The sequence below is a fragment of the Pseudomonas sp. MYb2 genome, from assembly GCF_002979955.1.
Taxonomy (GTDB): Bacteria; Pseudomonadota; Gammaproteobacteria; order Pseudomonadales; family Pseudomonadaceae; genus Aquipseudomonas.
Genome location: NZ_PCQC01000014.1, coordinates 1 through 57,671, shown reverse-complemented (window position 1 = coordinate 57,671; position 57,671 = coordinate 1). Strand labels below are relative to the sequence as shown.

General features: G+C 59.5%; 49 protein-coding genes (1 of these 49 running past the window's edge). 24 read left to right on the top strand and 25 right to left on the bottom strand.

Annotated features, from left to right (window positions below):
- Positions 1-261, top strand: the 3' end of a protein-coding gene (locus CQ009_RS21235) for a fatty acid desaturase (RefSeq protein WP_105708591.1). Its footprint begins 810 nt before the window's first position; 261 of the gene's 1,071 nt are visible here — the last part of the coding sequence; the start codon falls outside the window, past its left edge; the stop codon is at positions 259-261.
- Between the two features lie 200 nt (positions 262-461).
- Here CQ009_RS21235 and CQ009_RS21230 read toward each other — a convergent pair whose 3' ends face one another.
- The 3 genes from CQ009_RS21230 to CQ009_RS21220 are packed head-to-tail and all read right to left on the bottom strand — an operon-like array spanning position 462 to position 4,497.
- Positions 462-2,072 (bottom strand): arylsulfatase, encoded by a 1,611-nt coding sequence (locus tag CQ009_RS21230; protein WP_105708589.1) that lies wholly within the window; start codon positions 2,070-2,072, stop codon positions 462-464.
- Between the two features lie 14 nt (positions 2,073-2,086).
- A complete protein-coding gene (locus CQ009_RS21225; protein WP_105708587.1) occupies positions 2,087-2,902 on the bottom strand; it encodes an ABC transporter ATP-binding protein in 816 nt (271 codons plus the stop codon).
- Positions 2,899-4,497, bottom strand: a complete 1,599-nt coding sequence (locus CQ009_RS21220; protein WP_105708585.1) for an ABC transporter permease — start codon at positions 4,495-4,497, stop codon at positions 2,899-2,901. Before CQ009_RS21220 ends, CQ009_RS21225 begins: the two co-directional genes overlap by 4 nt.
- A gap of 392 nt (positions 4,498-4,889) precedes the next feature.
- On the opposite strand from CQ009_RS21220, the gene CQ009_RS21215 reads away from it, so the two are divergent.
- Positions 4,890-5,903, top strand: coding sequence for an ABC transporter substrate-binding protein (locus tag CQ009_RS21215; protein ID WP_064389026.1), 1,014 nt, complete (start codon positions 4,890-4,892; stop codon positions 5,901-5,903).
- Positions 5,904-6,020: 117 nt separating this feature from the next.
- On the opposite strand, the gene CQ009_RS21210 is transcribed toward CQ009_RS21215, so the two are convergent.
- On the bottom strand, positions 6,021-6,941 hold the full coding sequence (locus CQ009_RS21210; RefSeq protein WP_064389025.1) for a LysR family transcriptional regulator: 921 nt from the start codon (positions 6,939-6,941) through the stop codon (positions 6,021-6,023).
- Between the two features lie 181 nt (positions 6,942-7,122).
- On the opposite strand from CQ009_RS21210, the gene CQ009_RS21205 reads away from it, so the two are divergent.
- A complete protein-coding gene (locus tag CQ009_RS21205; protein ID WP_064389024.1) occupies positions 7,123-8,043 on the top strand; it encodes a TauD/TfdA family dioxygenase in 921 nt (306 codons plus the stop codon).
- 98 nt (positions 8,044-8,141) lie between these two features.
- On the opposite strand, the gene CQ009_RS21200 is transcribed toward CQ009_RS21205, so the two are convergent.
- Together CQ009_RS21200 and CQ009_RS21195 are read right to left on the bottom strand one after the other, a co-directional pair.
- Complete coding sequence (locus tag CQ009_RS21200) at positions 8,142-9,758, bottom strand: alkaline phosphatase family protein (protein ID WP_105708583.1); 1,617 nt, start codon at positions 9,756-9,758, stop codon at positions 8,142-8,144.
- A 190-nt stretch (positions 9,759-9,948) separates the two neighbouring features.
- Positions 9,949-10,893, bottom strand: coding sequence for a LysR family transcriptional regulator (locus CQ009_RS21195; RefSeq protein ID WP_105708581.1), 945 nt, complete (start codon positions 10,891-10,893; stop codon positions 9,949-9,951).
- Between the two features lie 165 nt (positions 10,894-11,058).
- Here CQ009_RS21195 and CQ009_RS21190 point away from each other — a divergent pair, with 165 nt between their 5' ends.
- The 13 genes from CQ009_RS21190 to CQ009_RS21130 all read left to right on the top strand — a co-directional run bounded on the left by CQ009_RS21190 (position 11,059) and on the right by CQ009_RS21130 (position 24,284).
- The gene (locus tag CQ009_RS21190; protein WP_064389021.1) at positions 11,059-13,419 is read left to right on the top strand and encodes a TonB-dependent receptor; all 2,361 of its coding nucleotides are present in this window, start codon (positions 11,059-11,061) and stop codon (positions 13,417-13,419) included.
- Between the two features lie 23 nt (positions 13,420-13,442).
- Positions 13,443-14,786, top strand: a complete 1,344-nt coding sequence (locus CQ009_RS21185) for an aryl-sulfate sulfotransferase (protein ID WP_105708579.1) — start codon at positions 13,443-13,445, stop codon at positions 14,784-14,786.
- 190 nt (positions 14,787-14,976) lie between these two features.
- Complete coding sequence (locus CQ009_RS21180) at positions 14,977-15,303, top strand: hypothetical protein (RefSeq protein WP_064389019.1); 327 nt, start codon at positions 14,977-14,979, stop codon at positions 15,301-15,303.
- A gap of 382 nt (positions 15,304-15,685) precedes the next feature.
- The gene (locus tag CQ009_RS21175; protein ID WP_105708577.1) at positions 15,686-16,495 is read left to right on the top strand and encodes an energy transducer TonB; all 810 of its coding nucleotides are present in this window, start codon (positions 15,686-15,688) and stop codon (positions 16,493-16,495) included.
- Positions 16,496-16,539: 44 nt separating this feature from the next.
- Positions 16,540-17,265, top strand: coding sequence for a MotA/TolQ/ExbB proton channel family protein (locus tag CQ009_RS21170; RefSeq protein ID WP_064389017.1), 726 nt, complete (start codon positions 16,540-16,542; stop codon positions 17,263-17,265).
- Between the two features lies 1 nt (position 17,266).
- The gene (locus tag CQ009_RS21165; protein ID WP_105708576.1) at positions 17,267-17,668 is read left to right on the top strand and encodes a biopolymer transporter ExbD; all 402 of its coding nucleotides are present in this window, start codon (positions 17,267-17,269) and stop codon (positions 17,666-17,668) included.
- A gap of 272 nt (positions 17,669-17,940) precedes the next feature.
- Positions 17,941-18,522 carry an alpha/beta hydrolase gene (locus CQ009_RS21160; RefSeq protein ID WP_064389015.1) on the top strand — a complete coding sequence of 194 codons (582 nt, stop codon included), beginning with the start codon at positions 17,941-17,943 and terminating at the stop codon, positions 18,520-18,522.
- A gap of 55 nt (positions 18,523-18,577) precedes the next feature.
- Positions 18,578-19,498: a sigma 54-interacting transcriptional regulator gene (locus tag CQ009_RS21155; protein WP_105708574.1), complete on the top strand. Its 921-nt coding sequence runs from the start codon at positions 18,578-18,580 to the stop codon at positions 19,496-19,498.
- A 259-nt stretch (positions 19,499-19,757) separates the two neighbouring features.
- Positions 19,758-20,555, top strand: a complete 798-nt coding sequence (locus CQ009_RS21150; RefSeq protein WP_007918708.1) for a MetQ/NlpA family ABC transporter substrate-binding protein — start codon at positions 19,758-19,760, stop codon at positions 20,553-20,555.
- A 775-nt stretch (positions 20,556-21,330) separates the two neighbouring features.
- A complete protein-coding gene (locus CQ009_RS21145; protein ID WP_064389013.1) occupies positions 21,331-21,996 on the top strand; it encodes an amino acid ABC transporter permease in 666 nt (221 codons plus the stop codon).
- Positions 21,977-22,636, top strand: a complete 660-nt coding sequence (locus CQ009_RS21140) for an amino acid ABC transporter permease (RefSeq protein WP_064389012.1) — start codon at positions 21,977-21,979, stop codon at positions 22,634-22,636. Before CQ009_RS21145 ends, CQ009_RS21140 begins: the two co-directional genes overlap by 20 nt.
- Complete coding sequence (locus CQ009_RS21135) at positions 22,633-23,415, top strand: amino acid ABC transporter ATP-binding protein (RefSeq protein ID WP_064389011.1); 783 nt, start codon at positions 22,633-22,635, stop codon at positions 23,413-23,415. The genes CQ009_RS21140 and CQ009_RS21135 overlap by 4 nt, the downstream gene beginning before the upstream one ends.
- Entirely contained in the window at positions 23,412-24,284 is an 873-nt protein-coding gene (locus CQ009_RS21130) for a transporter substrate-binding domain-containing protein (protein WP_105708572.1), read from the top strand. Before CQ009_RS21135 ends, CQ009_RS21130 begins: the two co-directional genes overlap by 4 nt.
- A gap of 360 nt (positions 24,285-24,644) precedes the next feature.
- On the opposite strand, the gene CQ009_RS21125 is transcribed toward CQ009_RS21130, so the two are convergent.
- On the bottom strand, positions 24,645-25,841 hold the full coding sequence (locus tag CQ009_RS21125; protein ID WP_105708570.1) for an AAA family ATPase: 1,197 nt from the start codon (positions 25,839-25,841) through the stop codon (positions 24,645-24,647).
- Between the two features lie 200 nt (positions 25,842-26,041).
- On the opposite strand from CQ009_RS21125, the gene CQ009_RS21120 reads away from it, so the two are divergent.
- From CQ009_RS21120 to CQ009_RS21110, 3 genes are read left to right on the top strand one after another with little or no spacing between them, the layout of a single operon-like run.
- Complete coding sequence (locus CQ009_RS21120; RefSeq protein WP_064389009.1) at positions 26,042-27,145, top strand: efflux RND transporter periplasmic adaptor subunit; 1,104 nt, start codon at positions 26,042-26,044, stop codon at positions 27,143-27,145.
- Positions 27,142-28,206, top strand: coding sequence for an efflux RND transporter periplasmic adaptor subunit (locus CQ009_RS21115; protein WP_064389008.1), 1,065 nt, complete (start codon positions 27,142-27,144; stop codon positions 28,204-28,206). The genes CQ009_RS21120 and CQ009_RS21115 overlap by 4 nt, the downstream gene beginning before the upstream one ends.
- Positions 28,203-31,256, top strand: coding sequence for an efflux RND transporter permease subunit (locus CQ009_RS21110; RefSeq protein ID WP_105708568.1), 3,054 nt, complete (start codon positions 28,203-28,205; stop codon positions 31,254-31,256). Before CQ009_RS21115 ends, CQ009_RS21110 begins: the two co-directional genes overlap by 4 nt.
- A 98-nt stretch (positions 31,257-31,354) precedes the next feature.
- Here the strand turns inward: CQ009_RS21110 and CQ009_RS21105 are convergent, their stop codons facing one another.
- From CQ009_RS21105 to CQ009_RS21050, 12 genes are all read right to left on the bottom strand, one after another.
- Positions 31,355-31,984 carry a bifunctional 2-polyprenyl-6-hydroxyphenol methylase/3-demethylubiquinol 3-O-methyltransferase UbiG gene (locus CQ009_RS21105; RefSeq protein ID WP_064389006.1) on the bottom strand — a complete coding sequence of 210 codons (630 nt, stop codon included), beginning with the start codon at positions 31,982-31,984 and terminating at the stop codon, positions 31,355-31,357.
- 170 nt (positions 31,985-32,154) lie between these two features.
- Positions 32,155-32,799 carry a methionine ABC transporter permease gene (locus CQ009_RS21100; protein WP_034151854.1) on the bottom strand — a complete coding sequence of 215 codons (645 nt, stop codon included), beginning with the start codon at positions 32,797-32,799 and terminating at the stop codon, positions 32,155-32,157.
- Positions 32,789-33,910 (bottom strand): methionine ABC transporter ATP-binding protein, encoded by a 1,122-nt coding sequence (locus CQ009_RS21095; RefSeq protein WP_105708566.1) that lies wholly within the window; start codon positions 33,908-33,910, stop codon positions 32,789-32,791. The genes CQ009_RS21100 and CQ009_RS21095 overlap by 11 nt, the downstream gene beginning before the upstream one ends.
- 2 nt (positions 33,911-33,912) lie before the next feature.
- Positions 33,913-34,722: a MetQ/NlpA family ABC transporter substrate-binding protein gene (locus CQ009_RS21090; RefSeq protein ID WP_105708564.1), complete on the bottom strand. Its 810-nt coding sequence runs from the start codon at positions 34,720-34,722 to the stop codon at positions 33,913-33,915.
- Positions 34,723-34,840: 118 nt separating this feature from the next.
- Positions 34,841-36,199: an LLM class flavin-dependent oxidoreductase gene (locus CQ009_RS21085; protein ID WP_105708562.1), complete on the bottom strand. Its 1,359-nt coding sequence runs from the start codon at positions 36,197-36,199 to the stop codon at positions 34,841-34,843.
- Entirely contained in the window at positions 36,199-37,392 is a 1,194-nt protein-coding gene (locus tag CQ009_RS21080; protein ID WP_105708560.1) for an SfnB family sulfur acquisition oxidoreductase, read from the bottom strand. The genes CQ009_RS21085 and CQ009_RS21080 overlap by 1 nt, the downstream gene beginning before the upstream one ends.
- A gap of 38 nt (positions 37,393-37,430) precedes the next feature.
- Complete coding sequence (locus tag CQ009_RS21075; protein WP_064389002.1) at positions 37,431-38,672, bottom strand: SfnB family sulfur acquisition oxidoreductase; 1,242 nt, start codon at positions 38,670-38,672, stop codon at positions 37,431-37,433.
- A 383-nt stretch (positions 38,673-39,055) separates the two neighbouring features.
- Complete coding sequence (locus tag CQ009_RS21070) at positions 39,056-39,817, bottom strand: hypothetical protein (protein ID WP_105708558.1); 762 nt, start codon at positions 39,815-39,817, stop codon at positions 39,056-39,058.
- Positions 39,818-40,283: 466 nt separating this feature from the next.
- On the bottom strand, positions 40,284-41,033 hold the full coding sequence (gene tcyN / locus CQ009_RS21065) for an L-cystine ABC transporter ATP-binding protein TcyN (RefSeq protein ID WP_064389000.1): 750 nt from the start codon (positions 41,031-41,033) through the stop codon (positions 40,284-40,286).
- A gap of 2 nt (positions 41,034-41,035) precedes the next feature.
- Positions 41,036-41,701, bottom strand: a complete 666-nt coding sequence (gene tcyL / locus CQ009_RS21060) for a cystine ABC transporter permease (RefSeq protein WP_064388999.1) — start codon at positions 41,699-41,701, stop codon at positions 41,036-41,038.
- Positions 41,701-42,501 carry a cystine ABC transporter substrate-binding protein gene (gene tcyJ, locus CQ009_RS21055; protein WP_064388998.1) on the bottom strand — a complete coding sequence of 267 codons (801 nt, stop codon included), beginning with the start codon at positions 42,499-42,501 and terminating at the stop codon, positions 41,701-41,703. Before tcyJ ends, tcyL begins: the two co-directional genes overlap by 1 nt.
- 310 nt (positions 42,502-42,811) lie before the next feature.
- On the bottom strand, positions 42,812-43,804 hold the full coding sequence (locus CQ009_RS21050; protein ID WP_105708556.1) for a D-cysteine desulfhydrase: 993 nt from the start codon (positions 43,802-43,804) through the stop codon (positions 42,812-42,814).
- A 190-nt stretch (positions 43,805-43,994) separates the two neighbouring features.
- On the opposite strand from CQ009_RS21050, the gene epsC reads away from it, so the two are divergent.
- Positions 43,995-44,921, top strand: a complete 927-nt coding sequence (epsC, locus tag CQ009_RS21045) for a serine O-acetyltransferase EpsC (protein ID WP_064388996.1) — start codon at positions 43,995-43,997, stop codon at positions 44,919-44,921.
- Positions 44,922-45,291: 370 nt separating this feature from the next.
- Positions 45,292-47,253 carry a choline transporter BetT gene (gene betT / locus CQ009_RS21035; RefSeq protein WP_163030199.1) on the top strand — a complete coding sequence of 654 codons (1,962 nt, stop codon included), beginning with the start codon at positions 45,292-45,294 and terminating at the stop codon, positions 47,251-47,253.
- 24 nt (positions 47,254-47,277) lie between these two features.
- On the opposite strand, the gene CQ009_RS21030 is transcribed toward betT, so the two are convergent.
- Both CQ009_RS21030 and CQ009_RS21025 read right to left on the bottom strand, forming a co-directional pair.
- Positions 47,278-47,538 (bottom strand): hypothetical protein, encoded by a 261-nt coding sequence (locus CQ009_RS21030; RefSeq protein ID WP_064388994.1) that lies wholly within the window; start codon positions 47,536-47,538, stop codon positions 47,278-47,280.
- Positions 47,539-47,713: 175 nt separating this feature from the next.
- The gene (locus CQ009_RS21025) at positions 47,714-48,751 is read right to left on the bottom strand and encodes a LacI family DNA-binding transcriptional regulator (protein WP_105708553.1); all 1,038 of its coding nucleotides are present in this window, start codon (positions 48,749-48,751) and stop codon (positions 47,714-47,716) included.
- 206 nt (positions 48,752-48,957) lie between these two features.
- Between CQ009_RS21025 and CQ009_RS21020 the strand changes: the two genes are divergently transcribed.
- From CQ009_RS21020 to mgrA, 3 genes are all read left to right on the top strand, one after another.
- Positions 48,958-51,183: a TonB-dependent receptor gene (locus CQ009_RS21020; protein ID WP_105708661.1), complete on the top strand. Its 2,226-nt coding sequence runs from the start codon at positions 48,958-48,960 to the stop codon at positions 51,181-51,183.
- Between the two features lie 2 nt (positions 51,184-51,185).
- Complete coding sequence (locus CQ009_RS21015) at positions 51,186-52,505, top strand: LLM class flavin-dependent oxidoreductase (RefSeq protein ID WP_105708551.1); 1,320 nt, start codon at positions 51,186-51,188, stop codon at positions 52,503-52,505.
- A gap of 109 nt (positions 52,506-52,614) precedes the next feature.
- Positions 52,615-53,652, top strand: coding sequence for an L-glyceraldehyde 3-phosphate reductase (gene mgrA / locus CQ009_RS21010; protein ID WP_064388991.1), 1,038 nt, complete (start codon positions 52,615-52,617; stop codon positions 53,650-53,652).
- Between the two features lie 214 nt (positions 53,653-53,866).
- Here mgrA and tauD read toward each other — a convergent pair whose 3' ends face one another.
- From tauD to tauA, 4 genes are all read right to left on the bottom strand, one after another.
- Positions 53,867-54,709, bottom strand: coding sequence for a taurine dioxygenase (gene tauD, locus CQ009_RS21005; protein ID WP_105708548.1), 843 nt, complete (start codon positions 54,707-54,709; stop codon positions 53,867-53,869).
- Between the two features lie 143 nt (positions 54,710-54,852).
- Positions 54,853-55,692 (bottom strand): taurine ABC transporter permease TauC, encoded by an 840-nt coding sequence (gene tauC / locus CQ009_RS21000; RefSeq protein ID WP_064388990.1) that lies wholly within the window; start codon positions 55,690-55,692, stop codon positions 54,853-54,855.
- A complete protein-coding gene (gene tauB / locus CQ009_RS20995) occupies positions 55,689-56,468 on the bottom strand; it encodes a taurine ABC transporter ATP-binding subunit (protein WP_064388989.1) in 780 nt (259 codons plus the stop codon). The genes tauC and tauB overlap by 4 nt, the downstream gene beginning before the upstream one ends.
- Before the next feature lie 16 nt (positions 56,469-56,484).
- Complete coding sequence (gene tauA, locus CQ009_RS20990) at positions 56,485-57,462, bottom strand: taurine ABC transporter substrate-binding protein (RefSeq protein WP_105708546.1); 978 nt, start codon at positions 57,460-57,462, stop codon at positions 56,485-56,487.
- Between the last annotated feature and the right edge of the window lie 209 nt (positions 57,463-57,671).

The window sequence follows — 57,671 nt, the reverse complement described above, 5'->3', positions numbered from 1 at the left end:
GTGCTGCAGCAGTGTCAGGTGCTCAACCCTTGGTGGCTGTGGCCGTTGCAGGCGTTCTGCTTCAACTTTGGCAGCAGCCACGGGATTCACCATTTTGTGGTGAAAGAGCCGTTTTATATCCGCCAGATGACCGTGCCGGTGGCGCATAAAGTGATGCGGGAAATGGGGGTGCGGTTTAATGATTTCGGCACGTTTGGGCGGGCGAACCGGTTTGTTCGTCGGGAGGAAATCGCGGTGTCTGGGGAGGCGGTGGAGGCCTGACAAGCTGCCCTCACCCTAACCCTCTCCCAGAGGGAGAGGGGACTGATCGGGGGATATTGAAGAGTTACAGCGACGTGAAATAGCTTTGTCGAATCCATAATCGACCCGATTTTTCAGGTCGATGTTTGACGAAAGACACCTCGGTCAGCTCCCTCTCCCTCCGGGAGAGGGCTGGGGTGAGGGTGTTCTTGATCTTCCCCTCAATCCGGCTGAAACGGCGACTCACTCAAAATCACCCCGGTCTCCTCGACATACTGCTGCCAATGCCCGATCAACGCGCTGAGCTTCTCCGGCTGACTCTCCGCCAGATCATGAATCTCCCCCGGATCATTGCTCAAATCATAAAGCTGCCAGGTCGCCGGCCCTACCGGCCCGGGGATCCACACGGCTTTCCACGATCCCTGCCGAATCGCCCTTCGCCCAAACAATTCCCAACCCGTCACCGTGTGCTCGTCATGCACCTGCGCAGTCTCGCCAGACAAGAATCCCAGCCATGATTTGCCACGCAACGGCGCCACCGGTTTGCCGTGCCACAGCTTGCCCGGATGACGCACGCCAGCCAGATCGAGAATGGTCGGCGTGATGTCCATCACCGTGCCGAAACCATGACTGATCTGCCCTTTGATCGCCAATTGCGGGTAGTGCAGCAGCGCCGGCACGCGAATCCCGCCCTCAGTGGTAAACGCTTTGAACAGTCGCGACGGCGCGGTCGCTACCTGTGCCCAGTTCGGCCCGTACCAGACGTAAGAGTTGGCCCGACCAATGTTGTCGAGGCTGTTGTCGTAGTGCTGGCTGAGATACGTCACCAGTTCCGGGCCGAACTTGGGGAACGCTTCAAGCAGCGCGCCTTCGGCACCGTTGTCGGACATGAACAGGATGAACGTGTTGTCGAGTTGCCCTTGCTGGCGCAGGTAATCGACTACCCGGCCGATGTTCCAGTCCATGCGCTCGACCATCGCGGCGTAGACCTCCATCGCCCGCGCGGAAATCTGTTTTTGTTCGTCGCTCAACGCGTCCCATTGCTGGGTCAACTGAATCAGCGGATGTGGCTCAACGTCCGGCTCGATCAGGCCGAGGGCTTTGAGTTTTTCCAGGCGTTCCAGGCGCAGCACTTCAGGGCCGGCGTCATAGCGGCCACGGTATTTCTCGACGATGTCGGCAGGTGCCTGCAGCGGCCAGTGCGGCGCGGAGAACGGCAGGTAGGCGAAGAACGGCCGGGTCTGGTCACGCTCCTTGAGGTACTGCAGCAACTTGTCGCCAAAGGCATCGGAGGAATAGAAATCCTTCGGCAATTCGTCGAGAAACCGGTCATCTTCGATGTACAGCGCCGGGGTCGATTTCAGCAGGCCCGGTGTTTGTTTATCGTAGGTCGGCTCGAAACCATAGTGGTTGGCCGCGCCCGGCAGCAGCGAAAACGAACGCTCGAAACCCCGCGCATGCGGCGCCAGTTCAGCTTTCAAACCGAGGTGCCATTTGCCGCTCATCAACGTTTGATAACCGGCCTCGCGCAGCAGCTCGGGCAGCGCGACGACGCGGTCGTTGAGGTAACCCTCGTAACCCGGTTTGCCGATCAGATCCGGGGTCAGCGTCTCGGCCATGGTGCCAATGCCGGCGATGTGGTGGTCGGTGCCGGTCAGCAGCATCGAGCGGGTCGGCGAGCAGGTCGGTGCGGTATGAAAATCGGTCAGGCGCAGGCCATTGTTGGCCAATGCATCGAGGTGCGGCGTGGCGATTTCGCCGCCGAACGCACCGATGTCGGAGAAGCCTAAATCATCAGCCAGAATCACCAGAAAGTTGGGACGTTGCGGCATTGCGAAACTCCTGTTCAGCAGGCAATGAACGTCAGCGGCAGATCGCGGATCTGCGCAGGCTGGCTCGGTTGGTAGTGGTCATCACTGGTCAGTTCGTGGAGCAGTTCTTCGCGCAACTGATGGAAATCGAAACTGCTGCGCTGGCGCGGATGCGGCAGGGCGATGTCGACCACTTGCTTGATGCGCCCCGGGCGCGGCTCCATCACCACCACGCGGTCGGCGAGGAAGATTGCTTCTTCGACGTCATGGGTGACTAGGATCGTGGTGATCTTTGCGCGGTCACGGATCGCCAGCAGCTCGTCCTGCATCTGCTGGCGGGTCAGCGCATCGAGCGCGCCAAAGGGTTCGTCGAGCAGCAGAATGCGCGGGCTGGCGACGAGGCCGCGCGCAATCGCCACGCGCTGCGCCATGCCGCCGGAGAGTTGGTGCGGATAGGCGCGGGTGAAGTCGCGCAGGCCGACCAGGTCGATGAAATCGTCGATGCGTTTTTGCTTTTGCGCCGCGCTCAACGGCTCGTTGACCAGGCCCAGGCCGATGTTGTCGGCGACAGTCAGCCACGGAAACAAGCGGTGCTCCTGAAAGACAATGCCGCGTTCGCCGCCGATGCCGCTGACGGCTTTGCCATCGACGGTGATCTGCCCGCGAAATTGCGTATCAAGACCCACCAGCAAACGCAGCAAGGTGGATTTGCCGCAGCCGCTGGAACCGACGATGGCGACGAATTCGCCCTCGGCGATGTCCAGGTTGAATTCGCGAATCGCCTCCAGTTCGAAACCGTCGACGTCGAAGGATTTGCCTACGTGGGTGAAGCTGACAATGGGTGCGTTCATGCGTGTCTCCAGCGGGTCGCGCGAATTTCCAGGCGTTGGCCAATAAGGTTGAGCAGGGCGCCGGTGAGGCCGACGAAGAGCATGCAAGCCATGATCAGATCCATGCGCAGCAGTTGTTGCGCGCCGATCATCTGGCTGCCGATGCCGCCGTTGGACGGCATGAAATATTCGGCGCCGATGGTGCCGAGCCAGGCGTAGATCAGGCTCAGGCGCAGACCGGCGAAAATCCCCGGCGCGGCACCGGGCAGCACCAGTGTGCGCAGGCGTTGGCCGAGGCTCAGGCGCAGCACTTGTGCGGCTTCGTTGAGTTGCGGCGAAAGGTTGGCGACGCTGCGTTGCGTGGCGATAAACAGCGGAAAGAATGCGGCGAGGGCGACGAACACCCACTTCGCCAATTCACCCAAACCGAACCATGCGGTGAGCAGTGGAACCCAGGCGAAAATCGCGATCTGACGCAGCGCGGCGAGGGTCGGGCCGAGCACACGTTCGCTGGTGCGGGACAGCCCCAGGAGCAAGCCGAGGGCCAAACCGAGTCCGCCGCCCAGCAATAAACCGCCGAGGGTGCGACCCAGACTTAGGGCCATACCGTTGATCAACGTGCCGTCGAGCAGTCCGTCCCACGCCGTAATCAGCACGGCCAGCGGGCTCACCAGAATATTCGGATCGACCCACTGTTGATCGTTCGCCAACTGCCACAACGCGAGCAACCCCAGCGGCAGCAGCCACGGTTGCAGACGCTGCCAGCCTTCATAACGCGGGCCGCGACGAATTTCCGCAGTGGCCGGGTGCGGCCAGTGCACCAGTTTTTTATCCAGCAGACCGATGCCGCGATCCATCGCCACGCCGATCAAACCGATCACTACGATGCAGACGAAAACGATGTCGAGCATGAACAGCTGGCGCGCCCAGACCATCAGGTAACCGATGCCTTCGCTGGAGGCGAGCAACTCGACTGCGAGCAACGATGTCCAGCCCGCAGCCAGCGCCAGACGCACGCCGGCCATGAACGCGGGCAGGGCGGCGGGCAGCACCAATCGACGGATCAGCAGGCGCGGTGGCAGGCGCAACACGGCAGCGGCTTCGCGCAGTTTCGGCTGAGCGTCACGCACGCCGACCAGCGTGTGCAAGGTCACCGGGACGACGATGGCTTTGATCAGCACCACCAGTTTCAACACTTCACCGATGCCGAAAAACACCATGAACAGCGGAATCCAGGCCAGCGTTGGCACCTGCGCCAGACCGGCGAAGGTCGGGAAAATCAGACGCTCCAGACGGCGGCTGAAACCCAGCGCGGCACCGAGCACTGCACCGGCGGAAATCCCTGCGAGCAAGCCCCAGAACAAGCGTTGAAGGCTGATCCACAAATGGCTCCACAGCTCGCCTTGCGCCAGCTCGACGGCGCTGTTCCACACCAGCGACGGCGCCGGCAGGATCTGTTCGCTCATCCATTCGTTGCGCGCTGCCAGCCACCACAAAACGAACAGGCCGACGGGCAACAGCCATGGCAACAAACGTTGGTTGATGGTCGGTGAAATGCTTCGGCTTTTCAGTGGCGGCGCTGGCAGCGGCAAACTGAGCAGGGATTGACGGGCCATGGGTGACCTCCGTTGTCGGGTTGGATCGAGATCGAGTCAAGATCAAAAGATCGCAGCCTTCGGCAGCTCCTGCATGGGACTGCGTTGCCCCTGTAGGAGCTGCCGAAGGCTGCGATCTTTAGCGGCATTAGCTACAAACTAAAAGTTATAAGCAATAAATAAAAATGTATTTAAAGAGATAAGCAGCGCCATTTAAGGCTTCCAGCCCACACGCATCCAATGCATTCGAAGAATATTTTCGATGCTGTTAATGCATACGCCGCTGCAAGCCCCGGCGTTGTTCGCTTAGCGTTAACAGCTATAAAAATGTTCTTTTATAGTATTTAAGCGAAGGTGCTGCTTCGGCCTACTTTCGGCTCCTTAATGCCTGTATTGATCAAGGAGCCGCACCCATGAACCTTCCTTTCAAACGTGTCATCAGTCTGTTTGCCGCCCCGGCGCTGGCGGGTTTTCTCACGCTGACGGCGCATGCCGATGAGTTGAAGGAAATCCGCATCGCCGTGCCTGACCTGAGCGCCGGAACCCAGCACAGCGGCGGCGGTGTGGTCGACGTGCTGCGTGATCAGCAGATCTTCGAAAAGGCCTTTGCCGATCAGGGCATCAAGATTCAGTGGAATTTCTTTAAGGGGGCGGGGCCGGTGATCAATGAGGCGTTTGCCAATGATCAGGTTGATCTGGCGTATCTCGGGGATCTGGCGGCGATCATTGGCAAGTCCAACGGCCTCGATACGCGGCTGCTCAGTGCCGGTGCGCGTGGGGTGAAGCAGTATCTGGGCGTGGTGCCGGGTTCCGGGATCAAGACCTTGCAGGATCTGAAGGGCAAGCGTGTGGCGATCTTCAAGGGTACCGCGACGCAGTTGTCGTTTGATGCGGCACTGGCCAGCCAGGGCTTGAGCGAGAAGGATCTGAAGGTCATCAACCTCGACTTCACCGGCGCGACCGCTGCGCTGGCGGCGAAGCAGATCGATGCATCGTGGGGCAGTTCCGGGTTGGCTGCATTGCAAGTCAAGGGCTTGGCCGAGTTGCCGCTGAACACCAAGGATTTGGGCGGGGCCGGCAGTGTGCAGTCGGTGTTGGTGGGCAGCGGCAAGTTTGTTGATGGGCATCCGGAGGCGGTGGCGAAGTTGTTGAAAGCGCAGCAGCAGGCAGTAGAGTGGCTGACGCAGGACAGCAACAAGGATGCGTACGTGCAGTTGGTGTCGGGGCTGGCGAGTTATCCGCCGGTGATCCTCACTGAAGATTTGAAAGATCAGAAACTGAGCGAAGTATTCCCGTCGACGCTGGATCCGGCGTTCCTGGGTAGCTTGCAGGACAAGGTCGATCTGGCGGCGCAGCAGAGACTGATTCGCAAGCCGTTCAAGGTCAACGATTGGGTAGCGCCTGAGTTGGCAGCGGCCAAGCTCTAACGTACGCAGATCGTTCCCACGCTCTGCGTGGGAATGCATCAATGGACGCTCTGCGTCCGCTTTGGGACGCGGAGCGTCCCAGGCTACATTCCCACGCAGAGCGTGGGAACGATCTCTTCAAACAGCGACGCTGACTTCCTGCCGATCCACCGCCACCAATGTCTCGATCAGCGCCCGCGCCGCCGGCGACAACCTGAACCCGGTACGGCTGACAATCCCGCAACGCGCATTCATGCTCTCCAGGTTCTGCGGCAAATTACGCCAGTGCAGCAGCACCAGCGAACCCTTGGCGATGTCCTCGACAAACGCCTCCTCCGTGCCCACGCCAATCGCATTCGATTGCAGCACCACTTTCACCAGCGCTGGAAAATGCTCGGTCTCGATGGTCGGCGAAAAATCGATGCGTCCACTGAGGTTCGCCAGCAGTTTACGAATGCCCGGCGGGATCCGTGTGGTCGCCAGCGGGTAGTCGAACATGTCGTTGGTCGACAGGCTTTCCTTGGCCAGTAACGGATGCCCCGGACGGCAGAAAAACACCCCGCGCTTGGGCGTCAGCGCCTGGGTCTGAAAGTTCGGATCCGCCTCGAAATGACGGATATCGGCGATAAAGAATTCGATCTCTTCACGGCTCAGCGCGCGACTGAGTTTTTCCCAGTTATCCACCTGAAAACAGGTGCGCACTTTCGGGTGCGCATTGATGAATTGCGCCACCGCATCCGGCACCAGTTTTACTGCCGGCGCCGGGCCGCAACCGAAGTGCACCTCGCCGGCATCGAGCTTGGTCATCTGCGTCACTTCAGCGCTGAGCATCGCCGCGCCCTGCACCAGGCTCAGGGCGTGCTGAAGCACCACCTGACCCTCGGGCGTGGGGCGCAAATCCTTGTTGCCGCGATCCACCAGCACGCAGCCGAACTCCTGCTCCAGCCCTTGAATGCTGCGACTGAACGCCGGTTGAGTGATGCCCATCGCGTCCGCCGCACGGACAAAACTGCGGTGTTCGTTGAGGGCGATGAAGTAACGCAACTGGCGAAGATCCATATGCTTTTCCGGCATCCTAAAAATAGCTCGAAGGCATTTGCGACGAGGGTTGCTAGAGGTTTTAAATGCAAGCTCTTATTCCGTCAACGAAGCATGTGAATATCTATTAGATGTAAATGGAATATAGATAGAGCGTTGTTTCGCTGCCGTCCAACCGTAAGCAGTCGATGAGGGTCTACCCATGAGCAATGCCGCACTCGCAGTAAAACCCGCTGTCCATGCGCTGGAAATTCATCCGGTGGCCGGTCGTATCGGTGCCGAGATCCGTGGTGTGCATTTGTCCGGTGAGCTGGACGCCGACACAATCGAAGCCATTCAACAGGCACTGGTTCAGTACAAAGTCGTGTTCTTCCGCGAACAGACTCAGCTCGACGATCAGCGCCAGGAAGCCTTCGCCCATTTGCTCGGTGAACCTGTGGCGCACCCGACCGTGCCGTCGCGGGAAGGCACGCGTTATCTGCTTGAGCTGGACGGTGCCGAAGGTCAGCGCGCCAACTCGTGGCACACCGACGTGACCTTCGTCGACGCTTACCCGAAAGCCTCGATCCTGCGATCGGTGGTGGCCCCGGCATTCGGCGGCGACACCCTGTGGGCCAACACCGCGACGGCGTACAACGGCTTGCCAACCGAGTTGCGTGAACTGGCCGACAAACTGGTCGCCGTGCACAGCAACGAATACGACTACGCCAGCGCCAAGCCGGACGTCTCGGCGGAGAAGCTTGAGCGCTATCGCAAGGTCTTCACCTCCACCGTTTACGAGACAGAGCACCCGGTGGTGCGCGTGCACCCGATCAGCGGCGAGAAGAGCTTGTTGTTGGGGCATTTCGTTAAACGCATCAAAGGTTACTCGCAGGCAGACTCGGCGCATTTGTTTGGGCTTTTGCAGAGCCATGTGATCCGCCAGGAAAACACCGTGCGCTGGCGCTGGAAGGCCGGTGACGTGGCGATCTGGGATAACCGCTCGACGCAGCACTATGCGATTGATGATTACGGTACTCAGGACCGGGTGGTGCGTCGGGTGACGTTGAAGGGTGAGGTGCCGGTGGGTGCGAACGGGCAGCGCAGTCAAACCATCAAAGGCGCAGATATCGTCGGCGTCTGATCGGCTCCTGTAGGAGCTGTCGAGTGAAACGAGGCTGCGATCTTTTGATTTGAAGGTCAGGATCAAAAGATCGCAGCGTGCCGCAGCTCCTACCGGAATCACCACACGCCGATCTGCACGACCTTCTCGGTTTCAGGCTCACCATAGCGAAACCGCTGCCCACGCAAATCGATTTCCTGATGACTGATGGTCGTGCGTCGCTTCAACCCGCGCACCCACTCAAACAAATACCCCGCATGCTCCTCGCGCACCGCCGCGAATTCCGGGTCATCACCCAAATCGCACAACTCCTGCGGATCATTCAGCAGATCAAACAACTGTGGCCGAAAACCGTCGTACGCCAGGTATTTCCAGCGCTCGCTGCGCACCATTGTCATCCGGCAACGATCGATCGGCTGGCCCAAGCGCTCACGTGCCGGGGCCTGAAAGGCGTAGTCGTATTCGCTGATCGCGTAGCGGCGCCAGTCCGGGTTTTCTCCGTGAAGAAGTGGAATCAAGGAACGCCCCTCGAGCCGATGCGCCGCGTCCGGCAGCCCCAATGCTTCAAGGAATGTCGGTAACGCATCAATGGTTTCCGCCAGTCGATCATTCACCGTTCCCCGGGTGACATCTGCCGCCGCCCGAGGATCACGCACGATCAGTGGCACGCCCACCGCTTGCTCCAGCAAAAATTCTTTCTCGCCCAGCCAGTGATCGCCCAGAAAGTCGCCGTGATCGCTGGTGAACACGATCAACGTGTCATCCCAGCGTCCATTGCTCTGCAAAAAGTCGAACAGTCGCCCGAGTTGATCATCCACTTGCTTGATCAAGCCCATGTAGGTGGGGATTACAGTCAATCGTACTGCGTCACGGGAAAAGTTAAGGCTTTCCTCATGCTGGCGAAAGGCAGTGTATACGGGGTGTTTGCTGGCTTCGGAGGGCGTCGCGCGGACCGCTTCGAGAATCGATTTCGTACTGTACAGAGCGTGGTACGGCGCTGGTACGATGTAGGGCCAGTGCGGTTTGATGTAGGAGAGGTGTAAACACCAGGATTTCTCGCCTTGCTCGGTGATGAAGTCGATGGCTCGATTTGTAGTGTAGACAGTCTCTGAGTGTTGCTCGGGAATTCGTGCTGGCAAATTCGCATGACGCATTTGCCAGCCGCTGAGGATTTCACCGTTTGCGCCTTCAGCAGCATTGGCCCAGTCGTGCCAGGGGTTTTTGCCTTCGAAGCCGTGTTCACGCAGGTAATGGGTATAGGGCGCGGATTCGCGTTTGTCATCGAACAGCGGATCGTCGGGATAGATACCGTCGTGGCGCATGTAGGGTTCGAAACCGACTTCGTTGAGGATCTCGGCTTGCTCGCTTTGCGGATTGATCGCCAGCCGTTGCAAGGCATCAACATTCGCGGTGGCGTGGGTCTTGCCGACCAGCGCGGTACGAATGCCGTGGGGGCGCAGATAGTCGCCGATGGTCAATTCTTCCAGCGGCAACGGCACCGCGTTCCACGCCACTTGATGGCTACTCACATAACGCCCGGTATAGGCCGACATCCGCGACGGCCCGCAAATCGTGCCTTGGGTGTAGGCGCGGCTGAAACGCACGCCGGCCGTTGCGAGTCGATCGATGTTGGGTGTGTGCAGGTGTGGATGGCCGTAGCAGGACAGGTAATCGCGCCGCAGTTGATCGCACATGATGTACAGCACGTTGCGCACGGGGTTTGGGTGGGTGGGCATGGGGTTCACCGGTCAGTGGGACAGGCGAGGGTTTTCGCTTTCGGTGGGGGTGTTCGGCAAGTGCATTTGGGGAATGGGGTTTATGCAGGGAGTGCATCGGTGCCTGTACTGGCGCTATCGCGAGCAGGCTCACTCCTACAGGGGAATGCATTTCAAATGTAGGAGTGAGCCTGCTCGCGATAGCGGTCGATCAGACGGCAAGTCTATCCAGCGAACACACCTCCTCATCCGCCGCATCAATCGCCTTGATCTGCTCAATCATCGCCTCGGCCAACGGCGACAACCGATACCCCGCCCGGCTGACAATCCCATAACGCGTATACAGCTCCTCAAGATCATCGGCTAACCCTTCAATTCGCAAACACACCAATTCACCCTTGGCCTGGTGCAGCGCATCCGAATACGCCCCGACAATCCCGATCGCATCCGAGCGCAGCACCACACTGAGCAGACTCGAGCTGTTTTCACATTCGACATTCGGGGTGAAATCCGGCCGCCCACTGAGATCGACGATGACCTTGCGCAAGTTCGGCGGCCGAATACTCACCGCCAGCGGATAGCTCATCAACTGCTCGGCGCTGACCTTATCGAAACCCGCCAGCGGATGCCCGGCACGGCAACAGAAATGCCATTTGCGCGGTCGCAGCCGGTGAGTCAGATAATCCGGATCCGCCTCGAAGTAGCGTGTGTCCGCGACAAAGAATTCGAATTCCTCGCTCATCAGTCGCTTGCTCAGACTCTGCCAATCATCAACCTGAAACTGCACCCGCGCTTTCGGGTAGCGACCGATGAAGCTGCCAATCGCGCGCGGGATCAAACCGGCCGCCGGCGCCGGTCCACAACCGAAGCGCAATTCCCCGGCCTCCAGGCCATTGAACTGGCTGATCTCGTTCGCCATCTGCTGCGCGCCACTGACCAGTCGCCGTGCATGTTCGAGCAGCACCTGGCCCTGTTTGGTCGGCGGTAATTCCTTGCGCCCGCGATCAACCAACTGGCAGCCGACGCTGTGCTCTAGCGCCTGAATGCTGCGGCTGAAGGCGGACTGCGACAGGTTCACCGCCTGCGCGCCGGCGACGAAGCTGCGTTGTTCAGCCAAGGCGATGAAGTGACGAAGTTGGCGCAAGTCGATATGCATTTTTCACATAAAAAATATCCGGGAAATGCATTGGATATGCATTAGGTCGACTCCTTATAAAGGCAATCTCTTATGCAGTAAATATTTGTAAATCCATAAATAAATAACTTAAAAGAATATGCAGCGCTGAAGATGTCTGTGTGTTTTTTGACCAGGAGCCGCGCCATGAGTCCGTTGAACCTTGCGTCACCCCTAACGCCACGACGGCTCAAACGCCTGCCTCTGGCCCTGTTGCTGGCAGGGAGCGCCAGCTGGACTCATAGCTACGCGGCGGAAACGCAAGTGCCAACGCCGGTACCCGCAGGCAAACCGGCGGCCAACAGTTCGCAGTTGGAAACGGTCACCGTGACCACTCGCCGTCGGGAAGAAAGTTCGCAAGATGTGCCAACGCCGATGAGCGTGGTCAGCGGCCAGAATCTGGAGACGCAGCGGGTTTACCGGATTCAGGATTTGCAGCAATTGGTGCCGAGCGTCAACGTCGCTTACATGCACGCGCGGCAGTCCAGCGTGTCGATCCGCGGTCTGGGCAATAACCCGGCGAGCGATGGTCTCGAAGGTAGCGTCGGGCTGTACATCGACAACGTCTATCTGGGTCGCCCGGGCATGGCGGTGTTCGACTTGATGGACATCGAACAGCTCGAAGTCTTGCGTGGGCCGCAGGGCACGCTGTTCGGCAAAAACACCACCGCCGGGGTGATCAACATCAGCACCCGCGCGCCGACCTTCACGCCTGAGCGCAGCATCGAAACCTCGGTTGGCGAAGACGGTTATTTCCAAACCAAAGGCACGATTTCCGGACCGCTCAACGATGAATTGGCCGGGCGTTTTTCCGCTTATCGCACCCGTAGCGACGGCGATATCAAGAACGAATACAACGGCCATGATCTGAACGGCGGCTCGCGCGAAGGCTTTCGTGCACAGCTGTTATTCAAGCCTAACGAAGACTTTAATCTGCGCTGGATTGGCGACTACAACGAAGAGGATTCCAGCGCCGGTACCCGCGTGCTGTACAACACCGGGCCGACCATCAACGGCGTCAATCTTTACTCGGCGCGTGCGGCTGCCGCTGGCGCAACGCTGGTCAACGGCTCGCACCGCAAGGTCAACCTGGACAACGACCAGCACGTCACCGTGCATCAGGGAGGTACCTCAGTCGAGGCCAACTGGACGCTGCCAAGCGACTTCACCCTGACCTCGATCAGCTCGTATCGCTTCTGGAATTTCACCCCGAAAAATGACGACGGTCTCAATGTTCCGGCGACCTACAACGCCGGTGTGTCGGTGGAGGACAAACAGTATTCGCAGGAATTTCGCCTGGCTTCGCCCAAGGGCGAGTTCTTCGATTACGTGGTTGGCGCCTACTACTTCGGCTCGGACCTGGATAACAAATCCTTCGCCTATTACGGCCCGCAAGCCGACATCTGGAACGGCACACCGCGTGGCGCGTTGGCCAATGTCGGCAGTGTCGGCAACGGCCACATCAAGACCGACAGTTTCGCGCTGTTCGCCCAAGGCACCTGGCACCTCACCGAGCGTCTGGATTTCACTGCCGGCGTGCGCGGCACCTATGAAGAAAAATCCGCGTGGGTAACGCGTGATGCGCCGGTCGGTGGCGCGGCAGTCACCGGTGCTGCCGCCACCGCGCGGCGCGGTCGTACCGGCGCTTACGATTCCGGCGATCTCAATCAGTACAGTTCCAGCCCTAGCGGATTGCTCAACCTCAGCTATCGCATCACTGACGATGTGCTCGGCTACGCGACGTTATCCCACGGCGAGAAATCCGGCGGCGTTAACCTCGCTGTCGGCTCTGCACCGACGGCGGGTGCCGATTCACTTTTGATTGGCACTGAGCGCGCCAACAACGCCGAACTCGGTTTCAAAAGCACCCTGTGGGATCACCGCCTGCAACTCAATGCCAACGTGTTCTGGACCCAGGTCAACGCCTACCAGACCAACGCCTACGACGACGTCAACCGCGTGCAATACCTGACCAACGCCGGTTCCGTGCGCTCGCGCGGCGTCGAGTTTGAAAGCACGATCGTCCCGCTGCGTGGCCTGACCCTGAACTTCAACGGTTCATACAACGACGTCAGCTACCTCTCGTACAAAGATGCGCCGTGCCCGCCGGAAATCAGCCAGGCGCCAGGGGCCCCAGCCTCTTGCGACCTTAGCGGCCATCAAGTGGTCGGTGCTTCGAAATGGATCGGTAACGCCAACGGCGAATACAAATGGAATCTCGATAACGGCTTTGAACCGTACGTCACCGGCAGCTACGCCTTCCGCTCGAAAGCGGTGGGCACGGTCGAGGATTCCGATTACGGACAGATCCCGAGCTACGCAGTGGTCAACCTCTCCACCGGCCTGCGCGGCGACTTCAATCAGGGTCAGTGGGACATCTCGCTGTGGCTGAAAAACGCCTTCGACAAAACCTATTACACGACCCTGTGGACGGGCGGCAACGGCGGCTATGAAGGCCTGCTCGGGACTCCGCGCACCCTCGGCGTCACCGGTCGCTACGACTTCTGATTCGTCACTCAAGGAGCTGCATCATGTTGCGTATCAAAACGGCTTTTCCGCTGTTGTTGTCCGGCGCGGTGTTTAGCGCGGGCGCCTTCGCCGCACCGAGCGTTTACCCGACCGGTGTCACCCGTTACGACCCGGACAAAGCCTTCAATCAGTACGTGATTTTCAGCGGCGCTGACAAGCAGACGCACCTGATCGACATGAATGGCAACGAGGTCAAGAGCTGGCCCCAGGCCGGTTTCCCGTCTGCGATCATCGACCCGAAACTGGTCGGTGGCGAACGTGGCCACGTGCTGCTGCAACTGAGTGACAAGGACCCCGGCAAGCTCGGTTCTGCCGGTAATGGTCTGGGAAATCAGAGCGTTGGTGAACTGGACTGGAACGGTAAAGTGGTCTGGCAGTGGGGCGACAAGGCACCCGGTGGCGCGGCACAGCAGCATCATGATCAGCGCCGCTTGAGCAACGGCAACACCGTCGTTCTGGCGAACAAGGTGCACAAGGTCAAAGGCTTCAAAGTCCCCGAGGTGATTGACGATGCGATCTATGAAGTCAGTCCCGACGGAGCGGTGAAATGGCAGTGGCTGGCCTCGGAACACCTCGACGAATTCGGCTTCACGCCCGCGCAATTGAAGCTGGTGCGGGCGAGTGAGGACGCCGACTACCTGCACATCAACAACCTCAGTGTGGTCGGGCCGAACAAGTGGTTCGATGCCGGCGACAAGCGTTTCAATCCGGACAATCTGTTGTTCGATTCACGCAACGCCAACTTCATCGCGATCATCGATAAAACCAGCGGCAAAGTGGTCTGGCGTCTGGGGCCGAACCTGCCATTGGCCAGCCCGAAAACCGCGCGGACCTTGCCGCGTCCCGTGGATCAGTTTGTCGGCCAGCATGACGCCCACATCATTCCTGCCGGACTGCCTGGCGCGGGCAATGTGCTGGTGTTCGATAACCAAGGCTCGGCGGGTTATCCCAATGTCACCCTTGGGCTGATTTCCGGTTCGCGGGTGTTGGAAATCGACCCGGTAAAAAATGAAATTGTCTGGCAGTACAGCGCGGCGAATTCGAAGCAGCCGGGGTGGGCGTTTTACAGCTCGTTCATCAGCAGCGCGCGACGTTTGCCCAACGGCAATACGTTGATCGACGAAGGCATGAACGGGCGGTTTTTCCAGGTCACGGCCGGCGGCGAAAATGTCTGGGAATACGTCAGCCCGTACCTCGGCAAGGCGCCGGGCAGCGACGCCATCAGCAACTGGGTGTATCGCGCGCTGCCTGTGAGTTATGACTGGGTGCCCATCGGCACGCCACGTTCGGAAACGGCGGTGATTGCGCCTGCCATCGGTGTGCAACAGACCAACGCCAGCCGTTAGTTGATTTGGAATTAATGTTCGACTGATTGGCAATAAGTTATGAGTAACTCGAACAGTACTTATTGCAATTTAGTTAGTTGCTCACATGGACAGCAGGGGAATGTCGAACCATTCTCTGAGTCGTGAGTTTCCAGGAGGAAACTTGCTCTCATCGGAAGACACTTATCCCAACGATAAAGGAAGTCGCATCATGTCGAGCATTAATGGCACTTATCTGAATTCCAACTCTGGCGCCAAGCTGGTGATTACCGATGGTAATGATTCCAACGGCTCGTTCAGCGGAACATTGAGTCAGGGTGGCGTGAATTACGACATCCGTTATGGAAACTACCATTTCCAGAACAGTACCGGTAACCCGACCACCATTGCAGTACTTGCTCAGAATGGTAATAGCGGTTATCAGACATGGACACTGTTTTCGCCGGATCATAACTACGCAAAATTGCGCGCTGCCGGCTCCCGTACAAACTTCGATGGTGATGTGGTGACCCTGGGCGGGGAATTCGTCAAACAGTAGTCTTGTTTAAAAATTTAAAAGGCCGGTGCACGAAAGTGCTCTGGCCTTTTTTGTTATTCAGGAAAAATTATCATCAATTATCTACTTGGTATCAGTCGTCCTGCAAAACCGTGTCAGTCGTAGTTGATGCGTTGCATGAATACTTTTAATGCCTGAAAAGCATGCATTTTTTCACCTATCGCTGCAGCCCACGTGGCACGTGGCTTTGGTGGAATTGATCATTTTATATATTCCATAAAAGCCTATGCATAACGTTAAAGATTACTTTCGGAGATAAGCGCCAAGCCCAATGATTCACCCATCGCTCTGCCGTGGGGGATTCAACAAGCGGTTGATCGACAGTTTTTGTAGAGAACGCAAAAAGACCGCAGGGAGTGAATCAATGGGCAATGTCCAGACCGCCGCCAGCACAGAGCAATTGCTGTGGCGTCAGACGCCGAGTGGCGAGCTGGTCGATCTCGGCCGGCCGCATCGTGTGCCGCTGGGGCAGTTGCGTTTGCAGCGTGCACCGAAAGGCATCTTGAGCCGTCGCGAGGCGATTCTGCTTGGCTTGCTGGCGTTGTTGGCGCATGGCGCGGTGATCTACTGGATCAGCCAGAAGCCGACGCCGGTGCTGCCGATCGTGCCGCCGGAAATTCCGCCGATGACCATCGAGTTCTCGCGCCCGGCACCGCCGGCGCCACCGGTTGTCGAGCCGCCGCCACCTGCGCCAGTGGTTGAACCACCACCGCCAGTGGAAGACGAACTGGCGGTAAAACCACCGCCACCCAAACCGGTTCCGAAACCCAAACCGGTGGTTAAACAGGCACCTAAACCAGCACCGAAAGCGGTCGAGCAACCACCGGCGCCGCCACAACCGGCCGCTCCGGTTGCAGCGCCAGCGCCACCTGCGCCTCCCGCGCCGGCACCGGTAACCCCGGCTTCAGCGAATGCTGCGTACCTGAAAAACCCCGCGCCGGAATATCCGTCGCTGGCCCAGCGTCGCGGTTGGGAGGGCACGGTGTTGCTGCGCGTACATGTGCTTGCCAGCGGTAAACCGGGCGAGATCCAGATTGCCAAAAGCAGTGGCCGGCAACAGCTCGACGACGCGGCACTCAACGCCGTGAAACGTTGGAGTTTCGTCCCGGCCAAGCAGGGTGATGTCGCCCAGGACGGCTGGGTCAGCGTGCCCATCGATTTCAAGATTCATTAAACCGAAACCAAATTCGCGCGAAACGTTTACACGAGGGAATCATCATGACGTTACTGGCATCTCCACTGGAATCCATCGAAAGCGCGGTGATCTGGCTGCTGGTGGTATTTTCCGTCGCCACCTGGGGCCTGGCATTGCTCAAGGCTGTGCAGTTCGGTCGTTTGAAGGCGCAGGATCGGCGCTTTCATAAACGCTTCTGGGCGGCGTCGAGCCTGGATTCCGCCGCTGAATTGAGCGAGACCCAACCCGGTGCCGCCGCGCGAGTAGCACAGGCCGGTTACGCGGCGATTCAGGTGGGCGAGGCGCCGCAGGCCAATGATTTGAGCCAGGCGATCAACCATCAGGATCGACTGGAGCGCGCTCTGCGTCAGCAGATTGTCCGCGAACGCCGTTCGCTGGAAACCGGTCTGGCAGTGGTTGCGAGTATCGGCAGCACCTCGCCGTTCATTGGTTTGTTCGGCACGGTGTGGGGAATCATGGAGGCGTTGAAAGGCATCAGCGCAGCGGGTTCGGCAAGCCTGGAAACAGTCGCCGGCCCAATCGGTGCGGCACTGGTCGCCACCGGTGTGGGGATCGCCGTCGCGGTGCCGGCGGTGCTGGTTTACAACTACTTTTTACGTCGGTTGAAACTGACGGCGGCGGATCTGGATGACTTCGCCCACGACTTTTACAGCCTGGCGCAGAAGAGTGCGTTCCGCGTGTTGATTCATCCGACCGCGCATAAGGTTGCAGCGCCGGGCAACGCGACAAAAGTGAAGGAGGCGTCCTGATATGGCCTTCTCCACGCAAGACAGTGACGAGGTGCTCAGCGAGATCAACGTGACACCGCTGGTGGATGTGATGCTGGTGCTGCTGGTGGTGTTTATCGTCACCGCACCGCTGCTGACCAACGCGATCCCGATCAACCTGCCGAAGACCGAAGCGGTGGCGCCGGTCGAACAGAAGGATCCGCTGGTGGTGAGCATTGACGGCGCGGGAAAACTGTTTATCAACAAGGATGAGATTCAAGCGGACTTGCTGGAATTCAACCTCAAGTCGGCCAAGGCCAAGGACCCGGAAGTTCGCGTGCAGTTGCAGGCGGATGACGGGGTGAACTACGGCGAAGTGGCGCGAGCCATGGCTTCGATCGAGCGGGCGGGGATTACCAAGTTGTCGGTGATTACTGCGCGTTAACAGAATTTACGTTTTTCCGGGGCCGTCTCCTTGGCAGGGTGCGGCCCTTTTTTTATTGGTCAAACACCAACCCTTTAGGAGCTGCCGAAGGCTGCGATCTGTTGATTTTGATTTTAAAAAAACAAGATCAAAAGATCGCAGCCTTCGGCAGCTCATGCATAGGGTTTTGTATATGCAATTCAGGTCTTAATAAATAGCTTCTTATTCCTTAACGAATATAAATCCCCTCCCTATACTTGTTCAGGAACAGACACGACGCAGGAGAGCTCCCCATGCGCAACGAATCAATCCGCTACCTGATTGTGCCGGGCTGGCAAGGATCGCCAGAAGATCATTGGCAAAGCCACTGGCAGAACAGCCTGCCGAACAGCGCGCGGGTCGAGCAGGCCGATTGGCTGACGCCGCGTCGCGAAGACTGGGTCGCGGCCCTGGCCGAGGCGATCGCCGCCGACAGTACGCCGGTGATCCTGATCGCCCACAGCCTCGGCTGCATCACCGTTGCCCACTGGGCTGCCACTGCGCCGCTGCAATATCTGCGTCAGGTGCGCGGCGCCTTGCTGGTCGCGCCGGCCGATGTCGAGCGCCCGGCCTGCGCACCCGCGCTGCGCAATTTCGCACCGATCCCGACTGATTTGCTGCCATTCCCGAGCCAAGTGGTCAGCTCCGACAACGATGCCGCGGTGAGTGCGCCGCGTGCCATGGAGCTGGCGCGCAACTGGGGTGCCGAGGCGGGGATTCTCGCCGGTGCCGGACACATCAATGTGAAGTCCGGGCATCAGCGTTGGGAGCAGGGCTTTGCCTATCTCTATCGCCTGCAAAACCGTATGGAACACCACGCCCGCCGTCGCGCCTGATTTCTTTTTTCTTTGAACGCCCCCGTCTGCCGGCGGTTTTGGGCGGGAGTCTGCCATGAGTTTCGAAACTTTCGGTCAGCCATTGCTGACCTTTCCCGACGCTGAAAAAAGTCCCCTGAGCATTCGCGCCAAAGCGCTGGTGTTTGTCGACCCGCGCTCGCGTCAGTTGCGCGAGGAATTGGAGCAGTTAGCCCCGCGTTCGATTTCAGTATTGATTCGCGGTGAGACGGGGACGGGTAAAGAGCTGCTCGCCCGGCACATCCATCGCGCCAGTGATCGCAGCGGCTTATTCGTCTCGGTCAATTGCGGCGCCATCAGCCCGACTTACGCCGACGCCGAACTCTTCGGCTATGCCGCTGGCACCTACAGCGGTTCAGCCAGCAGTCGCGCCGGATGGTTCGGTTCGGCCAATGGCGGCACCTTGTACCTCGATGAAATCGGCGACTTGCCGCTGCCAATCCAGATCAAATTGCTCGCCGCGTTGGAGAACCACGAAGTCACCCGTGTCGGTGCACATCAGCCGAGTCCGGTCGACGTGCGTCTGGTCGCCGCCACCAGCATTGATCTGGCACAAGCGGTGGATGCCGGGAAATTCCACGAGCGGCTCTATCACTACCTCAGCGAAGGCCATCTCGAACTGCCGGCCTTGCGCGCGCGCACCGGCGATATCCTCTCGCTGGCAGAGTATTTTCTCGGCATCTACAGCCAGCGTCTGGATCTGCCGGTGCCGCTGATCAGCGAAGCGGCGCAGCACGTGCTCGAACAGCACAGCTGGCCGGGCAACACCCGCGAGCTGGAAAACGTCATTCACTTTGCCTTGCTGGTGAGTACCGGCGACGAGATTCTGCCGGAGCACCTGAATCTGCCGCCGCTACTGACCCAGATCGAGGCCCAGATCAACCAGATCCTCTCCACTGGCACCACAACCGACCAGGCCGCCCTCAAGCAACTGCTGAAAAACACCGGCCTCCTGTAGGAGCTGGCGAAGCCTGCGATCCTTTGATCTTGCTTTTCAACGTTTTAACTTGTTGAAAATCAAAAGATCGCGGCCTGCGGCAGCTCCTACATGTCTAGCCTGCGTGTATGAGCAAAATGGAATAACAACGTGAATAAACGTTATTGTCCGGGAATAAAAAATCCCGGTATTGTCCGACCCACGCCAGCGATATCACTTCACTGGCACACGTATTAATGCCGTCGTCGATGACGACCGTGATTTTCGATAAGGACACTGCATGAAAAAGGTTCTGTTGTTTACCGCATTGGCGGCTGCTCTGACTGCTTCCCTGGCCAATGCCGGCGAGAAACTGGTGGTTGCCGCGACCCCGGTTCCGCACGCTGAAATCCTCGAGCTGATCAAACCGACCCTGGCCAAAGAAGGCGTGGATCTGGAAATCAAAGTGTTCACCGACTACGTTCAGCCGAACGTACAAGTGGGCGAGAAACGTCTGGATGCCAACTACTTCCAGACCCTGCCGTACCTGAACAGCTTCAACCAGGGCAAATACAAGGACGACAAGTCCAAGTACCTGGTGACCGTGCAGGGCGTGCACGTTGAACCGTTCGGTGGCTACTCGAGCAAGTACAAGACCCTGGCAGAACTGCCGGACGGCGCGACCATCGCGATCCCGAACGAAGGCAGCAACAGCGGCCGCGCACTGATCCTGCTGCAGAAGGCTGGCCTGATCGAGCTGAAAGACCCGAAAAACGCTCTGGCAACGCCGAAAGACATCGCCAAGAACCCGCACAACTTCAAGTTCAAGGAACTGGAATCGGCGCTGCTGCCACGCGTTCTGAAGGAAGTTGATCTGGACATGATCAACACCAACTATGCGCTGGAAGCCAAGTTGAACCCGCAGAAAGATGCGCTGGTGATTGAAGGCGCTGACTCGCCATACGTGAACTTCCTGGTGGCCCGTGAGGACAACAAGAACAGCGACGCGATCCAGAAACTGGCCAAAGCCCTGACCAGCCCGGAAGTCAAAGCGTTCATCGAGAAGAAGTACAACGGCGCGGTACTGCCGGCGTTCTGATCTGACGCTTGAGTAAACCCCTTCAAGGTGTGAAAACGCCGATGGCCAGTGATGGTCATCGGCGTTTTTGTGTGTGCGTTGAAAAGCCCCTCACCCTAGCCCTCTCCCGGAGGGAGAGGGGACTGATCGGGGGATGCTGTAGAAGTACACCGACTTGAAAGATTTCTGCCGAATCCATAATCGACTCGATCTTTCAGGTCGATGTTTGACGCAAGACACCTCGGCCGGCTCCCTCTCCTAGAGGGAGAGGGGACTGATTGGGGGATGCTGTAGAGGTACGCCGATGTGAAAGATCTCTGCCGAATCCATAAGCGACTCGATCTTTCAGGTCGATGTTTGACGTAAGACACCTCGGTAGGCTCCCTCTCCCTCCGGGAGAGGGCTGGGGTGAGGGGCTTTTGATTTACGCTGTGGCCTTCAACGCCCGGCGCAACGCCACCAACAATTTCACAATCTCCTGCGGATCCAGTCGCTGCGGCACTTTTACGTCCATGTTCTCTTCCTTGTTATGAGTTTGGCCAGGGGAGTCTGGCCAAAAGCTGTTCGTCCTTGGAGGGCTTTCGTGAAAAAAAGATCCGTCCTACAGCGCAAAGAAAAATAGCCTTCTTATTCCTTCCCGGCAAATCCGCAGGTTAGTTTTTTGGGTGATATCAATATGCTTTAACGGTATTTAAATTCTGGTTTTTATACCTATAAAGTCGATGCTCGTCGGACAGCCATCCGCTGCCCATGGACTGCATCACCGCCGCTTACCGAGCGGCGTTCAGGACGTTTCATGACCTTCGATTACGCATTTATCCTCAGCACCCTGCCGGCGTTTCTCAAAGCCGTGGGCGTGACGCTGCAGGTCGGTTTTATCGCCATTGGCACCTCGTTGCTGGTGGCGCTAATCAACGCGACGATTCTGGTGTTCCGTACGCCATACCTGCAAAAACTGGTCGGCCTGTATGTGGAACTGGCGCGCAACACACCACTGCTGATCCAGTTGTTTTTCGTCTACTTCGCCTTGCCGGCCGTGGGTATCCAGGTTTCCGGTTTCACCGCCGCGATCATCACCATGACCTTCCTCGGCGGCGCTTACCTCACCGAAGTGCTGCGCGCCGGCGTCGATGCGGTGCCGCAGGCGCAACTGGAATCCGGGCGCTCCATCGGCCTGTCCCACGGCCAGTTGCTGCGCTATGTGATCCTGCCGCAAGCGGGGATCCTCAGCCTGCCGTCGCTGTTCGCCAATTTCATTTTCCTGCTCAAGGAAACCACCGTGGTCTCGGCGGTGGCGGTGCCGGAAATTCTCTACACCACCAAAAGCTACATCGCGCTCTATTACAAAACCTACGAAATGCTCGCCGTGCTGACGCTGATCTGCGTGCTGTTGTTCTTGCCGCTGTCGCTGCTGCTCAGCCGTCTGGAAAGGAGGCTCCAGCATGGCCAGTTCGGGTCTTGAATTGCTCTGGGTGTCGTTGCCGCAATTGGCCAAGGGCGCGGGACAAACCTTGTCGATCTCGTTTCTGAGCATTGCCATCAGCACGGTCGGTGGCGTTTTCTACGGTGTGTTGCGCACGCTCAACGTGACATGGCTGAACGCGATCCTGCGGGTGTATCTGGAGCTGTTCCGGGCGATCCCGGTGCTGGTCTGGTTGTACCTGCTGTTCTTCGGTCTGCCGATTTTCTTTGGTCTGAGCATTCCGAGTTTCTGGTGCGCGGTGCTGGTGCTGTCGCTGTGGGGCGCGAGTGAGGTCGGCGAAGTGGCGCGCGGTGCGCTGCATTCGTTGCCGCGCGGGCAGCGTGAAGCAGGGCTGTCGATTGGCCTGAACGCCGCGCAGCTCTACGGCTACGTGCTGCTGCCACAAGCGCTGAAACGCATGACGCCACCGACCATCAACGTCTATACGCGAATCATCAAGACCAGCTCGCTGGCGGTGCTGATTGGCGTGGTGGATGTGATCAAGGTCGGCCAGCAGATCATCGAACGCACCTACGAATCAGTGCTGATCTACGGCGTGCTGTTTCTGTTTTTCTTTTTCATCTGCTACCCGCTGTCGGCCGCCTCGCGCGTGCTGGAGCGGCGCTGGACGCAAGCATGAGCGCATTGATCGAATTTCACGGCTTCAACAAATTCTATGGCGAACAGCAGGTGCTCAACGGCATCGACCTGCAGGTGCAGAGTGGTGAAGTGATCGTCATCCTCGGCCCTAGCGGTTGCGGCAAAAGTACCTTGTTGCGTTGCCTCAATGGCCTGGAAGAGGCGCACAGCGGCAGCCTGAAATTTCTCGGCCGTGAGCTGCTCGGCAAGTCCACTGACTGGCGTGAAATCCGTCAGCAGATCGGCATGGTGTTCCAGAGTTATCACCTGTTCCCGCATATGAGCGTGCTCGACAATCTGCTGCTTGGCCCAGTCAAGGTGCAGAAGCGTCAACGCCGCGAAGCGCAGCAACAAGCCGAAGCCTTGCTCGAACGCGTGGGTCTGGCGGACAAGCGCGATGCCTTCCCGCGTCAGCTCTCCGGCGGCCAGCAGCAACGCATCGCCATCATCCGCTCGTTGTGCATGAACCCACGGGTGATGCTCTTCGACGAAGTCACCGCTGCCCTTGATCCGGAGATGGTCAAGGAAGTTTTGCAGGTCATTCAGGGCCTCGCTCGTGAGGGCATGACCCTGCTGATCGTCACCCATGAAATGGCCTTCGCCCGCGCGGTGGCCGACCGCATTGTGTTCATGGATGCCGGGCGCATCCTTGAGCAGAACCCGCCCGAGATTTTCTTTACGAACCCGCAAACCGCACGCGCGCAGCAGTTTCTGGAGAAGTTCTCCTTCGTTGCAACACTGCCAAAAACGAATCCGACAAAGGAACTGGAACTGCTATGAAAACTGCCGCTTTTTTACTGCCCCTGCTCAGCCTCGCCTTGCTTGCCGGTTGCAGCAAGACCGAAGAACCACCAAAACCGAAAGTCGCCAGCGAAAGCACCGCGCCGGCCGGTTATCTGGACAAGATCAAGGCTCGCGACAAATTGATTGTCGGCGTCTTCACCGACAAGCCACCGTTCGGTTTTGTCGATGAGGCCGGGCGCTACGTCGGCTTTGATACTGATATCGGCCGGCGTTTCGCCAAGGATCTGCTCGGCGATGAAAGCAAAGTCGAATTCGTCGCGGTTGAACCGGCGAGCCGCATCCCGTTCCTGCAAAGCGACAAGGTTGACCTGATCCTCGCCAACATGACCGTCACGCCTGAGCGCAAGGAAGCGGTGGAATTCACCAACCCGAATCTCAAGGTTGCGGTGCAGGCGTTGGTGCCGCAAAGCAGCTCGGTGAAGAGCCTGGATGATCTGGCGACCCGCACCACCATCGTCACCACTGGCACCACCGCTGATATCTGGCTGACCAAGAATCACCCGGACTGGAAACTACTCAAGTTCGAGAAGAACTCTGAATCACTGCAAGCTCTTGCCAACGGGCGTGGCGATGCCTACGCGCAGGACAATCTGGTGCTGTTCAGCTGGGCCAAGCAGAACCCGGGCTATCGCGTGCTGGAAGACAAACTGGGTGCCGAAGCACCGATTGCGCCGGCGGTGAAGAAGGGCAATATCGAACTGCGTGACTGGGTGAATACCGAGTTGACCAAACTGGGCGAGGAGAAGTATCTGCTCAAGCTGTATGACCAATATGTGCGTAAAGAATTGAGCGATGACACCAAGCCTGAGAGCGTGATTGTCGAGGGTGGCAAGTGGCAGGGGTGATTGTCTGTCAGGTCGGTGGTGAGGCTCAAGGGCAATCCCTCACCCCAGCCCTCTCCCGGAGGGAGAGGGGGCCGACCGAGGTGTCTTGCATCAGACATCGACCTGACAAACAGAGTCGATTATGGATTCACAGAGTCATTTTCAGGTCGGCGTAATTCAACAGCATCTCCCAATCAGTCCCCTCTCCTGAAGGGAGAGGGAGCCGACCGAGGTGTCTTGCATCAGACATTGACCTGCGGAAACGAGTCGATTGTGGATTCACAGAAGCATTTTCACGTCGGCGTCACTCTTGAGCATCCCCCGATCAGTCCCCTCTCCCTCTGGGAGAGGGTTAGGGTGAGGGGCTTTTGCCTGGAACGCTCAATCCGGCCAGTTCCAAGCCGGCTCATCCAGTACCCGCTGCCCGACAATCCCGGTCTGCCCCAGGGTTTTCTCCAGCACAATGCAATTGCACTCGGGATCTTCCTGCAACGCCGATATCAACCGCCGCGCATGCGACACCACCCACACCTGACACTGCTCCGACGCACGAATGATCAACCGCGCCAACGCCGGCAACAGATCCGGATGCAGACTGGTTTCCGGCTCGTTCAGTACCATCAGCGATGGCGGTCTCGGCGTCAGCAACGCCGCGACGAGCAGCAGATAGCGCAACGTCCCGTCCGACAACTCCGCTGCCGATAGCGGCCGCAACAGGCCTTCCTGATAAAACTCGATGGCAAAGCGTCCACCGGCCTGCGCTTCGATATGCACGCGTGCACCAGGAAACGCATCGGTAATTGCCGCACGCATCGCGTCGCCATCACCAATCTCGATGATGGTCTGCAACGCCGCCGCCAGATCGCGGCCGTCGTGATGCAGCACTGGCGTGCGCGTACCCAGTTGCGGTTGACGCACCGGCGCGTCGGCGTCGCTGCGAAAGTGATCGTAGAAACGCCAGCGACGAATGAACTCGCGCATCTGGAACACTTCCGGCGAGCTGCGCAGGCTGCCGACCTGGTCGAACAGGCTGTCGAAGTTGGGCGTGTGTTGCGCCAGCACATCCCATTTGCGTTCGGCGCGTGCGCGGATCATCGGCCCGTCACGATCCACCAGCAGGCTGGCGGGACGGTAGAGCGCGCCGGCCCAGATGCATTCGCGCTTGATCTGCGGGTCGAGGCTGAAGCGCGAGGGAATGGGGCGCGAATGTTCGGGCACCATGAAGTGCCCGTTGGAGTCGGGCAGACCGAGGCTGATCGAGTAGCTGAAATCCTCCCCGGCGAACCCCAGGCGCAATCGCTTCACACCCTGACGCACCGTCGACTGGATCGGCACTTCGCCGTTGCGCATGCGCCGGCTGATGGTTTCCGGCCCGGCCCAGAACGTCGACTCCAGCCCACCCTCACGGGCCAGCGCATTGACTACGCCGCCCTGAGCGGTTTCCGCCAGCAGGCGCAAGGCCCGGTAAAGATTGGACTTGCCGCTGCCGTTGGGCCCGGTGATCAGGTTCAGCCGGCCGAGCGGGATCACCAATTTATTGATCGAGCGGTAATTGGCCACTGCCAGGGTGTTGAGCATGGAATTCCTTCTCTTCAGGCGCCCATTGTAGGAGCTGCCGCAGGCTGCGATCTTTTGATCTTCTAAAAAAACATCAAAAAATCGCAGCCTGCGGCAGCTCCTACGGGGAAATATTGTGATCGCGCAGGCGAAGGCGGAACCCTGTTCTAAGCTCACAGTCGTATCGTCACTTGCACGTTCGTACACAGGAAGGAGTCTGCATGGCGAGTCCCGGTTTGAAAACAGCGGTCATGCTGAGTCTGTTCACCTTGGTGACCGCCTGCGGCGAAAAAAAAGCCCCTGAGGAATATTTGCCCAGGGTCTTCGTACAGGAAGTGAAACCCGCGGATTACGCGGCTTCGGTGACATTGACCGGTGACGTGCAGGCGCGCGTGCAGACGGAGTTGTCGTTCCGTGTTGGCGGCAAGATCATCCAGCGTATGGTCGACGTCGGCGACCGCGTCACGGCCAGACAGGTGCTGGCCAAACTCGACCCTAAAGACTTGCAGACCAACGTCGATTCCGCCCAGGCCCAGGTCGTGGCCGAACAGGCGCGGGTGAAACAGAGCGCTGCGGCGTTCGTGCGCCAGCAGAAACTCCTGCCCAAGGGCTACACCAGCCAAAGCGAATACGACTCCGCCCAAGCGGCGTTGCGCAGCAGCCAGAGCGCCTTGAGTGCGGCGCAGGCGCAACTGGCGAACGCCAAGGATCAACTCAGTTACACCTCACTGATCGCTGACGCGCCGGGCGTCATCACCGAGCGTCAGGCCGAAGTCGGCCAGGTGGTGCAGGCCACCGCGCCGATCTTCAGTCTGGCCCGCGATGGCGACCGCGATGCGGTGTTCAACGTGTATGAATCGCTGCTCGCCGAGCGTCCTGCGGACAACAGGATCACCGTCAGCCTGCTCGACAACCCCGAGATCAAAACCACCGGCACCGTGCGCGAAATCACCCCGGCGGTGTCGGCGCAATCCGGCACCGTGCAAGTCAAAGTCACCCTCGACAAGCTGCCGCCGGGTATGCAACTCGGTTCGGTGGTCAGCGCCACGGCCAAAGGCTCGGGCAAGTCGGCGGTCGAGTTGCCGTGGTCAGCGCTGACGAAAAACATCAGCGATACGGCGGTGTGGATGGTCGATGACAAGGGCGAGGCGCAATTGCACAACGTCACGGTCGGCCGCTACCTGACCGGCAAAGTCATCATCAGCGAAGGCCTCAAGGGCGGCGAGAAAGTCATCGTCGCTGGTGGGCAGTTGTTGCATCCGGGCATGAAAGTCGAGATCGCCGAAAACACCTACAAGGATCTGCAGCCGGGAGTACAGCCATGAAGTCTCTGTGGCTGTTACCCGTTGCTGTGATGTTGGCTGCGTGTTCGAAGAAAGAACCGCCGCCCGAGCCGGTACGCCCGGTGCTGTCAGTCCAGGTCGAAGCGTTGAGCGAGGAAAACCTCGGGCGTTTCGCCGGCAGCATTCAGGCGCGCTATGAGAGCAACACCGGTTTCCGTGTGGGCGGGCGCATCGCTAGCCGTAACGTCGATGTGGGGGCCGAGGTCGAGAAAGGCACGTTGCTCGCCACCCTCGACCCTTCCGACCAGCAGAACCAATTGCGTTCGGCGCAAGGCGATCTGGCAAAAATCCAGGCGCAATTGATCAACGCACAAGCCAATGCGCGCCGCCAGCAGGCGCTGTTTGATCGCGGTGTCGGTGCACAGGCGCAACTGGACGTCGCCAACACCGATCTGAAAACCACCCAGGCTTCGCTGGATCAGGCGCGCGCGGCGGTCAACCAGAGCAAGGACCAACTCGGCTACACCGAACTGCGCGCCGACCACCGTGCGGTGGTCACCGCGTGGAACGCCGAGGCCGGGCAGGTCGTCACGGCTGGCCAGCAAGTGGTGACGCTGGCGCAACCGGACATCAAGGAAGCGGTGATCGATCTGCCGGACACCCTGGTCGATCAGATCCCCAGTGATGTGGTGTTCTCGGTGGCCGCGCAACTCGACCCGAGCATCAACACCACCGCGATCATCCGCGAAATCGAACCGCAGGCGCAAAGTGCCACGCGCACCCGTCGTGCCCGTCTGACCCTGGCCGATACGCCGGACGGCTTTCGTCTCGGCACAGCGATCAGCGTGACCCTCAGCTCGGCGATCAAGCCGCGAATCGAATTGCCCGTGACGGCGCTGCAGGAGGTCGATGGCAAAGCGCGAATCTGGGTCATCGACACGCAAAACAAAACCGTCAGCCCCCGCGATGTCACCGTCGTCAGCCGTACCGACAGCAGCGTCGTACTGGCTGGCGGCGTAAAGAACGGCGAGCGTGTGGTCAGCGCCGGCGTCAACAGCCTCAAACCCGGACAATCGGTAAAACTTGACGAGGACAGTCAATGAAAGGCTCTTTCAACCTCTCCGAATGGGCCCTCAAGCATCAGTCATTCGTCTGGTACCTGATGTTCGTTGCGTTGCTGATGGGCGTCTTTTCGTACTTCAACCTGGGCCGCGAAGAAGATCCGTCGTTCACCATCAAAACCATGGTCATCCAGACCAAATGGCCGGGCGCGACTCAAGAGGAAACGCTCAAGCAGGTCACCGACCGCATCGAGAAGAAACTCGAAGAACTCGACTCCCTCGACTACGTGAAAAGCTACACGCGCCCCGGCGAATCAACGGTGTACGTGTACCTGCGCGACACCACCAGCGCCAAGGACATCCCGGAAATCTGGTACCAGGTGCGCAAGAAGATCGATGACATTCGCGGACAGTTTCCCCAAGGCATTCAGGGGCCGGGATTCAACGACGAGTTCGGTGACGTGTTCGGCTCGGTGTACGCGTTTACCGCCGATGGCCTGACCATGCGCCAACTGCGCGATTATGTGGAACAGGCCAGGGCCGAAATCCGCAACGTGCCAGGGCTGGGCAAGATCGAAATGGTCGGCCAGCAGGACGAAGTGATTTACCTGAATTTCTCCACACGCAAACTCGCTGCACTGGGCATCGATCAACGTCAGGTAGTGGAAAGCCTGCAATCGCAGAACGCCGTAACTCCGGCGGGGGTGATCGAGGCCGGTCCCGAGCGTATTTCCGTGCGCACCTCCGGGCAGTTTGCTTCGGAGAAGGATCTGGCCGAAGTCAACCTCAAGCTCAATGACCGCTTCTATCGACTGGCCGACATCGCCGAGATCAGCCGTGGTTACGTAGATCCGGCGACCCCGGAATTCCGCTTCGACGGCAAACCGGCCATCGGCCTGGCGATTGCCATGCAGAAGGGTGGCAACGTCCAGGAGTTCGGCAAGGCCTTGCATGCGCGCATCGACCAACTGACCGCGGACTTGCCGGTGGGCGTTGGCGTGCACACCGTTTCCGATCAGGCTGTCGTCGTTGAAGAGGCTGTTGGTGGTTTCACCAGCGCGCTGTTCGAAGCGGTGATCATCGTGCTGGTGGTGAGTTTTATCAGCCTCGGTGTGCGCGCCGGGCTGGTGGTGGCGTGCTCGATTCCGCTGGTGCTGGCGATGGTCTTTGTGTTCATGGAATACAGCGGCATCACTATGCAGCGGATTTCCCTCGGCGCATTGATCATCGCCCTCGGCCTGTTGGTGGATGACGCGATGATCACCGTGGAGATGATGGTCACGCGCCTGGAAATGGGCGAGAGCAAGGAGGAGGCCGCGACGTACGCCTACACCTCGACGGCGTTCCCGATGCTAACGGGGACGCTGGTGACGGTCGCCGGTTTCGTGCCGATCGGCCTCAACGCCAGTTCCGCCGGTGAGTACACCTACACGCTGTTTGCGGTGATTGCCGTGGCCATGATTGTGTCGTGGATTGTGGCGGTGTTCTTCGCGCCGGTGATCGGCGTGCACATTCTCAGCGCCAACGTGAAACCCCATGAAGCCGAGCCGGGTCGCGTCGGGCGTGCGTTCAATGGCGGTCTGTTGTGGGCGATGCGCAATCGCTGGTGGGCGATCGGTATCACCGTGCTGCTGTTTGCCCTGTCGATTTTTTGCATGCGCTTTGTGCAGAACCAGTTCTTTCCGGCATCGGACCGCCCGGAAATTCTCGTCGACCTGAACCTGCCGCAAAACGCCTCGATCGACGAAACCCGCAAAGCCGTCGACAAACTCGAAGCGACGCTCAAGGGTGACGCGGACATTGTGCGCTGGAGCACCTACATCGGTCAGGGCGCGATCCGTTTCTACCTGCCGCTCGACCAGCAATTGCAAAACCCGTACTACGCGCAACTGGTGATCGTCAGCAAGGATTTCGAGGCCCGTGAGGCCTTGACCCAACGTCTGCGCGAACGCCTGCACAAGGACTTCGTCGGCATCGGCAGTTACGTGCAAGCACTGGAAATGGGCCCGCCGGTGGGGCGTCCGATTCAGTACCGGGTCAGTGGCAAGGACATCGATCAGGTGCGCAAGCACGCCATTGACCTCGCGACCGAACTGGACAAGAACTCGCACATCGGCGAGATCATCTACGACTGGAACGAGCCGGGCAAAGTCCTGCGCATCGACATCGCCCAGGACAAGGCGCGGCAACTCGGGCTGTCGTCCGAAGACGTGGCGAACCTGATGAACAGCATCGTCAGTGGCTCGCCGTTGACCCAGGTCGATGACGACATCTACCTGATCAACGTGGTCGGGCGCGCTGTGGATTCCGAACGTGGTACGCCGGAAACCCTGCAGAACCTGCAGATCGTCACGCCGAGCGGCACGTCGATTCCGCTGCTGGCGTTCGCCACCGTGCGTTATGAACTGGAGCAGCCGCTGGTGTGGCGTCGCGACCGTTTGCCGACCATCACCATCAAGGCCTCGGTGCGCGACGAGATCCAGCCGACCGATCTGGTGAAAATCCTCAAGCCGTCGATTGATGCCTTCGCTGAAAAGCTCCCGGTCGGCTACAAAGTCGCCACTGGCGGTACGGTCGAGGAGAGCGGCAAGGCCCAAGGGCCGATCGCCAAGGTGTTGCCGTTGATGCTGTTTTTGATGGCGACGTTCCTGATGATCCAGTTGCACAGCGTGCAGAAGATGTTCCTCGTCGCGAGTGTCGCGCCGCTGGGGCTGATCGGCGTGGTACTGGCGTTGGTGCCGACCGGTACGCCGATGGGTTTCGTGGCGATTCTGGGGATTCTCGCGCTGATCGGCATCATCATCCGCAACTCGGTGATTCTGGTGACGCAGATCGATGAGTTCGAGAAGAAAGGTTATGCGCCGTGGGATGCGGTGGTCGAAGCGACCGAACATCGGCGCCGACCGATCCTGCTGACCGCAGCCGCAGCGAGCATGGGCATGATCCCCATTGCCCGGGAAGTGTTCTGGGGGCCGATGGCCTACGCGATGATTGGCGGGATTGTGGTGGCGACGCTGCTGACGTTGCTGTTCCTGCCGGCGCTGTATGTGGCCTGGTACAAGATTCGCGAGCCGAAAAAAGAGACGCAGTAAAAACGAGCGCTTCGCGCTCATCGCGAGCAGGCTCACTCCTACAGGGGAACGCATTCCAACTGTAGAAGTGAGCCTGCTCGCGTTGGCGTCTGAACTGACTACATGGATTTACGCCAGACACTCGCCAACCAAGGCTGCTGCTCGCGCGGTAGCCCCGCCGGCCGATAGTAATGCTCAAGCTCGACAAAACCCGCTGCCGTCAACAACCCGCGCCACGCCTCAAGATCGTGATACGAGCCATAACGCGGCCCGTTCCAGCCTTCACGGTTATCCCCACGCGGATTGGAGCTGAACAACACGCCACCGGGTTTCAACGCACCATGCAGTTGCTTGAGCACCCTTGGCAATTCCTGCAACGGCACATGAAAAAGCACCGCGTTGGCGAAGATCCCGTCGAAGCGTTCAGCCGGCAGATCGAGCTTCAGAAAGTCCTGTTGGAGCACCTCGCAACCACTGTCCTCACGGGCCATTCGCGCAAACTCTGGCGAACCGTCGAGGCCGACTGCGATGTGGCCCATGCGCGTAAACGTTTGCAAATCGCGGCCCGGGCCGCAGCCGAAATCCAGAATCGTGAACGGCGCCACACCTTGAATATGCCGCAGCAACGCATCGATGTTCTGGCTGACATCGTGATTGCGGGTGCCTTCACGAAAGTCTTCGGCCACCGAGTTGTAGTGGCCGAGGGTGGTGGCGGTGATCTGTTCGAGATCGGTGGGGGTCTGCTTCATGGTCGGGATACGCGGGCAATTGGGATTTGCCGAATATACGCCATCGGGTTCGGGGCTGCTGCGCAGCCCATCGCGAGCAGGCTCGCTCCCACAGGGGAACGCATTCCAAATGTGGGAGCGAGCCTGCTCGCGAAAGCGGTTTCAGAGGCGCGGCATGATTCCGGATGAGCTCAGCGCTTGTTCAACCCCCGCGCCAACCGATCCCCACCCAACTGAATCACCGCCACCAACGCCACCAGCAACACAATCACCGTCAGCATGATCTGGCTGTCAAAACGCTGATAGCCGTAGCGATAGGCGATATCTCCCAACCCGCCAGCGCCAATCGCCCCGGCCATCGCCGACGAGTTGATCATCGTCACCAGCGTGATGGTGAACCCGCCGACAATCCCCGGCAGCGCCTCCGGCAACAGCACATGCCAGACAATGTGCCAACGCCGGCAGCCCATCGCCTGCGCCGCCTCGATCAAGCCATGATCAACCTCGCGCAGGCTCACTTCGGCAATCCGCGCAAAGAACGGTGTCGCGGCAATTGTCAGCGGCACAACAGCGGCCCAGACACCGTAGGTCGTTCCGACAATCAACCGGGTAAACGGAATCAGCGCGACCATCAGAATCAAAAACGGGATCGAGCGAAACAGGTTCACGAACGCGCCCAAGGCGCGGTTGAGTACCGGCGCTTCATAGATCCCGCCCTTGTCGCTGGTGACCAGAATCACCGCCATGGGAATCCCCACCAGCAGCGCTATCAGCGACGACACGCCGACCATCAAAAACGTGTCGATGAAACCCTGCAGCAAGCGATCAAACCACATAACCCAATACCTCCACGCGTTGCGCCCACGGTGCGGCGCGTTCGCGCAATTGCTCGGCTCCGAACGCTGAATCACTGACGGCCAGCAACAGTTGCCCCAACGCATGCCCCTGAATCCGTTCGACGCCGCCCTGTAGCAACTTTACCCGGCCACCGAGTGCAGCAAATAATGCCGCCAGATCCGGCTCATCACTGGCGCTGCCGGTGAATTGCAAGCGCAGCACCACAGCAGCGTCGGAGGAGGGCGGCTGCTTCTGCAAACGGCTTTGCAACTCCTCCGGCAGCGCGTGTTGCAGTGGCGCGAGCAAGGTCTGGCTAACCTCGTGCTGCGGATTGCCGAACACTTCCCACACCGGGCCTTGTTCGACCACCCGCCCGTGCTCAAGCACGACGACGCGGTCGCAGATTTCGCGGATCACTGCCATCTCATGAGTAATCAGAACGATGGTCAGACCCAGGCGTTTATTGATCTCGCGCAGCAGGCCGAGGATCGATTGGGTGGTCTCCGGGTCGAGCGCCGAAGTGGCCTCGTCGCAGAGCAAAATATCCGGGTCATGCACCAACGCCCGGGCAATACCGACACGCTGTTTCTGCCCTCCGGAGAGCTGCGCCGGATAAGCCTTGTGCTTTTCCTGCAGGCCAACCAGTTCGAGTAGTTCGCGAACCTTTTTTTCTCGTTGCTCTTTCGGCACGCCAGCGACTTTCAGCGGCAGTTCGACGTTCTGCCAAACAGTCTTGGCCGACATCAGATTGAAGTGCTGGAAGATCATGCCGATGCGTCGGCGCAGGGCGACAAGACGGTCTTCATCGAACTCGCCGATGTCGACCTGATCGATCAGCACGCGCCCCGAGGTCGGCTGTTCCAGACGATTGATCGTACGGATCAGCGATGACTTGCCAGCGCCGCTGCGGCCGATGATGCCGAACACTTCGCCGCGCTGGATCGCCAGATCGATGCCTTGCAACGCGGCGACCGGGCCTTGCCGACCGTTGTAGGTTTTGCCCAGACCGATGAAGCGTACGTGGGCACGATTCAGCTCGGGGTGCAGCTCGGTTTTTTCAGCATTGTGTGGCTCTGGAATATCCAGTCGCCGTTGGATCGCGGCCGTCATGCTCAGCTTTCCCAGCCGGCTTGATACAGCTTGCCGTGGGCCTTATCCAGTGCCGCGCGAACGACCGGCGAATGCTGGTAGATGTCGACGAATTTGACCAGGCGCGGATCGGTTTTGCTCTTCGGCTGGATGACGAACTGGATCACGTATTCCTTGTGATCGAGACCGTCGAACAGCAGCGCCGAACCGGCATCGAAAGTCTTCGCCAGACGAATGTAGGCCGGGTAGCCCTGGACCAGATCAGCGTCGTCGTAGGCACGTACCAGTTGCACGGCTTCGACTTGCAGAATCTTGATTTTTTTCGGATTGGCGACGATGTCATCTTCGGTGGCTTTGTAGCCGACGCCCGGTTTCAGCGTGATCAAACCGGCCTTGGCCAGCAGCTGCAAACCACGGCCACTGTTGATCGGGTCGTTGGCGATGGCGACGCTGGCGCCTTCTGGCAGCTCATCGAAGCTTTTGTATTTTTTCGAATAGAGGCCGACGTTATTGATGATCCCCGGGGCGAATGGCACCAGATCAAAACCCGACGCAGCCTTGGCGTTTTCGAGGAACGGGATGTGCTGGAAGTAGTTCACGTCGATGTCGCCGGCGGCGAGACTGACGTTCGGTGCGATCCAGTCGGTGAACTCCACCAGCTCGACTTTCAAGCCTTGTTTGGAAGCTTCTTCGACAGCGGCTTCCAGCGGAATGGCGAAGGCGGCGGTGGTGCCGATTTTCAACGGGGCGTCGGCGGCGAAGACGGCCGAGCTGAACAGGCCGAGGGCCAGGGCCAGTGCTTTGACTGGGTGGGACAGGTGTTTTTTGGTCATGATGGTTTTTCCAGTCAGTGCGTAAATTTTTGGTGTTTGTTATGGCCTCATCGCGAGCAGGCTCACTCCTGCATTTGGAATGCGTTCCCCTGTAGGAGTGAGCCTGCTCGCGATGCTTTTAGCGGCGAAACGAAGAGCCTGTGTGTTGCTCAGGCAGTTGCGCCGCACCGTGAAACAGCTTCTCGCGCAAGCTGCCCGCGTCATAAGCGGTCTTGTACGACCCACGCCGCTGCAGCTCCGGAACCACCAGCTCGATAAAATCGACATAGCTTTCCGGGGTAACAATCCGGGTCAGGTTGAAACCGTCGAGGCCGGTCTCGGCGATCCACGATTCCAGCTCATCCGCCACTTGCTCCGGCGAACCGACCACGGTGATATAACGGCCACCGAGGGCGTGCTGGTCGAGCAATTTGCGCCGGGTCCAATCGTTGTTCTGCAGGTTCTTGGTCGCCGACTGAATGGCGTTGCTCTTCACGTACTGGATCGGTTCGTCGATTTCGTATTGGGAAAAGTCGATGCCGGTCGACGCGGAAAAATGCGCCACGCCGGCCTCGGCGCTGGCATAGCTCAGGTACTCGGCGTGTTTGGCCCATGCAGCTTCTTCAGTCGCGCCGACGATGACGTTGAGGCCCATGAACACCTTGATGTCCTCGGGGTTACGCCCCGCTTCAACGGCGCTGGCGCGGACCTTGTCGACCTGAACTTTGGTCGATGGTTTGTTCTGACCGCTGATGAATACGCATTCGGCATGGCGCCCGGCGAACAGCAAACCGCGATCAGAGCTGCCGGCCTGAAACAGCACTGGCGTGCGTTGTGGTGACGGTTCGCAGAGGTGATAACCCTCGACCTGATAGAACTCGCCCTTGTGCTCGACCTTGTGCACTTTTTCCGGGTTGGCGTAGATCCGTTGTTCGCGGTCGTTGAGTACGGCACCGTTTTCCCAACTGCCTTCCCAGAGCTTGTAGAGCACTTCCAGGTACTCATCGGCCTGGTCGTAGCGACGGTCATGTTCGACTTGCTCGCTGAGGCCCATGGCTTTTGCGGCGCTGTCCAGATAACCGGTGACGATGTTCCAGCCCACGCGTCCGCGACTCAGATGATCGAGCGTGGACATGCGGCGGGCGAACAGATACGGCGGCTCGTAGGTGAGGTTGGCGGTCAGGCCGAAGCCTAGATTTTTGGTCACCGCAGCCATGGCTGAAACCAGCAGCAGCGGGTCGTTGACCGGCAACTGGATCGACTCTTTCAGCGGCACATCGACTGAGTTCTGATAGACGTCGTACACGCCGACGATGTCGGCGATGAACAGGCCGTCGAAGAGTCCGCGCTCCAGCAATTGCGCCAGTTCAGTCCAGTATTCAATAGTGTTGTAGCGCGTCGAGGTGTCGCGCGGATGCGTCCACAAGCCATGGTTGATGTGGCCGATGCAGTTCATGTTGAACGCGTTGAGCAGGATCTTCTTTTTTGCAGCGCTCATCAGATCGTCCCTCGCAGCGGAGGGTTTTCATCGTTGAGGTAATAATTGCCCACGGCGTGATATTTCCAGCGCACTGGATCGTGCAAGGTGTGCACGCGGGCGTTGCGCCAGTGGCGGTCGAGCCCGTGTTCGATCAGCGTGGCCTGGCTGCCGGCCAATTCGAACAGCGTGCTGCCAGCGGCGAGGGAAATTTCGGTGCTGATCGCCCGGGCTTCAGCAACGGCAATCGAAGCCGCAGCGACGGTTTGTGCGTTGGTCTCGGCTTGCGCGGCGTCGAGGAATTCGCCAGCGCGCTCAAGCAAGGCTTCGGTGGCGTGCAGGCGAATGCTCAAGTGGCCGAAGCTCTTCAGCGTCAGTGGATCTTCGGTGGCTTTGTCGTTGCCGGAATCGATCCACGGCCGGGTCTTGCTGCGCACAAAGTGCAACGCGTCTTCGTAAGCGGCGCGGGCGATGCCGGTGTCGATGGCGGCGTGAAGGATCTGCGCCAACGGGCCAACGGTGGTTGGCCGTTCGAAAGCACTTTGAAACGGCAGCACGTCTTCAGCCTCTACGTAGACGTCTTCGAACACCACCGAACCGCTGCCGGTGGTGCGCTGACCGAAGCCGCTCCAGTCGTCGATTACGGTCAGGCCTTTGCTGTCGCGGGGGACGAAGGCCAGTTGCTGCACGCCGTTTTCATCGACAACCGAGGTCGGAATGCGCTGGGCGTAAATCGCGCCGGTCGCATAGAACTTGCGACCGTTGATGCGATAACCGTCGCCGTCGCGCTTGAGGCTGGTAATGCGGTCGTGGGCGGTTTTCGTGCCCAGTTCCGCCAAGGCATTGCCGAAGCGTTGGCCGGCGAGAACCTCGGCGTACAGCCGTTGTTTTTGTGCGTGGCTGCCATTCACCCGTAGCACTTCCAGTGCGTAAAAATGGTTCTGCGGGATTTGTCCGAGCGAGCCGTCAGCCTGAGCGATCAGCGCGATGACTTTGGCCAGGGTCACGTTGGACACGCCAGCGCCGCCGTATTCCTTCGGCACGCTGATGCCCCACAGGCCTGAGCGGGAAAATACATCGAGTTCCGGCAGTGGCAAGCGACGTTCACGGTCGCGCAGGGCGCTGTCGCGTTTGAAATCTTCGGCCAGATCGCTGGCGACGATCAGGGCTTGCTCATCGCTGGTGATGACCGCGACGTGATGGGAAAAAGTCATAGGTTTCTCCATTGCACTTGAGAAAGTGTGCGGTCGTCTCAGATCCAGGAATGGCGAGCAGGCAAAGTGCCGTTGAGGCGATAGGCGCCGACCGCGTGATATTTCCAGCGCACCGGGTCGTGCAGCGTGTGCACCCGGGCGTTGCGCCAGTGGCGGTCGAGGTTGAATTCGGCGAGGGTCGCGCGGCTGCCGGCCAGTTCGAAAAGCTTCTCGCTGGCGAGCAATGAGATTTCCGTGGTCAGCACTTTTGCCTCGGCCACGGCAATCGATGCACGGGCGGCAGATTCGGCGGTCAGCGGTGCGGCGTGCACCTGATCAAGAACTTTGCCGGCCTTGCGCAGCAGCGCTTCGGCGGCGTGCAGTTCGATTTTCAGTTTGCCGATGTCGGCGATCACATAGAGGTCATCACTGGCGCGATCAACTTTGGCGTCGATCCATGGCCGCGCGCGGGTTTTGACGAACTCGATGGCGTCATCGATGGCGCCACGGGCGATGCCGGCATCAATGGCCGCTTGAATCAGCTGCGACACCGCGCCTTGGGTGTTGGGGGTTTCGTTGATCTTCCAGTTGTCGACGACCAGGTTCGATTCGACGCGAACGTTGTTCAGCAAAATCGTGCCGCTGGCGGTGGTGCGCTGACCGAAACCCGACCAGTCATCAACAATGCGCAACCCCGGCGTGCCGCGACGGACGAAGGCCAGCACTTGCTTGCCGTCATCGTTGAGCGCCTTCACCGCGACCCAGTGCGCAAACAGCGCGCCGGTGGAATAGAACTTCTGGCCGTTGATCACGTAATCGTCGCCGTCGGCGGTGATCCGTGCTTTCAGTTCCAGGGTGTTTTTAGTGCCGCGCTCCGGACCGGCATTGCCGATGCGCCAGCCTTCCAGAACACTCTGGAACAGCTGCTGTTTCTGCGCCTCGGTGGCACTGCCGAGCACCAGATTGATGATGCCGAACTGGTTCTGCGGGATCTGTCCCAACGCCGGGTCGGCGGCGGAAATGATCGCGAACACCTCGGCCAATGTGACGAATGAAACCTGCGGGCCACCGTATTCGCGCGGGATGGCAATGCTGCCCAGACCGCTACGGGTGAACTGTTCGATTTCCGACCATGGCAGCTTGCGCTGACGGTCGCGTTTGGCCGCCTGTACGCGGGCGACTTGCGCCAGCTCATGGGCGGCCTTGATGGCTTGGGCGTCGTTGCGCAAGACTTGCGCGGGCAACAACAGTGGGGCGATGTCCAGATCCGACTGGACGTTTGCGTCTGCCAGACTGGACATCAGTGCCGCTCCTTGGCTGCACGCAATGCCCTGGCGATCTGCACTGGGGTGATTGTGTTCCGGACCATACTACCTACCTCACATCTCATGAAAAACGCCGCAAAAGTGCGGCGAACGAAAGAATGTCCGGTGGTCCGGTTCATATACCCTAAGCGTGTATAAATATTAAATAAACTAACTTTTAGGAATATGCATAGAAGGGGGGATGGTCGGGTTGGTTAACAATGGGTATCGGTTTAAATGATCCTTTGTGGCGAGTGGGCTTTCACCCCGTTCCGCTGCGCAGCGGGCGCGAATCCTGCCACTCGGTAGAGTTGTAGATGCCGGGGTAGCTTCGCTGTCCAACGGGGCAAGCCCCCTCGCCACGGGGGATTGGCGTTTACTCAGTCGCGTGGCTCGGCGGCTTTGAGGCTGGGCCTCAGCGGCACCTTCAGGTAAGGGTTTACACAGCCGATCTTCAACGTACGCGGTGGCGCCCAGCGCGAGTTGTTGCCAACGCGGTCGATGACGCAGTACGTCACGTCGAGGCGCAGATCTTCCCCGGCTTCGACGATGACCGCCGGCGGCACCCAGACCTGAATCGGCAAGCCGACATCCGCAGCCGTGACCGGTATCAGGTCCATGCGCACATCGCCCCAGCGCAAGGTGATTTCATCGTCCTCGGCCATGTTTATGTAAGGCTCGATGGTCAGCGGTACGCCGCGTTTGATCTGGTTCGGATTAACCCCCTGACGGCGGATGGTGTCGGGGATCGTGACGGCTTGCAGTTGCTGGTTTTCATCACTGCACAGTGCCGATGGCTGGCCACCGGGACAATCGAGTTTGACTTGTACCCGGGTGGCTGCCGACAGCGCCTGACCCTGGCCAACCTGCATGACCCGATAGTGGATGCGGGCAGTGCCGCTGGCAATGAAGCTTTCCGGCACTCGCAGGCTGACTGCGGCGCCGATATCCTCGACGGTCAGAACCTTTGATGCGACATAGCATTTGTTCCAGAACAGTTCGATCAGGTCCCCACAATCCATATCGGGATAGGGCGCCACGTCGACCGAAAGATGGGCAGCAGCGGCCAGATTGATGCCGGCTTTTTGCGCGGGCGCCAGGATTGGCGCTGCCAGTTCGGGGGTGTGCGAAGTGTGAGTCATCGATTTCTCTCCTTGAGCTTGCAACGAAGTCCGTTTCTGAAGAACAAAGGCGTGAATCAACAGGCAACACAGCCGAGAACTTTCATCAAGGTTGAATATGCGTTGATTGAACTAAGTAGCGCCGGTTGGCGACTAGATAAGAGTGTGCGGCAATGAGTGTCAATAGACGTACTTAGTTAATCCGTGAATTACGTATTAATCAGAAGTGTCCTACATTGACGAGGCCGAATGCCTAGGTCTATTAGCGAATAGAGCTACGAATCTCAGTGGTTTTCAGCCGTTTCGATAAGCCGCTATCAGCACCCAGTCTTTGGGTGACGACAGTTTTACAGCACGGTTTATCTGTTGCAGGAGATATATATGTTCTGGATGGAACATGTTTGATTAGTATTTGCTCAAGCGGGTCGTTCAGGCGGGATAACGTAACTTCCATCCGTGGAAGTTGACGTTTGGTGCATCAAGATTCTCAAGCGTGATTCAGGAACTTGCTGAGAAACTGTTTAGTGCGTTCTTCTTTCGGGTTGGCAAACAACGCTTTGGCTTCACCCTGTTCAACGATCACACCCTTGTCGAAAAACACCACACGGTTGGCCACATCGCGGGCAAACCCCATTTCGTGGGTGACGATGACCATGGTGCGTTTTTCTTCGGCGAGACCACGAATGGTCGCCAGCACTTCACCCACCAGTTCCGGGTCGAGGGCCGAGGTCGGCTCGTCGAACAGGATCACTTCCGGCTCCATCGCCAGCGCCCGGGCAATCGCCACGCGCTGTTGCTGGCCGCCGGACAGACGACGCGGATAGGCGTCCTCCTTGCCCGCCAGACCGACTTTGGCCATGAGCTTCTTGCCCAGGGCAACGGCGGCGTCGCGCGGCATCTTCTTGACCACGATCGGGCCTTCGATGACGTTTTCCAGCGCAGTGCGGTGGGGGAACAGGTTGAAGTTCTGAAACACAAAGCCCACGTGCTGGCGCAGGTTGCGCACCAACGCTTGCTGCTGGTTCAGCGGGCGGCTGGTATCAATCTCGATATCGCCGACCTTGATACGGCCGCTGGTGGGTTGTTCAAGAAAGTTAAGGCAGCGCAGGAACGTCGTTTTCCCCGAACCGCTGGGGCCGATGATCGCGACGACCTCGCCTTCCTTGACCTCGAGGTCGATGCCGTTGAGCACGACCTGACCCTTGAATTGCTTGGTCAGTTTTTCCACGACAATCATCGTCAGGACTCCTGGTCGTGCCGATTGACCCGCTCTTCCAACTTGTTCTGGAAGTGCGAAAGCACTGTGGCCAGAATCCAGTAGATCAGCGCGGCGGCAAGATACATGGTGAAGACTTCGAAAGTCCGGGCGGTAATCAACTGTGCCTGACGGAACAGCTCCGGTACCTGAATGGTGGCGGCCAGTGCCGTGTCCTTGACCAGTGAAATGAAGCTGTTACCCAGCGGCGGCAAGGCCGTGCGCATTGCTTGCGGCAGAATGGCCCGGCGCAGGGTTTGCGCGCGGGTCATGCCGATGCTCGCAGCGGCTTCCCACTGGCCACGTTCGATCGAACCGATCGCGGCACGGAGGATTTCACAGGCGTACGCGGCCATGTTCAGCGAAAAGCCGATCAGTGCCGCCGGCAGCGGATCCAGTTCGAGACCCAATTGCGGTAAGCCGTAATAGATCACGAACAGTTGCACCAGCAATGGCGTGCCGCGAAAGAACGACACGTAGATGCGCGCCAGCCAGCTCACCGATTTGAAACGCGACAGGCGCATCAGTGCCAGGCCGAAGCCCAGCAGCAAACCGAAGAACATTCCGCCGAGGCTGAGGATTACCGTGTAATACGCGCCCTTGAGCAGGAAGGGCGCGGAGTCCAGTGCGAGTTGGAAAGCTTCTTCCATTATTGAGTGACGTCAGCGTTGAAGTACTTCTCGGACAGCTTCTTCAGGGTGCCGTCGGCACGCAGTTCGTCGAGGGCCTTGTTCACGGCGGCCAGCAGTTCAGGCTCGCCTTTGCGCAGGGCAACACCGGCTTCCTGACGGGAGAAAGCTTCACCGGCAGCGACGGTTTTCGGCGCTTTCTTGGCGTATTCCAGTGCGGCCAGACGGTCGATCAGAATGGCGTCGGTGCGGCCGTTGTTGAGGTCGGCAAACTTGGTCGGATCATCATCGTAGGTGCGCACGTCGGCGCCCGGCACGTTGGCGCGGACCCACTGCTCATAGTTGGTGCCCAGGCCCACACCGACTTTCTTGCCGGACAGGTCATTGGCGGTCTTGATGTTCAGCGCCGCTTCTTTGCTCTTCAGCACCAGCGCCTGAATACCGGAAACGGTGTACGGCTCGGAAAAGTCATACTTCTTTTTGCGCTCGTCGGAGATGGTCACTTGATTGACTACGACATCCAGACGCTTGGATTCCAGCGCCGCGAGAATACCGTCCCACTTGGTTGGCTGAACCTTGGCTTTGACGCCGAGTTTTTGTGCCAGCGCTTCGGAGAGTTCTACTTCGAAACCGGACAGTTTGCCGTCGGCATCGACGAAGCTGAACGGAGGATAAGTGCCTTCCAGGCCGACGTTGATAACGCCCTTGTCCTTGATCTGTTGCAGCTGCTCACCGGCTACTGCCTGGCCGATCAGACCGGCGCTCAGCGCCAGGCCCAGCGAACCCACCAGCAGATTGCGACGTAGTGCGGAAAAATTCATGACGAGCCCCTGTGTTTTCTTATGGAAGACGCTAAAGGAAAGTTGGCGAATGGGTGATTCGTGCGCCTGCGTTATCGTGCCCTAAAGCAGCTTATGCGTCTTGCGCGAAATTCGCCTGCGGCGAGACTATAAGATGTCTGTTTTAGACTTGAAAATACTTAATATTGAAAATGATATTCTTTATTGGAATATGAGGATCGTTCCCACGCTCTGCGTGGGAATGACTCTAGGGACGCTCCGCGTTCCAGCGCTCAAGGGGACGCGGAGCGTCCACGGCTGCATTCCCACGCAGAGCGTGGGAACGATCTCGCTACAGGAAATCCCTATAAGCAAATAACGCCGGAGCGCCACCGGTGTGCAGGAAGATGATCGGCCCTTCATCAAAACGCTGACGCCCGATGCCATCGAGCAACCCCGCCATCGCCTTGCCGGTGTAAACCGGGTCCAGCAGTACCGCTTCCTGACTGGCCAGCAATTTCATTGCAGCCAACGTTCCGGCATTCGGTTCGCCATAACGCGGGCCGAAATATTCGTCCCACAACTCGACCTTGAAGCTGGCCGGCAGCTCGACGCCAAGCAGATCCGCCGTACGTTCGGCCAGCCCCTGCACCTTAGGCTTCTGATCTTCTTCACTGCGCGAAACCGTCACGCCGATCACCGGCAATCGCGGCAACACTTCGCTCAGCGCCAAGGCCAGACCGCTGTGCGTCCCGGCGCTGCCGGAGGCCAATACCACTGCAGCGAAATCGAGTCCGGTGTCCTTGATCTGCTCGGCCAGTTCCAGGCCGGCACGCACGTAGCCCAGAGCACCGAGCGCATTCGAGCCGCCGATCGGCACCAGATACGGCTTCTTGCCGTTACTGCGCAGCCGCACGGCGAGGGCGGCCAATTGTTCGTCAGCGTTGTCGAGGTTGTCGACCAGCTCGACCTTGGTGTCGAACAGATCCAGCAGCAGACGGTTGCCGTTGCCGGTGTAGTCGCTGTCGTTGGTGCCCAGGGGATTTTCCAGCAGGGCCACGCAGCCAAGACCGAGTTTGGCGGCGAGTGCGGCGGTCTGGCGAACGTGGTTCGATTGCAGCGCGCCGGCAGTGATCAGCGTGTCGGCGCCTTGCGCGAGGGCATCGGCGCCGAGGTATTCGAGTTTGCGCAACTTGTTGCCGCCCATGGCCAGAGGCGTCAGGTCATCGCGTTTGATGTACACCTCGCGGCCGAGCCAGGTGGACAGGCGTTCGAGTTTTTCCAGCGGCGTGGAGTGACCGAGCAGGTCGAGACGGTTAAAGCGTTCCAGCTGTTGTTTGATCATGAGTCCGTACTGGCGGAGAAAGATGAAAGGACTATAGGCACGTGCTTTTGCAGGGGCAACCGTCAAGCGCTTATAGCCAAATCGACTGAGCCCAGCACTATCGGTTCTTAATTCGCCTTCGCGACCTTGCCGTAAAGTAGGCGCCGTTGACGCGGCCAGACAGTCCGGCCGCCCGTGAGGAGTCTTTACCGTGAGCGAGCGTTCCAGCCATTGGCAATTGCAGACCATCGTCAGTCAACTGCGCAGCGCGCGGGATCAGTGGCGGGCACAGAACGGCCGGGCCTCCGGCGAGCAGGGCGGGCGCGAGTTGCCCTCGCGGGCGGCGATGGCGGAGATTCTCGAGGCGCTCTGTGGTGCGTTGTTCCCGATGCGCCTGGGCCCGGTGGATCTGCGTGAAGAGAGTGAAGACTTTTACGTCGGCCACACGCTTGATGTCGCACTGAATGCCTTATTGGCACAGACTCGACTGGAGTTGCGTTACGTCGCCCGCCATAGCGCGCAGGCCGATACTGAAGTCGAGGCCCGTGCAATTCAGATCGTGCAGGATTTTGCCTTGGCCTTGCCGAGCCTGCGCACGCTGCTCGACACCGATGTGCTGGCGGCCTATCACGGTGATCCGGCGGCGCGCAGTGTCGATGAAGTGCTGCTGTGCTACCCGGGGATTCTGGCGGTGATTCACCATCGTCTGGCGCACCATTTGTATCGCGCCGGTTTGCCGTTGCTGGCGCGGATCAGTGCGGAAATCGCCCATTCGGCGACGGGCATCGATATTCACCCGGGGGCGCAGATCGGCCGTAGCTTCTTTATCGATCACGGTACCGGTGTGGTGATTGGTGAAACCGCGATCATTGGCGAGCGGGTGCGGATTTATCAGGCGGTGACGTTGGGCGCCAAACGCTTCCCGGCGGACGAAGACGGCCAGTTGCAGAAGGGCCATCCGCGTCATCCGATCGTGGAAGATGATGTGGTGATTTACGCCGGGGCGACGATTCTCGGACGCATCACCATCGGTAAGGGTTCGACCATTGGCGGCAACGTGTGGCTGACGCGCAGCGTGCCGGCGGGGTGCAATCTGACCCAGGCCAACTTGCAGCACGATGACGGCACGCAAAAGTAAGATCCCATGTAGGAGCTGCCGAAGGCTGCGATCTTTTGATCTACAAAAACCACAGCAAAAGATCGCAGCCTTCGGCAGCTCCTACAGCTATGGGCATAAGGCCATGTTGCTGTTGAACGAATTCCTCCAAACCCGCGTCATACACCTCCTTGGGCTACTGTAGGAAAACTACCGCCCAGCCCTGCGATTAGTCCTTACCACCCTATCCATGTTTAACTTGAACGTTCATTCAAGTTAAACCGGTGGTTCGCTGCCCGCTCACAACAGGAGGCTTGCCTTTGCTGAGTCCGATCATTTCAGCCACGATTCAACCCCTCGAGGTGCACGTTTCATGAGTGCATCGTCCACCCCCGCCAGTGGCCTGGTACGCATGAATCCGCCGGTGTTCTATTTCGCCGCGACGGTCATTCTGCTGTTTGGTCTCGTCGTCATTGCCATGCCGGAGCAGGCAGGTGCCTGGCTGCTGGAAGCGCAAAACTGGGCGGCCAACACGGTCGGCTGGTACTACATGCTCGCGATGACCCTGTATCTGGTCTTCGTGGTGGTCACCGCCTTATCCGGCTACGGCAAGATAAAACTCGGTGCCGACCACGACGAGCCCGAATTCAGTTACCTGTCCTGGGCCGGCATGCTGTTCGCCGCCGGGATCAGCATCACGCTGTTCTTCTTCTGCGTCTCTGAACCGCTGACTCATATGCTGCAACCGCCGCAAGGCGAGGCGGGCACGGCGGATGCGGCGCGTCAGGCCATGCAGATTCTGTTTCTGCACTGGGGCCTGCATGGCTGGGGCGTGTTCGCCTTCGTCGGCATGGCGCTGGCCTATTTCGCTTACCGCCACAACCTGCCACTCGCCCTTCGCTCGGCGCTGTATCCGCTGATCGGCAAACGCATCAACGGCCCGATCGGTTATGCGGTCGACGGCTTCGGCATCATCGCCACGGTGTTCGGTCTGGGTGCCGACATGGGCTTTGGGGTGCTGCACCTCAACTCCGGTCTCGACTACCTGTTCGGCATCGCTCACACCCAGTGGATTCAGGTCGGCCTGATCACGCTGATGATGGGCGCGGCGATTATCGTTGCCGTTTCCGGTGTCGATAAAGGCGTGCGGGTGATGTCCGACATCAACATGCTGCTGGCCTGTGCGCTGTTGCTGTTCGTGTTGTTCGCAGGTCCCACCCAGCATCTGCTCAACACCTTGATCCAGAACCTTGGCGACTACCTCGGCGCCTTGCCGATGAAGAGTTTTGACCTCTATGCCTACGATAAACCGAGCGACTGGCTCGGTGGCTGGACAGTGTTCTACTGGGCCTGGTGGATTGCATGGTCGCCGTTCGTGGGTTTGTTCATCGCACGGATTTCCCGTGGCCGCACCATCCGCGAATTCGTCTTCGGCGTGCTGCTGATTCCGCTCGGTTTCACCCTCGCGTGGATGTCGATCTTCGGCAACAGCGCGCTGGATCAAGTGCTCAACCACGGCATGAGCGCGCTGGGCATGTCGGCCATCGACAATCCGTCGATGAGCATTTACCTGCTGCTGGAAACCTATCCGTGGAGCAAAACCGTCATCGCCGTGACGGTGTTTATCAGCTTCGTGTTCTTCGTCACCTCGGCCGACTCCGGCACGGTGGTGCTCTCGACCCTGTCGGCCAAGGGCGGCAACCCCGATGAAGACGGGCCGAAGTGGCTGCGGGTGTTCTGGGGCGCGATGACCGCGCTGATCACCAGTGCGCTGCTGTTCTCCGGCAGCATCGATGCGCTGAAGTCAGCGGTAGTGCTGACCTCGTTGCCGTTCTCGTTGATCTTGCTGCTGATGATGTGGGGCCTGCACAAGGCGTTCTATCTGGAATCGCAGAAGCAGATCGCGCAACTGCATTCGCTGGCCCCGGTTTCCGGTTCGCGGCGCGGCACCGGTGGCTGGCGTCAGCGTCTGAGCCAGGCAGTGCACTTCCCGTCGCGTGACGAGGTGTACCGCTTCATGGACACCACGGTGCGCCCGGCGATTGAAGAAGTGACGGCGGTGTTCGTCGAGAAAGGCCTGAACGTGGTCACCCAGCCGGATCCGGCGAATGACAGCGTCAGCCTCGAAATCGGCCATGGTGATGCGCATCCGTTCATCTATCAGGTGCAGATGCGCGGCTACTTCACGCCGTCCTTCGCCCGTGGCGGTATGGGTTCAAAGCAGCTCAACAATCGCCGTTACTACCGCGCTGAAGTGCATCTGAGCGAGGGCAGTCAGGACTACGATCTGGTCGGCTACACCAAAGAGCAGATCATCAACGACATCCTCGACCAGTACGAACGCCACATGCAGTTCCTGCATCTGGTGCGTTGATTGGCAGTTGGGCGCCGGGACGTTTTACGACTCGGCGCTCAGCACCATGAACAACACCATCGCCGCCACCGGCACCCCGAACACCGCACTGCCAATGGCTAGTTCCGATCCCACGGACTGGCCGGCATGCACCACCCCCACCGCACCATTGATCACCGTCAACGCCAGCCACAGGGCGGCGAAGCCGTAGGCCATGGTCTGCCGGCTGAAGCCGATGCGCTCGCCGATGTAGAGCATCAGCGCGAGCAGGACCAGGCCGAAGAAGATGATGATGGCGGTGTGCATGGCGAGCTCTGTCTGGTGGATGGGTATTGCCTGAAAGACCGCTATCGCGAGCAGGCTCACTCCTACAGTGGAGCGCTCTGTGGTCAACCCCGTTCCCTGTAGGAGTGAGCCTGCTCGCGATAGGGCCACCTCGGTAGTCTTTAAAGCATAGCCAATCCAGCCCCCGCCATATTCATCAGGTGCTTTCGCGTTCGATGACTTGGCATTGCAGCAGGTTCAGGCGTTGCACCTCGTCGCTTGGTAATACCCCGAGACTTTCCAAAACACGCGTGGCGGCAAGCACGCCAATCTCCAGCGCCGGTGGTTTGATCGTGCTCAGGCTGGGCAAAAGCATCTCGGCGAAGGGGTAATCACCGAAGCCTAGAACGGCGCAGTTTTCGGGGATTTTAATACCTGCGCGTTGCCCGGCGAGCAAGCCGCCGGCGGCGAGGTTGTCGTTGGCGAAGATGATTGCATCGGGGCGCGGTGAGGCGTTCATCAGGGCATCCATCGCCTGTTTGCCGGCTTCGAACGGTGCGCGACCGGCATCGGGTGCGAACACCCAAGGCTCCCGGCCGGATTCGCGCAGGGTCGCGGCATAGCCGTCACGGCGCTCCAGTGCGCTGAGGTCTCCCGGCGCACTGTTCTGCACGAAGGCGATACGTTGGTAGCCTTTTCCCAGCAGATGTTTTGCCGCCGTCACGCCCACTTCAAAATGCGAAAAACCGATCTGCATCGGCTCGCGATCCGGTTGGTAATCCCAAGTCTCGATCACCGGCACATCGGCCTCGGTGATCATCTTTTCCGTGCCCGCGCTGTGAAAGTGACTGGTCAATACCAACGCCGCCGGCGACCAGCCAAGAAACGCACGCACGGCGTTTTCTTCTTGTTCAGTACTGAAGTAACTCGACGCCAGCAACAGTTGATAACCGTGACGACTGAGGGTATCGCTGAAGCCTTGAATGGTATTGGCGAAGATCGGCCCGGAGATGTTCGGAATCACCATGCCGACGATTTTCCCCCGTGCCGAGGCCAGCCCGCCGGCCACCAGATTCGGTACGTAACCCAACTCCGCCACCACTGCCGCAATCCGCTCGCGGCGTTCGGGCGAAACCTGTTCGGGCTGATTGAAATACCGCGACACGGTGATCGCTGACACCCCTGCCTCGCGGGCGACCGCATTGAGGGTCACGCGTCCGGCGCCACGGCGCTTGCGGGGCTTTTCTTCGCTCATGGTTCGATCCTTGTTAAAAACCAAATCGCATATAAAACTAATTTTTCAGTATTGGACGGTCTATGTGAGGTTGGCCAATATTAGCGATGTTAGCGCTAACAAAGCGCGTTGTCTGCTACTCGCTCGAGCGAATGCCCAAGACACCGATTCAGGCGCTGTCGTCGCAGAACGGCAGCGGATCAGGGCCAATTTCGAGCGGGCAGAACATGCACAACATTCCTGGGGCGACACATAAACTGGCGCAATCGATTCGCGCTGCTGGCTGGTTATTCACGGGGTTGGCGGCGCTGCCGTTGCCCAATGCATTCGCCGCTGAGAGCAGCGATCAGGAGCCAACGCTGAAGTCGGTAACCGTCACCGCGACCCGTCGCGAAGAGTCGCTGCAAAAAGTGCCGGTGGCGGTCTCGGTGATCGACGGCGAACAGCTTGAGCGCGACAACCGCAACGGCGTGGCGAGCATCGTCCAGCAAGTGCCATCGTTGAACTTCCGCACTGGCGCTTCGAACAAGGACACCTCGTTGTTCGTGCGCGGCGTCGGTACGATTTCCACCTCGCCGGGCGTCGAGCCGACCGTGGCAACTGTGATCGACGGCGTGGTGTATGCGCGTCCGGGTCAGGCCACCATGGATCTGCTCGATCTGGAACGCGTCGAAGTGTTGCGCGGCCCGCAAGGCACCCTGTTCGGCAAGAACGCCTCGGCCGGTGTGCTCAACATCACCAGCAAGGCACCCACCGCCGAAACCCACGGTTACATCGATCAGTCGTACTACAGCGGCAACGAAAGCCGCACGCGTTTCGGCATCGGCGGCAGCCTGATTCCGGACACATTGAAAGGCTCGATCAGCACGCTGTTCGGCAGCTACGACGGCAACGTCGACAACCAACACAACGGTCAGGAGGTCAACGGTTACAACCATCGCGGCGTGCGCGGCAAACTCGAATTCACCCCGAATGACGACGTCACCTTCACCCTGATCGCCGACTACATGCAGTCCCACGACGACGGCCCCAATGGCGTGGTCAGCAAGTCGCTGACCCCGGCCTTCGCCAATGCGCTGAGCCCGGCTTACGCCTCCAGCCACAACCGCGACATCAACACCGACACCCGCTCCCATGTCGAAGACACCAACAAAGGCTTGTCCGGCCAGCTCGACTGGCAATTGGGCGATTACACCCTGACGTCGATTACCGCGTGGCGTGGCTGGGACAACACGCAGTATCAGGACGGCGACCGTCTCGGCACGGTGACCGCAGCGTTCCCGGGCACGGCGGACAAGGGCGATCTGGCCTTCGATCAATACTCGCAAGAGCTGCGTCTGGCCTCGCCGAAGGGCGAATTTCTCGAATACGTCGGCGGCCTGTTCTACATGCACGGCAAGGACGAAGAGACCTATCAGCGCACGCTGACAACGACCACGCGCACCGATCGCGGCATCGCTGATTACAGCACCACCAGCGACAGTTATGCCGTGTTTGGCGAGAGCACGCTGAACTTCACGTCCGACTTTCGCGGCATCGCCGGCCTGCGCTACACCCACGATGATCTCGAATACGATCACCGCCGCGTTTCGACTTCGGCGACTACGGTCAGCGGCATTCAACCGGCCACCAGCAGCTCAGGCTCGGTCGACGAAGACGGCTGGTCCGGTCGTTTCGGTGTGCAGTACGACTTGAGCGATGCCGTCACCACTTACCTGACCTACTCGCGCGGCTACAAAGGCCCGGCCTACAACGTATTCTTCAACATGCAGCCGCGCGACACCGAAGCGCTTAAGCCCGAGACGTCCAACACTTGGGAGGCGGGGATCAAAGCCACGTCGTGGAACAATCGCCTGACCACCAACCTCGCGGTGTTCCACAGCGAGTACGACAACTACCAGGCGAATTTCTTCGACACCGTCGCCGGCCAGGTTGTGACGCGTCTGATCAACGCCGGCAGCGTCAGCACCGAAGGCGTCGAGCTCGATTACGCCTTGCAGGCGACCCAGCAATTGAAACTGTCCGGCGCACTGGCTTACACCCGCGCCCGCATCGACGAATTCGCCTGCCCGGCGGGCGCGGCGGCGTCGTGCAACGTCAACGGCAAACCGCTGCCGTTCAGCCCGGACTGGAAAAGCTACGTGCGCGCTGACTACACCATCCCGCTGGATAACGGACTGGATATCGAACTCGGCACCGACTACAGCTGGCAGAGCGAAGTGCAGTACGACATCAGCCAGAACGTCGACACCAAACAGGGTGCTTACGGCATCTGGAACGCCAGCATCGCACTGGCCGATTACACCAACGGCTGGCGGGTCGCGCTGCTGGGCAAAAACCTGGCCGACAAATCCTATTCGCCGGTCCTCGCCAGCGGTGGCAACTACATCTACCGCGCCGTGCCACGGGATGACGAGCGCTACTTCGGCGTGCAACTGCGCAAGGATTTCTGACGATGAGCAGACAGTTGAAACTCGGCGCATTTCTCATGGCCACCGGGCACCACGTGGCGGCGTGGCGTCATCCGCATGTGCCGGCGAATGCGGGTCTGGATTTCGCCCATTACAAGCGGTTGGCGCAGATCGCCGAGGCAGCGAAGTTCGATGCGCTGTTTGTTGCCGACAGCGTCGCCGCGCCGACCCAGGACATCGCCAGCCGCATGGCGCGCTCGGATCACTTTGAACCGCTGACCTTGCTCTCGGCCCTCAGTGCCGTGACCGAGCACATCGGCCTGATCGCCACGGCGACCACCAGTTACAACGAGCCGTATCACGTGGCGCGTAAATTCGCTTCGCTCGATCATCTCTCGGGTGGTCGTGCGGGGTGGAATCTGGTGACGTCGGACAATGCTGCCGAGGCGCTGAATTTCGGCCGCGACGAGCATATAGGCCACGCCGAACGCTACAGCCGTGCGCGCGAATTTCATCAGGTAGTCACCGGGCTTTGGGACAGTTGGGAGGACGATGCGTTTGTGCGCGACAAGGCCAGCGGGGCGTATTACGACCCTGCGAAATTGCACGTACTGAATCACGTCGGCGAGCACTTTCGGGTCAAAGGCCCGCTGAACGTTGCGCGCTCGCCGCAGGGGCAACCGGTGATTGTCCAGGCCGGCTCTTCGGAAACCGGACGCGAATTAGCGGCGCAGACGGCTGAAGTGGTGTTCACCGCTCAGACCTCCTTAGCCAATGCCCAGGCGTTTTACGCCGACCTCAAAGGACGTTTGCCCAAGTACGGTCGCAGCGCCGATTCGCTGAAAATCATGCCCGGGGTTTTTGTCGTGGTCGGCGGCACCGAAGCCGAGGCGCAGGAAAAATATGAAACGTTTCAGCAATTAGTCGAACCCGAGGTTGGCGTCGCCTTGCTTGGGCGTATGCTGGGCAACTTCGATTTATCGAAGTATCCGCTGGACGGCCCGTTGCCCGAATTGCCGCTGACGGAAAGCGGCCAGCAGAGCCGGCAGAAATTGCTGACGGAATTGGCGGGGCGGGAGAGCCTGAGCCTTGCTGAACTCGGTCGCAAGATTGCTGGCGGGCGAGGGCATTACAGCCTGGTCGGTACACCGGAGCAGATCGCTGATCGCTTGCAGGAATGGTTCGAACAGGGCGCGGCTGACGGCTTCAACGTGCTGGTGCCGCACCTGCCGGGCGGGCTCGAAGACTTCGCCAATAGCGTGGTCCCGGAACTGCAACGGCGTGGGTTGTTCAGAACTGAATACGAAGGCCGGACGTTGCGCCAGAACCTTGGTCTCGCTCGACCGAACAATAGATTTTCGTAAAACCCTTCGCGAGCAAGCTCGCTCCCACAGGAGACTGCATTCCAATGTGGGAGCGAGCTTGCTCGCGATGAAGTCGACACCCATTTCAAGACAGACAAGAGAGGATTCGATGACTTACACCGCTGCCGAAAATCGCTATGACTCCATCCCTTACCGCCGCGTCGGGCGCAGCGGTCTGGTGTTGCCGGCGCTTTCGCTCGGCCTGTGGCACAACTTCGGTGACAGCACGCCGATCGACACCCAACGCGCCTTGCTGCGCACCGCCTTCGACTTAGGCATCAACCACTTCGACCTGGCCAACAACTACGGCCCGCCGTACGGCAGCGCCGAGACCAATTTCGGTCGTCTGCTGCGCGAAGACTTCAAGCAGTACCGCGACGAACTGATCATCTCCAGCAAGGCCGGTTGGGACATGTGGCCCGGCCCTTACGGTCAGGGCGGCGGTTCGCGCAAATACGTGCTGGCCAGCCTCGACCAGAGCCTGCAACGTCTGGGTCTCGACTACGTGGATATCTTCTATTCGCACCGCTTCGACCCGGACACCCCGCTGGAAGAAACCGCCAGCGCACTCGCCACTGCCGTACAACAGGGCAAGGCGTTGTACATCGGTATCTCGTCTTATTCCGGGGTGAAAACCCGCGAGATCGCTGCGCTGCTCAAAGAGTGGAAAGTGCCGCTGCTGATCCATCAACCAGCGTACAACCTGCTCAATCGCTGGGTGGAAAAGGATCTGCTTGATACCACCGATGAACTCGGCACAGGCGTGATCGCGTTCACCCCGCTGGCGCAAGGTCTGCTCACCGACAAATACCTCAACGGCGTGCCGGCGGATGCGCGGGTCAATCGTCCGGGCGGTGGTTCGTTGCAGGCTTCGCACTTGTCCGAGGCCAACATTGCGCATGTGCGGGCGTTGAATGAAATCGCCAAGCGTCGCGGTCAGAGCCTGGCGCAACTGGCGCTGGCGTGGACACTGCGCGATCCACGGGTGACTTCTGCGCTGATTGGTGCGAGCCGGCCGGAGCAGATTATCGAGAACGTAGGGGCGTTGGAGAATTTGAGCTTCAGTGCTGAGGAGCTGGCGGAGATTGACCGGTTTGCGCAGGAAGGCGGGATCAATCTTTGGGAGAAGCCTTCGACGGCAGAATAAGCGACCCTCACCCCAGCCCTCCCGAAACGTCGGACCGCCCAGAGGGAGAGGGAGCCGACCGAGTTGTCTTGCGTCATACATCGACCTGAAATACCGAGTCGATTATGGATTCAGCAAAGCAATATCAGGTCGGCGTACCTCTAAAGCATCCCCCCATTCAGTCCCCTCTCCCTCCGGGAGAGGGTTAGGGTGAGGGGCTTTTGCTGTTCAGGGCTCAGCGAAAAAACGGCACATCCCCCAACACCGTCGCCCGCTGCATCACCCGTCGCGCCGGCCGATAGTCATCCACCGCGTAATGCTGCGTCACGCGGTTATCCCAGAACGCAATATCGTCCTGCTGCCAGCGCCAGCGAATGGTGAACTCCGGCCGTGTTGCATGGGCGAACAGAAACTTCAGAATCGCCTCGCTCTCGGTTTCCGACAGCTCATTGATCTTCGAGGTGAAGCCTTCGTTGACGAACAACGAGCGCCGGCCACTGACCGGGTGTGTACGAATCACCGGGTGCGACAGCGGTGGATTCTTGCGTCGGGCCTCTTCCCACTGCGCCAACGCTTCAGGCGTATTGCCGTAGCGCTCCAGCGGAAACGAGCGAGTGAAATCGTGAGTCGCAGTCAGCCCTTCAAGCAAGCTTTTCAGCGGCGCCGACAACGCTTCATACGCAGCAATCCCGCTGGCCCACAACGTGTCGCCGCCAAACTCCGGCAGCAACTTGGCGCTGAGCACCGCGCCCATCGCCGGCGTCGGCAGGAAGGTCACGTCGGTGTGCCAGATCGCATTGTCGCGCACGTCGGTGACGGCGGTGTCGAGGATCAGCACTTCCGGTTGCTCCGGTACGTTCGGGTAGATCGGGTGAATGTGCAGGTCACCGAAATAGGCGGCGAAACGCGCCTGTTGCGGCGGTTCGATTGGCTGGTTACGGAAGAACAAAACCTGGTATTTGAGCAGTGCCTGCTCGATCGCGTCGCGGTGTTCCAGGCTCAATGGCTGGCTGATGTCGACACCGCTGATCTGTGCGCCGAGGGCCGAGCTTAATGGGGTTATGTTGAGGCTGCTCATGGTCTTTCTCTTCAATTGCGGTCATCACCCTATGTAGGAGCTGCCGAAGGCTGCGATCTTTTGATCTTGATCTTTTTAAAAACAAGATCAAAAGATCGCAGCCTTCGGCAGCTCCTACACGGGGATTCAAAAAACGGGATGTGTCAGTGGGCCTGGCCGTGCCATGGCACCAGTTTGCGCTGCAGGGCGCGCAGGCCCATTTCCATGGCGAAGGCGATCAGAGCGATGACCAGAATCCCCAGCACCACCACGTCGGTGACCAGGAACTGCGCGGCCGACTGCACCATGAAGCCCAAGCCACTGGTGGCCGCGATCAGCTCCGCCGCGACCAATGTCGACCAACCCACCCCCAGACCAATGCGCACGCCAGTGAGAATGTCCGGCAGAGCGCTCGGCAAAATCACATGGCGAATCAGTTGTACGCGAGTCGCGCCCAACGACTGCGCCGCGCGCAATTTCGCTGGATCAACCGTACGCACGCCGGTGGCGGTAGCAATGGCAATCGGCGCGAAAATCGCCAGATAAATCAGCAGCACTTTCGACAACTCGCCGATGCCGCACCAGATCACGATCAGCGGCAAATAGGCCAGCGGTGGGATAGGGCGGTAGAACTCGATCAGCGGATCGAGCACGCCACGGGCAATGCGGTTGGCGCCGATGGCAATGCCCACCGGCACTGCGGTCAGGATCGCAAAACCGAGGCCCAGACCGATGCGACTCAGGCTTGCGCCGAGGTGCTGCCACAACGTCGAATCCATGTAGCCCGTGGTTGCCAGCAACCAGCCCTTTTGCAACACGGCGGACGGTGGCGGCAGGAACAGCGGCTCGATCAAACCGGTGGCGGTCACCGCCCACCAGATCGCCAACAATGCGAACAGCGTCAGCAGGCTGATCCAGCGTGTGCTGAGGCTGCGGCGAACGGGTATCGCCGCCGGTGCGCTGGCGGGTTTTACCGCTGCCGAGGAAACGTCGTAACTGCTCATGCGCGCTCCTGCCGTTGCGAGAACACTTTGCTCAGCACGTGTTCGCGGGTTTCGATGAAACGCGGATCGGATTTGATCGCACGGGCGGACTCGCCAGCGGCGTAACGCTGACCGAAATCCAGATGCAGGCGCTCAACGATCTGCCCCGGATTCGGCGCGAGCAGAATCAGGTCAGTGGCGAGGAACACCGCTTCTTCAATGTCATGGGTAATCAGGAAAACCGGCTTGGCGGTACGTTGCCAGACTTGCAGCAACAACTCCTGCATCTGTTCGCGGGTGAACGCGTCGAGGGCGCCGAAAGGTTCATCCATCAGCAATACACGCGGGTCAGCGGCGAGGGCGCGGGCGAGACCGACACGTTGTTTCTGGCCACCGGAGAGTTGCCAGATACGGCGACTTTCGAAACCGGATAGATCAACCAGTGCGAGCATTTCGCGGGCGATCTTTTCGCGTTTGTCCTTAGAGACACCGGCCAGCTCCAGACCGAACGCGACGTTGGCCAACACGTCCTGCCAAGGCAGCAACGCGTCGTCCTGGAACACCACGCCCCGTTCGGCGCTCGGGCCTTTGACCGGTACGCCGTCGAGGGTGATGCGCCCGGCGCTCGGTTCGACGAAACCGGCAATCAGGTTCAACAGCGAAGTCTTGCCACTGCCGGACGGGCCGAGGGCGACCAGCAATTGCTGAGGCCCGAGGGTCAGAGAAATATCCGCCAGCACCGGTGTCGGGCTGCCCGGGTACTGTGCGCTGATGCGCTCCAGCTGTAGCAAGGCCATCGCGGTTAACTCCCGATCAGTTGGTGATGTATTTGGCGCTGACGTACGGCGCGTAGTCCGGTAGAACGGCTTCGACCTTGCCCTGCTCCTTGAGGAACGCGGCGGTGTCGGTGATGGCTTTGGTGGTCGGCGCGCCGAGGGTGACAACCTGGTCAGCCGCCAGCGGGTAGACGTTGCCCTGCAGCAGCAATGGGATGTCGCTGGCCTTGGCACCGGAGAGTTTCACCAGTTTGTCGACGTTGGATTGATCGGCAAGCCAGGTTTTCGGGTCTTTGCGGTAGTCGGCGTAGGCGTCGAGGGTGACCTTGGCGAACGCGGTGACGATTTCCGGGTGCTTCTCGGCGAAGTCCTTGCGCACGATCCACGCATCAAAAGTCGGCGCGCCAAACTTGGCCAGCTCGCCGGAAGTGATCAGCACTTTGCCGTTTTCCTTGGCCACGCCCAACGCCGGATCCCACACGTAGGTGGCGTCGATGTCACCGCGTTTCCACGCGGCGATGATCGCTGGCGGCGCGAGGTTGAGCACGGTGACTTTCGATGGGTCGATGTTCCAGTGCTTGAGCGCGGCCAACAGGCTGTAGTGACCGGTGGACACGAACGGCACGGCGATTTTCTTGCCGATCAGATCCTGCGGGGTCTTGATGCCTGAGCCGTCGCGCGCAACCAGTGCTTCGGCGGCGCCGATCTGGGTGGCGATGAGGAAGGTTTCGACCGGGACTTTGCGGGTGATTGCGGCGGTCAGCGGGCTGGAACCGAGGTAGCCGATCTGCACGTCACCGGAAGCAATGGCGGCAATGATGTCGGCGCCGTTGTCGAACTTGCGCCAGGCGATATCGGCCTTGGTGGCTTTTTCGTAAGCGCCGTCGGCCTGGGCGACTTTCGCCGGGTCAACGGTGGTTTGGTAGGCGACAGTGAGGTCGGCGGCCTGAGCCAGAAAACTTGCAGCAGCCAGAGAGGCCACGGCGAGCAGGCGAAGCGGGAAATTCAGTTTCATTGAAGAGCTCCATATCAGGCGACCGAGCGTCGGCGTGAAAGGAGACTAAATGATCTAAGAATCAGTAAATAAATAACTTTTTAGAATGAGCTTATGAGCGGAAAAATCTAAGCGCGGGGAGGTTGTGGGCGGTTTGGATTTATTGGTTCGACTTTAGATTTTTTCCCCCTCACCCCAGCCCTCTCGCCCAAGGGGGCGAGGGGGGAAGG

Bases quoted from the DNA above. Each gene is read 5' to 3' on its own strand.
- CQ009_RS21230 (WP_105708589.1), bottom strand. From the start codon at position 2,072: ATGCCGCAACGTCCCAACTTTCTGGTGATTCTGGCTGATGATTTAGGC.
- CQ009_RS21225 (WP_105708587.1), bottom strand. From the start codon at position 2,902: ATGAACGCACCCATTGTCAGCTTCACCCACGTAGGCAAATCCTTCGAC.
- CQ009_RS21220 (WP_105708585.1), bottom strand. From the start codon at position 4,497: ATGGCCCGTCAATCCCTGCTCAGTTTGCCGCTGCCAGCGCCGCCACTG.
- CQ009_RS21215 (WP_064389026.1), top strand. From the start codon at position 4,890: ATGAACCTTCCTTTCAAACGTGTCATCAGTCTGTTTGCCGCCCCGGCG.
- CQ009_RS21210 (WP_064389025.1), bottom strand. From the start codon at position 6,941: ATGGATCTTCGCCAGTTGCGTTACTTCATCGCCCTCAACGAACACCGC.
- CQ009_RS21205 (WP_064389024.1), top strand. From the start codon at position 7,123: ATGAGCAATGCCGCACTCGCAGTAAAACCCGCTGTCCATGCGCTGGAA.
- CQ009_RS21200 (WP_105708583.1), bottom strand. From the start codon at position 9,758: ATGCCCACCCACCCAAACCCCGTGCGCAACGTGCTGTACATCATGTGC.
- CQ009_RS21195 (WP_105708581.1), bottom strand. From the start codon at position 10,893: ATGCATATCGACTTGCGCCAACTTCGTCACTTCATCGCCTTGGCTGAA.
- CQ009_RS21190 (WP_064389021.1), top strand. From the start codon at position 11,059: ATGAGTCCGTTGAACCTTGCGTCACCCCTAACGCCACGACGGCTCAAA.
- CQ009_RS21185 (WP_105708579.1), top strand. From the start codon at position 13,443: ATGTTGCGTATCAAAACGGCTTTTCCGCTGTTGTTGTCCGGCGCGGTG.
- CQ009_RS21180 (WP_064389019.1), top strand. From the start codon at position 14,977: ATGTCGAGCATTAATGGCACTTATCTGAATTCCAACTCTGGCGCCAAG.
- CQ009_RS21175 (WP_105708577.1), top strand. From the start codon at position 15,686: ATGGGCAATGTCCAGACCGCCGCCAGCACAGAGCAATTGCTGTGGCGT.
- CQ009_RS21170 (WP_064389017.1), top strand. From the start codon at position 16,540: ATGACGTTACTGGCATCTCCACTGGAATCCATCGAAAGCGCGGTGATC.
- CQ009_RS21165 (WP_105708576.1), top strand. From the start codon at position 17,267: ATGGCCTTCTCCACGCAAGACAGTGACGAGGTGCTCAGCGAGATCAAC.
- CQ009_RS21160 (WP_064389015.1), top strand. From the start codon at position 17,941: ATGCGCAACGAATCAATCCGCTACCTGATTGTGCCGGGCTGGCAAGGA.
- CQ009_RS21155 (WP_105708574.1), top strand. From the start codon at position 18,578: ATGAGTTTCGAAACTTTCGGTCAGCCATTGCTGACCTTTCCCGACGCT.
- CQ009_RS21150 (WP_007918708.1), top strand. From the start codon at position 19,758: ATGAAAAAGGTTCTGTTGTTTACCGCATTGGCGGCTGCTCTGACTGCT.
- CQ009_RS21145 (WP_064389013.1), top strand. From the start codon at position 21,331: ATGACCTTCGATTACGCATTTATCCTCAGCACCCTGCCGGCGTTTCTC.
- CQ009_RS21140 (WP_064389012.1), top strand. From the start codon at position 21,977: ATGGCCAGTTCGGGTCTTGAATTGCTCTGGGTGTCGTTGCCGCAATTG.
- CQ009_RS21135 (WP_064389011.1), top strand. From the start codon at position 22,633: ATGAGCGCATTGATCGAATTTCACGGCTTCAACAAATTCTATGGCGAA.
- CQ009_RS21130 (WP_105708572.1), top strand. From the start codon at position 23,412: ATGAAAACTGCCGCTTTTTTACTGCCCCTGCTCAGCCTCGCCTTGCTT.
- CQ009_RS21125 (WP_105708570.1), bottom strand. From the start codon at position 25,841: ATGCTCAACACCCTGGCAGTGGCCAATTACCGCTCGATCAATAAATTG.
- CQ009_RS21120 (WP_064389009.1), top strand. From the start codon at position 26,042: ATGGCGAGTCCCGGTTTGAAAACAGCGGTCATGCTGAGTCTGTTCACC.
- CQ009_RS21115 (WP_064389008.1), top strand. From the start codon at position 27,142: ATGAAGTCTCTGTGGCTGTTACCCGTTGCTGTGATGTTGGCTGCGTGT.
- CQ009_RS21110 (WP_105708568.1), top strand. From the start codon at position 28,203: ATGAAAGGCTCTTTCAACCTCTCCGAATGGGCCCTCAAGCATCAGTCA.
- CQ009_RS21105 (WP_064389006.1), bottom strand. From the start codon at position 31,984: ATGAAGCAGACCCCCACCGATCTCGAACAGATCACCGCCACCACCCTC.
- CQ009_RS21100 (WP_034151854.1), bottom strand. From the start codon at position 32,799: ATGTGGTTTGATCGCTTGCTGCAGGGTTTCATCGACACGTTTTTGATG.
- CQ009_RS21095 (WP_105708566.1), bottom strand. From the start codon at position 33,910: ATGACGGCCGCGATCCAACGGCGACTGGATATTCCAGAGCCACACAAT.
- CQ009_RS21090 (WP_105708564.1), bottom strand. From the start codon at position 34,722: ATGACCAAAAAACACCTGTCCCACCCAGTCAAAGCACTGGCCCTGGCC.
- CQ009_RS21085 (WP_105708562.1), bottom strand. From the start codon at position 36,199: ATGAGCGCTGCAAAAAAGAAGATCCTGCTCAACGCGTTCAACATGAAC.
- CQ009_RS21080 (WP_105708560.1), bottom strand. From the start codon at position 37,392: ATGACTTTTTCCCATCACGTCGCGGTCATCACCAGCGATGAGCAAGCC.
- CQ009_RS21075 (WP_064389002.1), bottom strand. From the start codon at position 38,672: ATGTCCAGTCTGGCAGACGCAAACGTCCAGTCGGATCTGGACATCGCC.
- CQ009_RS21070 (WP_105708558.1), bottom strand. From the start codon at position 39,817: ATGACTCACACTTCGCACACCCCCGAACTGGCAGCGCCAATCCTGGCG.
- tcyN (WP_064389000.1), bottom strand. From the start codon at position 41,033: ATGATTGTCGTGGAAAAACTGACCAAGCAATTCAAGGGTCAGGTCGTG.
- tcyL (WP_064388999.1), bottom strand. From the start codon at position 41,701: ATGGAAGAAGCTTTCCAACTCGCACTGGACTCCGCGCCCTTCCTGCTC.
- tcyJ (WP_064388998.1), bottom strand. From the start codon at position 42,501: ATGAATTTTTCCGCACTACGTCGCAATCTGCTGGTGGGTTCGCTGGGC.
- CQ009_RS21050 (WP_105708556.1), bottom strand. From the start codon at position 43,804: ATGATCAAACAACAGCTGGAACGCTTTAACCGTCTCGACCTGCTCGGT.
- betT (WP_163030199.1), top strand. From the start codon at position 45,292: ATGAATCCGCCGGTGTTCTATTTCGCCGCGACGGTCATTCTGCTGTTT.
- CQ009_RS21030 (WP_064388994.1), bottom strand. From the start codon at position 47,538: ATGCACACCGCCATCATCATCTTCTTCGGCCTGGTCCTGCTCGCGCTG.
- CQ009_RS21025 (WP_105708553.1), bottom strand. From the start codon at position 48,751: ATGAGCGAAGAAAAGCCCCGCAAGCGCCGTGGCGCCGGACGCGTGACC.
- CQ009_RS21020 (WP_105708661.1), top strand. From the start codon at position 48,958: ATGCACAACATTCCTGGGGCGACACATAAACTGGCGCAATCGATTCGC.
- CQ009_RS21015 (WP_105708551.1), top strand. From the start codon at position 51,186: ATGAGCAGACAGTTGAAACTCGGCGCATTTCTCATGGCCACCGGGCAC.
- mgrA (WP_064388991.1), top strand. From the start codon at position 52,615: ATGACTTACACCGCTGCCGAAAATCGCTATGACTCCATCCCTTACCGC.
- tauD (WP_105708548.1), bottom strand. From the start codon at position 54,709: ATGAGCAGCCTCAACATAACCCCATTAAGCTCGGCCCTCGGCGCACAG.
- tauC (WP_064388990.1), bottom strand. From the start codon at position 55,692: ATGAGCAGTTACGACGTTTCCTCGGCAGCGGTAAAACCCGCCAGCGCA.
- tauB (WP_064388989.1), bottom strand. From the start codon at position 56,468: ATGGCCTTGCTACAGCTGGAGCGCATCAGCGCACAGTACCCGGGCAGC.
- tauA (WP_105708546.1), bottom strand. From the start codon at position 57,462: ATGAAACTGAATTTCCCGCTTCGCCTGCTCGCCGTGGCCTCTCTGGCT.